At 43.6% G+C, this 55,128-nt stretch carries 64 protein-coding genes, 4 tRNA genes and 2 pseudogenes (1 of these 70 only partly in view); 48 read left to right on the top strand and 22 right to left on the bottom strand.

The genetic code is table 11. The annotated features are described in order from the left end of the window. Positions 1-315, top strand: partial view of an NAD(P)H-binding protein gene (locus B3Q46_RS16295; protein ID WP_286716922.1) — the 3' portion only. Its footprint begins 498 nt before the window's first position; 315 of the gene's 813 nt are visible here — the last part of the coding sequence; its start codon lies off the left edge, out of view; it ends in the stop codon at positions 313-315. Between the two features lie 161 nt (positions 316-476). Here the strand turns inward: B3Q46_RS16295 and plsB are convergent, their stop codons facing one another. Next, complete coding sequence (plsB, locus tag B3Q46_RS16290; protein WP_286716921.1) at positions 477-3,044, bottom strand: glycerol-3-phosphate 1-O-acyltransferase PlsB; 2,568 nt, start codon at positions 3,042-3,044, stop codon at positions 477-479. A 282-nt stretch (positions 3,045-3,326) separates the two neighbouring features. Here plsB and B3Q46_RS16285 point away from each other — a divergent pair, with 282 nt between their 5' ends. After that, positions 3,327-4,199, top strand: a complete 873-nt coding sequence (locus tag B3Q46_RS16285) for an acyl-CoA thioesterase (RefSeq protein WP_286716918.1) — start codon at positions 3,327-3,329, stop codon at positions 4,197-4,199. Positions 4,200-4,343: 144 nt separating this feature from the next. Then, positions 4,344-5,582: a dicarboxylate/amino acid:cation symporter gene (locus B3Q46_RS16280; RefSeq protein ID WP_286716916.1), complete on the top strand. Its 1,239-nt coding sequence runs from the start codon at positions 4,344-4,346 to the stop codon at positions 5,580-5,582. Here B3Q46_RS16280 and B3Q46_RS16275 read toward each other — a convergent pair. The 7 genes and pseudogenes from B3Q46_RS16275 to B3Q46_RS16245 all read right to left on the bottom strand — a co-directional run bounded on the left by B3Q46_RS16275 (position 5,579) and on the right by B3Q46_RS16245 (position 12,797). Next, positions 5,579-6,013 (bottom strand): VOC family protein, encoded by a 435-nt coding sequence (locus B3Q46_RS16275; RefSeq protein ID WP_034169669.1) that lies wholly within the window; start codon positions 6,011-6,013, stop codon positions 5,579-5,581. The genes B3Q46_RS16280 and B3Q46_RS16275 overlap by 4 nt on opposite strands. A 97-nt stretch (positions 6,014-6,110) precedes the next feature. Next, positions 6,111-7,055: pseudogene (locus B3Q46_RS16270) on the bottom strand (metal-dependent hydrolase). A gap of 102 nt (positions 7,056-7,157) precedes the next feature. After that, positions 7,158-8,075: a ribosome biogenesis GTP-binding protein YihA/YsxC gene (gene yihA / locus B3Q46_RS16265; RefSeq protein WP_034169668.1), complete on the bottom strand. Its 918-nt coding sequence runs from the start codon at positions 8,073-8,075 to the stop codon at positions 7,158-7,160. A 93-nt stretch (positions 8,076-8,168) separates the two neighbouring features. Then, the gene (locus B3Q46_RS16260; RefSeq protein WP_034169667.1) at positions 8,169-8,609 is read right to left on the bottom strand and encodes an RrF2 family transcriptional regulator; all 441 of its coding nucleotides are present in this window, start codon (positions 8,607-8,609) and stop codon (positions 8,169-8,171) included. 88 nt (positions 8,610-8,697) lie between these two features. Next, on the bottom strand, positions 8,698-9,906 hold the full coding sequence (hmpA, locus tag B3Q46_RS16255; protein ID WP_286716910.1) for an NO-inducible flavohemoprotein: 1,209 nt from the start codon (positions 9,904-9,906) through the stop codon (positions 8,698-8,700). Positions 9,907-10,058: 152 nt separating this feature from the next. Next, positions 10,059-11,576 (bottom strand): helicase HerA-like domain-containing protein, encoded by a 1,518-nt coding sequence (locus B3Q46_RS16250; RefSeq protein ID WP_286716908.1) that lies wholly within the window; start codon positions 11,574-11,576, stop codon positions 10,059-10,061. An 18-nt stretch (positions 11,577-11,594) separates the two neighbouring features. Then, positions 11,595-12,797, bottom strand: coding sequence for a PLP-dependent transferase (locus B3Q46_RS16245; RefSeq protein ID WP_286716907.1), 1,203 nt, complete (start codon positions 12,795-12,797; stop codon positions 11,595-11,597). Between the two features lie 162 nt (positions 12,798-12,959). Between B3Q46_RS16245 and B3Q46_RS16240 the strand changes: the two genes are divergently transcribed. The 30 genes and pseudogenes from B3Q46_RS16240 (at position 12,960) to B3Q46_RS16095 (ending at position 29,224) form a co-directional block, all read left to right on the top strand. Beyond that, positions 12,960-13,694: a type 1 glutamine amidotransferase gene (locus B3Q46_RS16240; RefSeq protein ID WP_286716905.1), complete on the top strand. Its 735-nt coding sequence runs from the start codon at positions 12,960-12,962 to the stop codon at positions 13,692-13,694. Positions 13,695-13,968: 274 nt separating this feature from the next. Beyond that, a complete protein-coding gene (gene rpsJ, locus B3Q46_RS16235; protein ID WP_000070912.1) occupies positions 13,969-14,280 on the top strand; it encodes a 30S ribosomal protein S10 in 312 nt (103 codons plus the stop codon). Positions 14,281-14,340: 60 nt separating this feature from the next. Further along, entirely contained in the window at positions 14,341-14,979 is a 639-nt protein-coding gene (rplC, locus tag B3Q46_RS16230; protein WP_005233737.1) for a 50S ribosomal protein L3, read from the top strand. An 11-nt stretch (positions 14,980-14,990) separates the two neighbouring features. Then, positions 14,991-15,593 (top strand): 50S ribosomal protein L4, encoded by a 603-nt coding sequence (gene rplD, locus B3Q46_RS16225; protein WP_004786925.1) that lies wholly within the window; start codon positions 14,991-14,993, stop codon positions 15,591-15,593. Further along, the gene (rplW, locus tag B3Q46_RS16220) at positions 15,590-15,910 is read left to right on the top strand and encodes a 50S ribosomal protein L23 (RefSeq protein WP_004786923.1); all 321 of its coding nucleotides are present in this window, start codon (positions 15,590-15,592) and stop codon (positions 15,908-15,910) included. The genes rplD and rplW overlap by 4 nt, the downstream gene beginning before the upstream one ends. Before the next feature lie 11 nt (positions 15,911-15,921). Next, positions 15,922-16,746: a 50S ribosomal protein L2 gene (gene rplB, locus B3Q46_RS16215; RefSeq protein ID WP_005233738.1), complete on the top strand. Its 825-nt coding sequence runs from the start codon at positions 15,922-15,924 to the stop codon at positions 16,744-16,746. 19 nt (positions 16,747-16,765) lie between these two features. Further along, positions 16,766-17,041 (top strand): 30S ribosomal protein S19, encoded by a 276-nt coding sequence (gene rpsS / locus B3Q46_RS16210; RefSeq protein WP_004673001.1) that lies wholly within the window; start codon positions 16,766-16,768, stop codon positions 17,039-17,041. A gap of 11 nt (positions 17,042-17,052) precedes the next feature. Beyond that, entirely contained in the window at positions 17,053-17,382 is a 330-nt protein-coding gene (rplV, locus tag B3Q46_RS16205) for a 50S ribosomal protein L22 (protein ID WP_001982638.1), read from the top strand. 1 nt (position 17,383) lies between these two features. After that, positions 17,384-18,200, top strand: a pseudogene (rpsC, locus tag B3Q46_RS16200) (30S ribosomal protein S3). After that, entirely contained in the window at positions 18,140-18,553 is a 414-nt protein-coding gene (rplP, locus tag B3Q46_RS16195) for a 50S ribosomal protein L16 (protein WP_004786917.1), read from the top strand. The pseudogene rpsC and the gene rplP overlap by 61 nt, the downstream one beginning before the upstream one ends. Next, on the top strand, positions 18,553-18,750 hold the full coding sequence (rpmC, locus tag B3Q46_RS16190; protein ID WP_004786915.1) for a 50S ribosomal protein L29: 198 nt from the start codon (positions 18,553-18,555) through the stop codon (positions 18,748-18,750). Before rplP ends, rpmC begins: the two co-directional genes overlap by 1 nt. Then, a complete protein-coding gene (gene rpsQ / locus B3Q46_RS16185; RefSeq protein WP_004786913.1) occupies positions 18,747-19,004 on the top strand; it encodes a 30S ribosomal protein S17 in 258 nt (85 codons plus the stop codon). The genes rpmC and rpsQ overlap by 4 nt, the downstream gene beginning before the upstream one ends. 91 nt (positions 19,005-19,095) lie before the next feature. Further along, positions 19,096-19,464 (top strand): 50S ribosomal protein L14, encoded by a 369-nt coding sequence (gene rplN, locus B3Q46_RS16180; RefSeq protein ID WP_001982634.1) that lies wholly within the window; start codon positions 19,096-19,098, stop codon positions 19,462-19,464. Positions 19,465-19,473: 9 nt separating this feature from the next. Further along, positions 19,474-19,791, top strand: coding sequence for a 50S ribosomal protein L24 (rplX, locus tag B3Q46_RS16175; RefSeq protein ID WP_004786911.1), 318 nt, complete (start codon positions 19,474-19,476; stop codon positions 19,789-19,791). Between the two features lie 16 nt (positions 19,792-19,807). Next, positions 19,808-20,344 (top strand): 50S ribosomal protein L5, encoded by a 537-nt coding sequence (gene rplE / locus B3Q46_RS16170; protein WP_004786908.1) that lies wholly within the window; start codon positions 19,808-19,810, stop codon positions 20,342-20,344. A gap of 9 nt (positions 20,345-20,353) precedes the next feature. Next, on the top strand, positions 20,354-20,659 hold the full coding sequence (gene rpsN / locus B3Q46_RS16165; protein ID WP_004786907.1) for a 30S ribosomal protein S14: 306 nt from the start codon (positions 20,354-20,356) through the stop codon (positions 20,657-20,659). Positions 20,660-20,671: 12 nt separating this feature from the next. Continuing rightward, a complete protein-coding gene (gene rpsH / locus B3Q46_RS16160; protein ID WP_004786905.1) occupies positions 20,672-21,067 on the top strand; it encodes a 30S ribosomal protein S8 in 396 nt (131 codons plus the stop codon). Between the two features lie 13 nt (positions 21,068-21,080). Continuing rightward, complete coding sequence (gene rplF / locus B3Q46_RS16155) at positions 21,081-21,614, top strand: 50S ribosomal protein L6 (protein WP_004786903.1); 534 nt, start codon at positions 21,081-21,083, stop codon at positions 21,612-21,614. Positions 21,615-21,628: 14 nt separating this feature from the next. Next, the gene (gene rplR, locus B3Q46_RS16150; protein WP_004281497.1) at positions 21,629-21,979 is read left to right on the top strand and encodes a 50S ribosomal protein L18; all 351 of its coding nucleotides are present in this window, start codon (positions 21,629-21,631) and stop codon (positions 21,977-21,979) included. Between the two features lie 2 nt (positions 21,980-21,981). Next, positions 21,982-22,479, top strand: coding sequence for a 30S ribosomal protein S5 (gene rpsE / locus B3Q46_RS16145; RefSeq protein ID WP_004786901.1), 498 nt, complete (start codon positions 21,982-21,984; stop codon positions 22,477-22,479). A 6-nt stretch (positions 22,480-22,485) separates the two neighbouring features. Next, positions 22,486-22,662, top strand: coding sequence for a 50S ribosomal protein L30 (gene rpmD / locus B3Q46_RS16140; protein WP_004786899.1), 177 nt, complete (start codon positions 22,486-22,488; stop codon positions 22,660-22,662). 3 nt (positions 22,663-22,665) lie between these two features. Next, the gene (gene rplO / locus B3Q46_RS16135; RefSeq protein ID WP_004786897.1) at positions 22,666-23,106 is read left to right on the top strand and encodes a 50S ribosomal protein L15; all 441 of its coding nucleotides are present in this window, start codon (positions 22,666-22,668) and stop codon (positions 23,104-23,106) included. A gap of 45 nt (positions 23,107-23,151) precedes the next feature. Continuing rightward, positions 23,152-24,471 (top strand): preprotein translocase subunit SecY, encoded by a 1,320-nt coding sequence (gene secY, locus B3Q46_RS16130; protein WP_286716937.1) that lies wholly within the window; start codon positions 23,152-23,154, stop codon positions 24,469-24,471. A gap of 20 nt (positions 24,472-24,491) precedes the next feature. Then, positions 24,492-24,608, top strand: coding sequence for a 50S ribosomal protein L36 (gene rpmJ / locus B3Q46_RS16125; protein WP_000867907.1), 117 nt, complete (start codon positions 24,492-24,494; stop codon positions 24,606-24,608). 107 nt (positions 24,609-24,715) lie between these two features. Further along, complete coding sequence (gene rpsM, locus B3Q46_RS16120) at positions 24,716-25,072, top strand: 30S ribosomal protein S13 (RefSeq protein WP_004786893.1); 357 nt, start codon at positions 24,716-24,718, stop codon at positions 25,070-25,072. A 19-nt stretch (positions 25,073-25,091) separates the two neighbouring features. After that, positions 25,092-25,478 carry a 30S ribosomal protein S11 gene (rpsK, locus tag B3Q46_RS16115; protein WP_001040166.1) on the top strand — a complete coding sequence of 129 codons (387 nt, stop codon included), beginning with the start codon at positions 25,092-25,094 and terminating at the stop codon, positions 25,476-25,478. A gap of 12 nt (positions 25,479-25,490) precedes the next feature. Continuing rightward, positions 25,491-26,117 carry a 30S ribosomal protein S4 gene (gene rpsD / locus B3Q46_RS16110; RefSeq protein ID WP_004786890.1) on the top strand — a complete coding sequence of 209 codons (627 nt, stop codon included), beginning with the start codon at positions 25,491-25,493 and terminating at the stop codon, positions 26,115-26,117. 16 nt (positions 26,118-26,133) lie between these two features. Next, complete coding sequence (locus B3Q46_RS16105; protein ID WP_004786889.1) at positions 26,134-27,141, top strand: DNA-directed RNA polymerase subunit alpha; 1,008 nt, start codon at positions 26,134-26,136, stop codon at positions 27,139-27,141. 18 nt (positions 27,142-27,159) lie between these two features. Then, positions 27,160-27,525, top strand: coding sequence for a 50S ribosomal protein L17 (gene rplQ / locus B3Q46_RS16100; RefSeq protein ID WP_004786886.1), 366 nt, complete (start codon positions 27,160-27,162; stop codon positions 27,523-27,525). Positions 27,526-27,733: 208 nt separating this feature from the next. After that, positions 27,734-29,224 (top strand): flavin-containing monooxygenase, encoded by a 1,491-nt coding sequence (locus B3Q46_RS16095; RefSeq protein ID WP_286716742.1) that lies wholly within the window; start codon positions 27,734-27,736, stop codon positions 29,222-29,224. 53 nt (positions 29,225-29,277) lie between these two features. Here the strand turns inward: B3Q46_RS16095 and B3Q46_RS16090 are convergent, their stop codons facing one another. After that, positions 29,278-30,450, bottom strand: a complete 1,173-nt coding sequence (locus B3Q46_RS16090; RefSeq protein ID WP_286716740.1) for an acyl-CoA dehydrogenase family protein — start codon at positions 30,448-30,450, stop codon at positions 29,278-29,280. A 182-nt stretch (positions 30,451-30,632) separates the two neighbouring features. Between B3Q46_RS16090 and B3Q46_RS16085 the strand changes: the two genes are divergently transcribed. From B3Q46_RS16085 to B3Q46_RS16065, 5 genes are all read left to right on the top strand, one after another. After that, the gene (locus B3Q46_RS16085) at positions 30,633-30,890 is read left to right on the top strand and encodes a succinate dehydrogenase assembly factor 2 (RefSeq protein ID WP_125278962.1); all 258 of its coding nucleotides are present in this window, start codon (positions 30,633-30,635) and stop codon (positions 30,888-30,890) included. Then, positions 30,883-31,269 carry a hypothetical protein gene (locus B3Q46_RS16080; RefSeq protein ID WP_286716736.1) on the top strand — a complete coding sequence of 129 codons (387 nt, stop codon included), beginning with the start codon at positions 30,883-30,885 and terminating at the stop codon, positions 31,267-31,269. Before B3Q46_RS16085 ends, B3Q46_RS16080 begins: the two co-directional genes overlap by 8 nt. A gap of 546 nt (positions 31,270-31,815) precedes the next feature. Further along, on the top strand, positions 31,816-32,856 hold the full coding sequence (locus tag B3Q46_RS16075) for a hypothetical protein (protein WP_286716734.1): 1,041 nt from the start codon (positions 31,816-31,818) through the stop codon (positions 32,854-32,856). A 72-nt stretch (positions 32,857-32,928) separates the two neighbouring features. Further along, positions 32,929-33,501 carry a rhombosortase gene (rrtA, locus tag B3Q46_RS16070; protein WP_005233757.1) on the top strand — a complete coding sequence of 191 codons (573 nt, stop codon included), beginning with the start codon at positions 32,929-32,931 and terminating at the stop codon, positions 33,499-33,501. Positions 33,502-33,678: 177 nt separating this feature from the next. Continuing rightward, positions 33,679-35,961, top strand: coding sequence for a TRAP transporter large permease subunit (locus tag B3Q46_RS16065; RefSeq protein WP_286716732.1), 2,283 nt, complete (start codon positions 33,679-33,681; stop codon positions 35,959-35,961). Positions 35,962-36,009: 48 nt separating this feature from the next. On the opposite strand, the gene B3Q46_RS16060 is transcribed toward B3Q46_RS16065, so the two are convergent. From B3Q46_RS16060 to rnr, 6 genes are all read right to left on the bottom strand, one after another. After that, positions 36,010-36,885 (bottom strand): DMT family transporter, encoded by an 876-nt coding sequence (locus tag B3Q46_RS16060; RefSeq protein ID WP_286716730.1) that lies wholly within the window; start codon positions 36,883-36,885, stop codon positions 36,010-36,012. Positions 36,886-36,945: 60 nt separating this feature from the next. Then, positions 36,946-37,365, bottom strand: a complete 420-nt coding sequence (locus B3Q46_RS16055; RefSeq protein ID WP_286716728.1) for a hypothetical protein — start codon at positions 37,363-37,365, stop codon at positions 36,946-36,948. Between the two features lie 14 nt (positions 37,366-37,379). Beyond that, positions 37,380-37,592, bottom strand: a complete 213-nt coding sequence (locus B3Q46_RS16050) for a YheV family putative zinc ribbon protein (RefSeq protein ID WP_171064841.1) — start codon at positions 37,590-37,592, stop codon at positions 37,380-37,382. Between the two features lie 40 nt (positions 37,593-37,632). Next, on the bottom strand, positions 37,633-39,672 hold the full coding sequence (locus B3Q46_RS16045) for a M3 family metallopeptidase (RefSeq protein WP_286716726.1): 2,040 nt from the start codon (positions 39,670-39,672) through the stop codon (positions 37,633-37,635). A gap of 171 nt (positions 39,673-39,843) precedes the next feature. After that, positions 39,844-40,221, bottom strand: a complete 378-nt coding sequence (locus tag B3Q46_RS16040) for a PEGA domain-containing protein (RefSeq protein ID WP_286716724.1) — start codon at positions 40,219-40,221, stop codon at positions 39,844-39,846. Between the two features lie 121 nt (positions 40,222-40,342). Continuing rightward, the gene (rnr, locus tag B3Q46_RS16035; RefSeq protein WP_286716722.1) at positions 40,343-42,790 is read right to left on the bottom strand and encodes a ribonuclease R; all 2,448 of its coding nucleotides are present in this window, start codon (positions 42,788-42,790) and stop codon (positions 40,343-40,345) included. Between the two features lie 260 nt (positions 42,791-43,050). Here rnr and B3Q46_RS16030 point away from each other — a divergent pair. The 5 genes from B3Q46_RS16030 (at position 43,051) to B3Q46_RS16010 (ending at position 44,388) form a co-directional block, all read left to right on the top strand. Continuing rightward, a tRNA-Ser gene (locus B3Q46_RS16030) sits at positions 43,051-43,140 on the top strand. 13 nt (positions 43,141-43,153) lie between these two features. Then, positions 43,154-43,230 (top strand) — tRNA-Arg (locus B3Q46_RS16025). A gap of 49 nt (positions 43,231-43,279) precedes the next feature. Continuing rightward, positions 43,280-43,356, top strand: a tRNA-Arg gene (locus B3Q46_RS16020). A gap of 117 nt (positions 43,357-43,473) precedes the next feature. Continuing rightward, complete coding sequence (locus tag B3Q46_RS16015) at positions 43,474-44,079, top strand: dihydrofolate reductase family protein (protein WP_286716720.1); 606 nt, start codon at positions 43,474-43,476, stop codon at positions 44,077-44,079. 232 nt (positions 44,080-44,311) lie between these two features. Continuing rightward, positions 44,312-44,388 (top strand) — tRNA-Arg (locus B3Q46_RS16010). Positions 44,389-44,489: 101 nt separating this feature from the next. On the opposite strand, the gene B3Q46_RS16005 is transcribed toward B3Q46_RS16010, so the two are convergent. Next, complete coding sequence (locus B3Q46_RS16005; protein WP_286716717.1) at positions 44,490-45,791, bottom strand: SRPBCC family protein; 1,302 nt, start codon at positions 45,789-45,791, stop codon at positions 44,490-44,492. A gap of 160 nt (positions 45,792-45,951) precedes the next feature. Here B3Q46_RS16005 and B3Q46_RS16000 point away from each other — a divergent pair, with 160 nt between their 5' ends. From B3Q46_RS16000 to B3Q46_RS15990, 3 genes are all read left to right on the top strand, one after another. Continuing rightward, a complete protein-coding gene (locus tag B3Q46_RS16000; protein ID WP_286716715.1) occupies positions 45,952-46,449 on the top strand; it encodes a YcxB family protein in 498 nt (165 codons plus the stop codon). 26 nt (positions 46,450-46,475) lie between these two features. Beyond that, positions 46,476-47,117: a fumarylacetoacetate hydrolase family protein gene (locus tag B3Q46_RS15995; protein ID WP_286716714.1), complete on the top strand. Its 642-nt coding sequence runs from the start codon at positions 46,476-46,478 to the stop codon at positions 47,115-47,117. Between the two features lie 261 nt (positions 47,118-47,378). Further along, positions 47,379-48,317 (top strand): DMT family transporter, encoded by a 939-nt coding sequence (locus tag B3Q46_RS15990; RefSeq protein ID WP_286716711.1) that lies wholly within the window; start codon positions 47,379-47,381, stop codon positions 48,315-48,317. Between the two features lie 125 nt (positions 48,318-48,442). On the opposite strand, the gene B3Q46_RS15985 is transcribed toward B3Q46_RS15990, so the two are convergent. Continuing rightward, positions 48,443-49,690, bottom strand: a complete 1,248-nt coding sequence (locus B3Q46_RS15985) for a YihY family inner membrane protein (protein WP_286716710.1) — start codon at positions 49,688-49,690, stop codon at positions 48,443-48,445. A 113-nt stretch (positions 49,691-49,803) separates the two neighbouring features. Here B3Q46_RS15985 and wrbA point away from each other — a divergent pair, with 113 nt between their 5' ends. Then, positions 49,804-50,400, top strand: coding sequence for an NAD(P)H:quinone oxidoreductase (gene wrbA, locus B3Q46_RS15980; RefSeq protein ID WP_286716707.1), 597 nt, complete (start codon positions 49,804-49,806; stop codon positions 50,398-50,400). 51 nt (positions 50,401-50,451) lie between these two features. Here wrbA and B3Q46_RS15975 read toward each other — a convergent pair whose 3' ends face one another. From B3Q46_RS15975 to B3Q46_RS15960, 4 genes are all read right to left on the bottom strand, one after another. Continuing rightward, on the bottom strand, positions 50,452-50,850 hold the full coding sequence (locus B3Q46_RS15975; protein WP_286716705.1) for a hypothetical protein: 399 nt from the start codon (positions 50,848-50,850) through the stop codon (positions 50,452-50,454). A 397-nt stretch (positions 50,851-51,247) separates the two neighbouring features. Beyond that, the gene (locus B3Q46_RS15970) at positions 51,248-51,823 is read right to left on the bottom strand and encodes a xanthine phosphoribosyltransferase (RefSeq protein ID WP_005233791.1); all 576 of its coding nucleotides are present in this window, start codon (positions 51,821-51,823) and stop codon (positions 51,248-51,250) included. A 90-nt stretch (positions 51,824-51,913) separates the two neighbouring features. Then, a complete protein-coding gene (locus tag B3Q46_RS15965; RefSeq protein WP_414631450.1) occupies positions 51,914-52,573 on the bottom strand; it encodes a DUF3108 domain-containing protein in 660 nt (219 codons plus the stop codon). 207 nt (positions 52,574-52,780) lie between these two features. Further along, a complete protein-coding gene (locus B3Q46_RS15960) occupies positions 52,781-53,467 on the bottom strand; it encodes a hypothetical protein (protein ID WP_262477809.1) in 687 nt (228 codons plus the stop codon). 262 nt (positions 53,468-53,729) lie between these two features. Between B3Q46_RS15960 and B3Q46_RS15955 the strand changes: the two genes are divergently transcribed. Further along, entirely contained in the window at positions 53,730-54,587 is an 858-nt protein-coding gene (locus B3Q46_RS15955) for an energy transducer TonB (RefSeq protein ID WP_171065445.1), read from the top strand. On the opposite strand, the gene B3Q46_RS15950 is transcribed toward B3Q46_RS15955, so the two are convergent. Beyond that, positions 54,584-54,985: a hypothetical protein gene (locus B3Q46_RS15950; protein WP_208461905.1), complete on the bottom strand. Its 402-nt coding sequence runs from the start codon at positions 54,983-54,985 to the stop codon at positions 54,584-54,586. The genes B3Q46_RS15955 and B3Q46_RS15950 overlap by 4 nt on opposite strands. Positions 54,986-55,128 lie beyond the last annotated feature (143 nt).

The following is a 55,128-nucleotide window of genomic DNA, read 5'->3' as shown; positions in this document are numbered from 1 at the left end:
TCAATGACCAGCTATCCAAATCTGCATTGGTCGAATCGGATTCATATTGAAGATTTATCACGTTTTCTAGCTCAGATGATTCACGTGGAACATCCTGATTCTTCATATATTTTGACCAATAATGAGCCACAACTTTTGCATGAAGCCCTGCAATGGTTCCAGCAGCAGATGGGCGTACCTATATTAAAAGTGGAAAGTGACAGGGTGACGGGTAAAAAGCTGTATGCCACAAGAATGGAAAAGATAGGCTTTGAGTTAGAGCATCAGGATTGTTTTCAGGATTATTTAGAGTTGATGAATAAGACTGATTTATAAATTTGGAAGTTCCTCCTCCCTCTGGGAGGAGGCTAGGAGGAGGGTTTTTTAAATTACCTCTCTCTAACCATCTCCTAAAAGGAGAGGGAATATCTATTATTTTTATTAATTCTCAAGCAAAAAAAGAGAGGCCAAAACCTCTCTTTTCCTTTACTTAAGCTTTACTTTTTCTTGCGTTTCGCACGTTTCTTGGCTTGTTCAGCCGCAACTGCATCTAATGCTTCTTTCAGCTCTTCATCGGTAAAGGACGTGATGTGATGCAGCATTTGCAGCTTCACTTCATCCAGTACCAGATCTGCATACTGCGCAACATTGGTTAGCTGCTCATCATAGACAATGGCATTGTCTTCGTTGGTACAGATATAGCCTTTTTGCGTCAAAACTTTGATAAAGCTTTGGAATAAGGCTTTATCAAAGAATTCTGGTGAGTTGAATTCATATAGTACAGAAAGGCGTTGCCCCACCAGATGACTCAGTTCTTCCACCTGACGGGTCGAAATGTTGCCTGGTCCACGCTGAGTGATTAAAGCCAGTGTCATATAGTAACGTTCCAGACTTTGGGTCACTGGAGCAGCCAGAACTTCAAGCTGGTGATGTGCTTCAGTATTTGGTGCTGGTGCTACCAGATTTTCACCATCTTCACTGATCAGGTTGGTTGCAAGTAAAGCATCAATATATGCGTCAACGTGTTGCTGAATTTCGTCTTCTTTCCATTTCAGGAACAGCTCGGCTTTCAGGAACGGATAGAGCGTACTGCTGGCATTAATCGCATCTTCACGACGAATCATGCCGTTGTGTTCTACCAGTGCTGCAATCAGGGAAGGCAGTACAAAACTATGCACGATGTTATTACGGAAATAGGTCAGCAATACAGCCTGATTATCTTCAATCGCAATAATATCGCCCAGAACATGTTTCACCCGTTTGATCAGCTTGAGCTTCATTGCATAGGCAATAATCTCTTTACCTGAAAGTGAGGTAATTTGCATACGCTCATCATAAGGTAAAGCCACCAGCAGATTACGGTAGGTATCCAGCTGCTTGATACAGATTTCTTCGTCCAGGGTATGTTTTGGTGTTGCCAATAAAATAAGTGACAGCAGAGAAACTGGATTCACCACGACTGCACGGTTGATATTTTCTAGAATGGCTTGAGCGGAACTGTTGACTGCGTCGGATACCGGCTGCGGAATCGGATCATCATTCTTTTCAATTTTGATATGTTCTGCACCGTGCTGTTTCAGGATGTCATCCAGAAATACTGGTTCACCGAAATTCAGATGGACCTTGCCAAAAATACGTTCAATTTTGCGCAAGGTTTTCAGGATACCGAAAATAGATTCTGCTTCTTTCGGCTTGCCGTTCATCTCACCGACATAAGTACCACCTTCCATCAGGCGTTCATAGCCGATATAAGTCGGAACAAAGACAATTGGCTTGGCCTTGCCACGTAAATGACCATGTATGGTCATCGCCAGCATGCCGGTTTTTGGTGGCAGCAGACGACCAGTACGTGAACGGCCACCTTCGATAAAGTATTCCAGTGGAGTATTACGCGACAGCACGCTATACAGATACTCTTTAAATACAGTGGTATAAAGTGCATTACCGCGGAAGGTACGACGGATAAAGAAAGCACCACCACCCCGTAAGATCTGGCCCACAAATGGCATGTTCAGGTTATCGCCTGCCGCAATATAAGGCACCATTAGGCCACGGCGATAGATTATGTAAGACAATAACAAATAGTCGATATGACTGCGGTGACATGGCGTATAGACAATTTCATAATCTTTGGCCAGTTCACGCACGGTACTGAAATTATGCACTTCAACACCGTCATAGAGCTGGGTCCATAAACGGGTCAGGGCTTTATCGGCGAAACGCACGGTAGAATGAGAATAGTCCGATACAATTTCATTCAGATAGCCAATCGCACGACGTTCTGCTTCCAGCATACTGATTTTGCTACGGATACTTTCGTTACGAATAGCCGCCTGTACATCCGGAGATTTAATCAGGCCATGCATCACATTACGGCGATCTGACAGGTCAGGGCCGAGAATCACTTCACGCTGTGCATCTAGATAATCATTTAGTCGGCTAACAATATAGGTCGCTGGCGCTGAATTTGGATAGGTTTCTTTGGCAAAGTCCATGAGGGCGCGTAAAGATTGCGGCTCATGAAACTCCAGATAAGACTGGCGGCCATGCAGACCGATATTCACCAGCTGTTTGACTCGGCTTGGTGTTGACCAGGTATCGGTAAATAAAAGCTTGAACCAGGAATCTTCTTTTTCAGGATCACGACCCCAGAGCACAGTGACCGGTACTAGTTCCACGTCTAGTTCAGGATTTTTTTCGAGTACTTCAATCAGACGTAACAGACGTGGTGGAAAGGCATGTGGTGGTGAGCTAAGCAGATTATTCTCATCATGGTACTGCAGGAACAGCACTGAAGCCTTTTCCTTGCTGTCACCAATCTGTAGAGGATCGAGCGCAGGTGGCATATTTAAACGGCGAGTTTCTGCATCAACTACCAGCGCATTACTGCGTGAATGATTCTGCAAGATATAGCAGACAATTTTCTGCTGCGCTGCCGGAATCTGGTCAGCAGTAGGAGTTGTCACTTCACTTGGTACTTCCCCAAGAACATGCGGGGTGACCACAAGATCAAGTAGCTTACTTGAAAGCTTGCGATACATTTGACCAAAGCCACTCTTGGACATAGTTACTCCTAATTTTACTGACCAAAACTACAGAATTTCTGAGGGAATTTATTTTGATTGATTATAAAAACAAACAATATGTCATTTTCTGACAAATTCAATCGAAGTGGTTCAATTTTAGCGCGAAAGCAGATGTTTTTCCTAGTAAGTTGCAAGAGCAGTTGACAGAACAGTCAATCAATCTTTAGAAGATTGCTTGGATTTTATGGCAGAATATTCAGAATAAATTGTATAGATTTATTTCTACACTTCTGGATCTTGCCAATATCACACAGGTTGCTTATGAATGCCTTAACACAGGAACTGGTCGAGCTGCTCAGTTTAGAAAAGTTAGAAGAAAATATTTTCCGGGGAATTAGCCGTAATCTGGTAGGCAAGCGCGTATTTGGTGGGCAGGTCTTGGGACAGGCCCTACGTGCTGCGTCTTATACTACAGATCGTTCTGCGCATTCATTGCATGCCTATTTCCTGTTTGGTGGCGATGTCAACGCACCGATCATTTATGAAGTAGACCGTATCCGTGATGGCAAAAGCTTTGTCAGCCGTCAGGTTCGCGCCATTCAGCATGGTCGTACCATTTTCATGTGTATGGTTTCTTTTGCGCATCAGGAAGAAGGGCTGAACTATCAGATTTCAGAACCTGAATATCCACCGGCAGAAAGTCTAAAAAATGAAGCAGAGTTAACCCGACAGATTATCGAATTTATTCCGGAAAATGTGCGTGCGTCTTTCATGCGCGACCGTCATGTCGAAATTCGCCCTGTAATGCCAGTGAATCCATTCCAGCCGCAACCGGAAGCGCCGAATTATGCGCACTATATCCGTACTCATGGAAAGATTGCTACAGAAGTGGATGAAATTTCCCTACATCAAGCGATTGCTGCTTTCTATTCAGACTTTACCTTAATGACCACGGCGCTACGTCCGCATGGTTTGAGTTATCTTTCGCCAAGCTTGCAATGTGCCAGTATTGACCATGCCATGTATTTCCATAAACCGTTCCGGGTAGATGAATGGATGTTATACGACATGGATGCTACTCAAAGTGCCAGTTCGCGTGGTCTGAACTTTGGCCGCATGTGGCAAAATGGTGAGCTGGTCTGCAGTACCACACAAGAAGGCCTGATCCGTTTACGTGAAATTGAAACCCAGTAAAGCGGACTTTTAATCTAAATAAAGCCGGATCCCAGATCCGGCTTTATGTTTTTTTAAGCACGGCTCTTTATAAAAAAATTACTCGATTCTCCAGCATTTGCATGGCATAGTGCCCTTAAGATCAATATTAAAAATGCATGTAAAATGAGCTTAAATACGCAGATTTTAATTGCCGCCGTATTGGGGGTACTGTTTGGATTTTTACTGACTTTATTTCCGCAAAGCACATTTTTTGATGTCGGCCTGTACGGGATTGGAATTGCCAGCAGCCTTTTTATTGGCCTGCTGAAAATGATTTTGATTCCTCTGATTTTTACTTCAATCGTGGTTGGTGTGTCTAATCTGCAGGCGGGGGGGCAGCTGAGTCGAACTTGGAAAATTACTTTGCTGTGTTGTGTGACCACCACCTCATTGGCACTGATTCTTGGCCTCACTTGTGCACATCTGTTTGATGTAGGGAGAGGTGTGGATGTGGTGATGTTTCAGGATGCCATGGCTCAGCATCAAACGCCTGATACCTTAACGCCGTCGTCTTTCTTTACTAATTTTATTCAGAATACCCTAATCAATCCCTTTAAGGCCTTTGCTGATGGCAATGTCCTAGCCGTTGTAATTTTTGCTCTATTTATCGGTGTGGCTCTGGTCGCAGGTGGAGACAGCTTCCGTACTGTGCGTAAGCTCAGTCACCAGTTTTTTGACATCATGATGTTGATGATTGGCTGGATCATGAAACTGGCACCGATTGGGATTTTTGCATTACTCGCCAAGTTGATTGCCACTGAAGATATTTCAGTACTGAGCCGTCTGGCCGAGTTTGCGGCAGTCGTGACAGGTACCACAATTTTTCATGGGATAGTGGTGTTGCCGTTATTGCTATGGATCTTCGGAAAAATGAATCCACTGACCTTTTTTAAAGGCACCCGTAGTGCATTAATTACCGCCTTTGCCACCAGTTCCAGTTCGGCAACCATGCCGATTTCTTTAAAGTGCGCGCAGGAAAATCTAGGGGTACGTCCGCAAACAGCCGGTTTTGTGATTCCACTTGGCACGCAGCTGAATATGGATGGAACAGCACTTTATGAAGCAGCCGCAGCTTTGTTTATTGCCAATCTGATGGGGCTGGATCTAACCTTAGGTCAGCAGCTGGTGGTTTGTGCCACGGCAATGATTGCGTCCCTAGGTGCACCGGGCATTCCAAGCGCCGGCATGGTCACCATGATCATGGTGCTGCAATCGGTGGGGCTGCCTGCTGAAGCGATTGCGATTTTACTTCCGATTGACCGTCTGCTGGATACCGTACGTACTGTGGTCAATGTACAGGGCGATATGATGATTAGTGTGGTGGTAGATCGACATACCCGCGAGCCTGAAGTGCCAGTTTAATCTTTATCTAATTCAGCTTTATCCAAGTCTGGATTCCAGACAATTTCCCAGAGATGACCATTGGGATCCTGAAAATAACCTGCATATCCGCCATAAAATGTGGTGTGTGCAGGTTTAATAATTTTAGCACCGGCACGTTCTGCCTGTGCCATTGCTTGATCGACTTCTAAGGGACCATAGACATTATGCCCCAGAGTCATTTGAGTCGGACAGATTGGGCTTGGCTCCAGACCGGTATCTTGCTGGATACTACGCTGTGGCCATAAGGCAAGCTTAAGACCAGGTTGTAATTGAATAAAAGCCACCGCGCCATATTCAAACTCTTCACCCATAATGCCTTCACTGGGAAAACCCAGTCCGTCACGGTAAAAGTGTAGTGAAGCTTCCAGATCGAGCACACCGAGGGTAATCACAGAAATCCGTGCTTGCATAATTCCCTCCTGATTATGATTGTTATATTTCTATCTTAGGACAAATAAAAAGCAGGGAAGAGATCCCTGCTGTTAGAAATTGTAATAACAGGCAAGCTTAAGCGACTTTGAGAGTAGCACGTTTGGCTGCCTGTGAATGGTTGAGATAATGCAGCGCATCATCGGTACTGCCTTCATGCACCGGATCATACCAGGGCATTAAGTAGCCGAGCTGTTGGGATACTAACCACAGCGGATTAGGTAGCAGGCGGTTATCAAACTGAGAAATACGCAACCATTCTTTCCAGATCCAGGGTTTATACACGGCAGGTTTTAGTGGTTTAAAGCGTGGATCCTGTGCCATTAAATGTGCTGCACCATCCACCCAAAGGCCAATTACACCAATAATGACCACCATACTTAGATAATAACGGGCAATATAGCCGCCGCGTAGGTGACGATATAAATCAAAAGCCACACTACGATGCTCAATTTCTTCAGCACCATGCCATTTCACCAGATCCAGCATATTCGGATCAGCACCCAGACGTTCCCATTCAGTATTCTAGAGTGCATATTTACCCAAGACATAGGTCATATGTTCTATCGTTGCAATGATACCGAGACGAAACAGATCCCATTGGTGTTCTAAGATTTTAGGAATTTTGAGACCGAATGGCTGATCGGCGAGCAGCTTGTTAAATAGGAAATGCATGATGTCCAGATTGCGCTGGATATCAATCTGACGTTCAGATAAATATTCTTTATTGGCCGAATTATGTGCCTGGGCATGCATGGCTTCCTGACGAATAAACGCCTGCACATCATGCTTTAATTTTTCGTCAGTAATCTGAGGGAGGACTTTGTTATATAAACGGCAGAACCAAAGTTCACCCGCGGGTAGAATATTGTTAATTTCATTGACGAAGTAACTGGCAAAGGGTTGATCAGGAATCCAGTTGACTGGAGTGTCTTGCCATTCAAAGCTGACTTTGCGAGGCTGGATAAAATAGGAAATGGAAGAGCCAATTCTTGTTGTTTTGAAGCGCGAAAGTAAAGACATGGTGTGAATCCATCACTGCTTGATCAAGACAGTATGAAAAAAATATCCCGAATTGCAGCAGGCAATACGGGACATCCTTTTATCCGATGAAACACATTCGGCTTATTTGTGTGGATCCTGTTCGACAATCTCAGTTGGATCGACTTCCACAGGCGCGTCCAGATCATTCAGTTCACTGGCACTGACTTCATGAGCGCTGTTGGTTTCATCTTCATCTTCTAATAATTCAATTGGTTCATCAGCTTCGTTTAAATCATGCATTGAAGCTTCAGGAATGCTGTCCAGATCAAATTCAGGTGCTTGATTCAAAGTGAAGTTCAAACGGCCGCCCATCACACTGGCCAATTCTTCCAAACCTTGCTTGTTTAGAGAAGAGAACAGTTGAATCGAGAAATCCAGCTTCATCTTTTTTAGTTTGGCTTTCACTTCTTGTAGCGCTTTCGAAGCGGGGCCACGGTTCAGCTTGTCGGCTTTGGTCAACAGGACATGTACGAATAATTTACGTGAATACGCCCATTCCAGCATCATCACATCAAAGTGTTGTAGCGGATGACGGATATCCATTAGCAGCACTAAACCTTGCAGGCTCTTACGGTGAATCAGATAGTTTTCCAGTTCTTTCTGCCAGACAATTTTCATGGCTTCTGGAACCGCTGCATAGCCATAACCCGGTAAATCGACCAGACGCTGATCCGGATTGCCAAGGCTAAAGAAGTTGATCATCTGGGTACGGCCTGGTTTTTTGGACGCACGGGCCAACTGTTTCTGATTGGTCAGGGCATTGATGGCGCTCGATTTACCTGCATTAGAGCGGCCAGCAAAAGCCACTTCATAACCGGTATCTTCTACACACAAGCTCAGCTTGGGTGCACTCATCAGGAACTCAGCTTTGCGTAACCAGTTGAGGGCTTGTACCGAATATTCAGTAATGGCTGGATCGACCTTTTTTTCATAGCTGATCTTTTGCTTTGGGGCATTTGATGCCTTACTGTTTTTCGACTTTCCTCTGCTGTGATGCATGACTCAACTTCAATGACTAATTATACAAGAAGCTATTATAAAGGAAGTCGGGCGGGCAAGCGAACTTTAGAATTGTTCAATAGAATAAAGGTATTAGAGATTGATCAGACTAATCGGTGACTGGATACTAAAATGTTCCTTAGTCGGTTCAACGACATCACCCAGAATATATTGATCCAGACTGGTATAGAACTGCTCCACAGCCTGATCCAGAATGCCTTTTAATCCGCAATTGGTACGTAATATACAAGGTGGATCATTGCATTCTACAATCTGGTTATCACGTTGTAGAATACGCACAATCTGTCCTAGCTGAACTTTCAGGGCAGCTGGATTAAGACGGATTCCACCCCCTTTACCACGAGAAGTAATGAGCCAGTCCTGTTTTGCCATAAAGTAGACGATTTTCATGGCATGGTTCTGTGAAATCTGTAAGCGCTCCGCCAACTCGGCAATCGTATAAGGCAGATCACGGGGTTGTGCAACATACATCAGTATGCGCAGCGCATAGTCAGTAAATTTATTCAGTTGCATGATAATACTGATGTTTTTGACGAAAAAATTAGGGTTAGTCTAGCATACCAGACTAACCCTCTGTTTTTATTTTAAGCTGAAGAAGCAGTTAGTGGTGTACACCACCTGTGCTAAAGGCTTCGCTATGAATGTTCTCGGCAGGGATTCCGCGAGCGACGAGTGCTTTTTGCTGTTCAGCCATAAATGGCATTGGGCCACAGAGATAGTAGTCTGCATTGGCTGGTAATAATGCGCTATCTACAGTGCTTAAGTCCAGTCGACCGGCAACATCATAATCCTCGCCCAGTTTATCGCTTGGGTGCGGGAATTCATAAGCAGTCATTGTGCTTAAACGTGGGTATTTGGCTTTCAGGTCATGAATATGCTGTTTCATTGCATGTACCTGTTTGCTACGGCAGGCATGAATGAAAGTCACCGGCTGCGGCATATCCAGAGTCACCAGCTGGTTCAGCATGGCTACCATTGGAGTCAAGCCTACACCACCACTAATGAACACATTACGTTTGTTCGGATCGATCAGGTAGAAGTTACCTGTCGGTGCAGAGACTTCAATTTCCGAACCTTCTGGCAGGCTGTGTAGGGTATTGGATACCCAGCCTGGTACCATGTCGCCTTTCTGGTCTTCACGTTTTACCGAAATACGAAGGTAATCCGCTTGTGGGCAAGTCGACAGGGTGTATTGGCGTGGCTGTTTTAGGTTCAGCTCAGGCACAAACACACGTACTGAAATGTATTGGCCGGCTTCATATTTCGGTAATGGACCGCCGTCAACTGGAGCCAGGTAGAAGGAAGTGATTTCATCACTTTCCACGACTTTCTTGGCAATCTTGAAGTTGCGCCAGCCTAACCAGCTACCTTTAGTCTGTTCATGCTGATCATAGATCGCTTTTTCAGTTGCAATAAACAGATCCGCCAGTTGACCGTACGCTGCAGCCCAAGCATCAATCAATGGATCATCCATAGAAATGTTCAATACTTCACTGATCGAATGTAAAAGGTTTTCCCCAACAATACCGTAGTCCGGTGCCTTAATATTTAAGCTCACGTGCTTGTGTGCGATCAGCTCAACCACAGGTAACAGCACAGATGGATCTTCGATATTTTCAGCATAAGCCAGAACCGCACCTGCCAAGGCTTGTGCTTGAGCTCCACTGCGTTGATGTCCCATGTTAAAGGTTTCTTTCAAATCAGGATTATTGCCTAGCATGCGGTTATAGAAATAACCGGTCAGGGCAACCCCATTTTCACGAAGTACAGGAACAGTGGCTTTTACAAGGTCAATTTGCTGTGGAGTCATAGCTGATCTCTCATGGCTGTTATTTATAAGATGTATTTAAAATACATCTTATAAAATGCTTTTACAATATAGGAAATGCATAAAACCATAAAAAAATTATGGGATATAAAAATATCCCATAAAAATGATGTTTTCGATCGGAGAAAGGAGGGTTATTTACGCCCGAAGAGGGAACCTAATAGACCACGCACAATTTTCTGTCCGGTACTACCACCAAGACTACGTGCTGCACTTTTAGCAAAGGTACCCACAATATCCTGAGCAAGTTTTTCACGTTGCTTAGCTGTACGTTCAGCTTCTTTTTGCTGTTCACGTGCCAAACGTTCCTGTTCCTTGGCTTGCTGCTTGGCAAGTTCCGCGGCTTGAGCCTGCTGCTGACGTTCCAGTACTTTTTGCTGTAGCATCTCATGCGCACTGTCACGGCCAACTTCCTGCTCATAAATACCAGCCACGATGCTTTGTTGCATCAGTGCCTTACGTTCTTCTGGTGTAATCGGGCTAAAAGAGGAATGTGGGGGCATGATCCAGCCACGTTCAACAATCTGCGGAGTCCCTTTTTCATCCAGACAGCTAATCAGCGCTTCACCCATAGCAAGTTCAGTAATCGCTTCCTGCGCTTTAGATTCTGGATTGGCACGGAAGGTATCTGTCGCCGTTTTGACTGCCTTCTGGTCTTTAGGCGTAAAAGCGCGTAAAGCATGCTGAATGCGGTTGCCGAGTTGCCCTAATACGCTTTCAGGTAAGTCGAATGGATTCTGGGTGACAAAGTAAATCCCGACACCTTTGGAGCGGATCAGGCGCACCACCTGTTCAATCTTGTCCTGCAGGGCAGGGCTAGCATTATCAAAGAGTAGGTGGGCTTCATCAAAGAAGAACACCAGTTTCGGTTTGTCCAGATCACCCACTTCTGGTAACTGTTCAAATAACTCTGACAGCATCCATAACAGGAAAGTGGCGTACAACTTCGGTGTGTTCATCAGCTTGTCGGCAGCCAGCAGATTGATATTGCCGCGGCCTTGGCTATCCGTTTGCAGGAAATCCATCAGGTCTAGTGCTGGCTCACCAAAGAATTGATCCCCACCCTGATCAGCAAGCGCGAGCAGGTTGCGTTGAATCGCACCGAGACTGGCAGGCGAAAGGTTGCCATATTCTGCTTTAAAGTCCGCAGCCTGTTCGCTGACATAGCTCAGCATGGCTTTCAGGTCTTTAAAGTCAATGAGTAATAATCCCTGATCATCGGCAATCCGAAAGACGGCAGACAGTACGCCTTCCTGGGTATCATTCAGATTTAGGATGCGGGCAAGCAAGAGTGGCCCAATTTCAGAAATCGTAGTGCGGATCGGATGGCCCTGTTCGCCAAACAGATCCCAGAATACGACCGGCGAAGATTTAAAAGGAATTGAGTCAATATTCAGGCTTTTAATGCGTTCATCAAACTTAGGATTACTTTCCCCCGGCTTGGCCAGGCTGGAAACATCTCCCTTAGCATCGGCAAGGAACACGGGTACACCAATGTGGGAAAAGCTTTCTGCCAAAACTTTCAAAGTTACCGTTTTGCCAGTTCCGGTCGCGCCGGCAATCAACCCGTGACGATTGGCAAGCTGTGAGTACAGTACAATATCTTGCGTGGTATCACTGGTTTTTTTAGCAATAATGATTGGTGTGTCCATAAATTTTCCTATTGTTATTTATTCATTTTTAAGTTTTTTCATTTCTTGTAGTGCATGCTGAATATCTTCAATCAGATCTTCGGGATGTTCCAGACCAATACAGAAACGAACCAGAAAACCTTCTTTCAAATGTGAATGTTCAAGCACACGCATTTCTTTTAAGTTATATAGCATGACCAGACTGACAGGACCACCCCAGCTAAAGCCAAGCTTAAACAGTTGTAAGCTGTCACAGAAATTGCGAATATCTTGCAGCTTGTAGTTATTGTCAAAAATCACGCTGACTAGTCCGGCACTGTGTCCTTGCTTGCAAATTTCTTTCCAGTATTCATGACCTGCGTTGTCAGCATTAGCCGGATGTAAGACCTGGATAAATTCTGATTGCTGTTTGAGCCAGTCTAATAAAGTTAAGCAGCTTTGTGATTGATGTTCATATCGGAGTTGCATCGAAGCCAGACTACGTTGTATCTGAGCGACATCATCACCTGATACTGAAATACCCTGAATGGCATGCGTACGGAACAATTTATGGTGCAGTTCTTTATCGCGGGTCACTACTGAACCCATCAGGATATCACCGCCACCACTTGGATATTTAGTCAGGGCATGCACTGTCATATCGATACTTAAATGATCGTCACCAAAATCAAATGCATTAAAGGCAAGGCCTGCACCCCAGGTATTATCCAGCGCAGTGAGGATGTTGTTCGCTTGGGCCTTCTTGACCAAGCGACTCAAATCGGGAAATTCTAAAGTCACGGAACCTGCTGCTTCCAGCCAAAGTAGTTTGGCTTTTTCCGAGGGCTGAAAAGTATCCGCATCTATCGCATTATAAACTTTGACCTGAATGCCATAGCGGGTTTCCAGATTGCGTAAATGTTCCATGTTTGGACCATAGATATTATCCGCAACCCACACTTCATCGCCCTGGCTTAAAAAACAAGAATTCACGAGATTAATCGCGGATAAACCACTCGGTGCCAGCAAACAATATTGACCACCTTCGATCTGGGCAATGCTATCGCCTAAGGTAAATGTCGTCGGTGTACCGTGCGTGCCATAACTATAGTCATAGTCATCAGTCCAATGGCGATTAAATAGGGCATCGGTGTTGTTAAAGATAATGGTGGATGCACGAAACAAGGGAGGTTGAATACTAGAAATGTATTGCGGGGCCTTTCGTGGTGCATGAATCAGCGCTGTTTGAGGATTTTTTTTCACGTGAATGCTCTTAAATGTAATCAAATATTGCTTTAGCTTAAGAGAATCTCATTATTGCTGCTAGTTATGTTGTGAAATGTTGAAAAAACTGACATTGCTAAAAAGTTGGCTTCATTTTTGCAAAACCTAAAATCAGAGAGCTACAACAAAAGGTTTAGGCGCATGAAGTCGCAGTTAAAAGTACATTATTTTCAGCATATTGCTAGCGAGGGTTTTGGTAGTTGTATTGATTTTTTAAAGCAGCATCAGGCGCAAATTACTGCGACTGAATTCTTTGCTTTACCCGTCGATCGTCCACTGGATATTGAAGCTTTGCCATCAGTCGATGAAGTTGATTTACTGATCATCATGGGCGGTACCATGAGCGTCAATGATGAAGCAAATTATCCATGGCTCAAGATCGAAAAACGCTGGTTACGCCGTTATCTTTCTCAAGGCAAGCCGGCAATTGGTCTATGTTTAGGTGGGCAGTTGATTGCCAATGCCTTGGGTGCGGCCGTCAGCCGTAACCAGGAGCAGGAGCTAGGCTGGACCACGGTACGCAAAGTCGCACATGTACCAGAAGATTGTTTTGTTTTACCTGAACAGTTTGAAATCATGCAATGGCATAGTGAAACTTTTGAACTGCCTAAAGGAGCGATTCATCTGGCAGAAAATGAAGCCTGTCGTAATCAGATGTATCAACTCGGCAAGAATGTCTTGGGTTTCCAGTTTCATCCGGAAATTACCCCGGAAACTTTGAAGCTGTTTTTGGAAAATGAAGAAGAAATTTCACAATTTTCTGGAAAATATGTACAGGACATTCAACAACTGAAAAGAACAACCAAAAATAATTTTATTCAAGGAAATCAAATATTAAACCAAGCCATTCAATATGTTCTGGAAAAAACGGCCTAGTGGGCAAAAAATAAACAATTGATTTCCCGAATAAATTGAAATACAGCAAGAAAAACCGTAAAAGGGATTTGCTTATGCAATAAACAATGGCTATAATAAGCGACCCTTCGATAGGAAGGGGGTTAACTGCGAAAAAAGTAGTTAACTATCGTTACAGTCGTGGCATCGATCACGACCTTAGTGATATTTCACTGCTCTTGACACTTGCCTTAAAATAGTGGGGTGAGATGCGTCAAGAGTGATTCTTTATATATTTGGCTTGGAGTTAACTGGTATGTCTAACCAGAGAATTCGTATCCGTCTTAAGTCTTTTGATCACCGTCTTATTGATCAATCAGCTCAAGAAATCGTAGAAACAGCAAAACGTACTGGCGCACAAGTTTGTGGTCCAATTCCAATGCCTACACGCATTGAACGTTTTAACGTTTTAACATCACCACACGTTAACAAAGATGCGCGTGACCAATACGAGATCCGCACTTACAAACGTTTGATCGACATCGTTCAGCCTACAGACAAAACTGTAGATGCATTGATGAAGTTAGATCTTGCAGCTGGTGTTGATGTTCAGATCGCATTGGGTTAAGGCTTTCGGGTTAATTAACGCTCTAAGTTAATTAGGCCGCTTTTTTAGAGGTTTATGCACATGGCTATTGGTTTAGTCGGTCGCAAGTGCGGTATGACACGTATCTTTACAGATGCTGGTGTTTCTGTGCCTGTTACAGTGATTGAGGTTGATCCTAACCGCATCACTCAAATCAAAACGCTTGAAACTGATGGTTATCAAGCGATTCAAATCACTACTGGTGAACGTCGCGAATCTCGCGTAACTAACGCTCAGAAAGGTCACTTCGCGAAAGCTGGTGTTGCTGCTGGTCGTCTGGTTCAAGAATTCCGCGTTTCAGAAGCTGAGCTTGAAGGTCGTGAAGTTGGCGCTACTATTGGTGTAGATCTGTTCACAGTTGGTCAAATCGTTGATGTAACTGGTCAGTCTAAAGGTAAAGGTTTCCAAGGTGGTGTTAAGCGTTGGAACTTCCGTACTCAAGACGCTACTCACGGTAACTCTGTTTCTCACCGTGTTCTAGGTTCTACAGGTCAAAACCAGACTCCTGGTCGCGTGTTCAAAGGCAAAAAAATGGCTGGCCATTTAGGTGCTGAACGCGTAACTGTACAGGGTCTTGAAATTGTATCTATCGACGCAGAACGTTCAGTTCTAGTAGTTAAAGGTGCGATTCCTGGCGCTACTGGTGGCGACGTAACTGTTCGTCCTACGATCAAGGCCTGAGGGGAAATAACGTGAATTTAAATACTGTTTCCGGCTCTGCTGTTGAATTATCAGAAGTTGCGTTCGGTCGTGAATTTAATGAAGCTCTTGTACACCAAGTTGTTACAGCTTACTTAGCTGGTGGTCGTCAAGGTTCTAAAGCTCAGAAATCACGTGCAGACGTTTCTGGCGGTGGTAAAAAACCATTCCGTCAAAAAGGTACTGGCCGCGCTCGTGCTGGTTCTATTCGTAGCCCAATCTGGGTTGGCGGTGGTAAAACTTTTGCTGCTCGTCCACAAGACTGGTCTCAAAAAGTAAACCGTAAAATGTACCGCGGTGCTATGCAATGCATCCTGGCTGAACTTGTTCGTCAAGATCGCTTAGTTCTAGTTGAAGAGTTTGCTGTTGCAGCTCCAAAAACTAAAGAATTGCTTGCAAAACTTAACGACTTGAATGCTACTCGTGCATTGATCGTTACTGATGCTGTTGATGAGAACTTGTATCTAGCTGCTCGTAACCTTCCACACGTTGATGTGGTTGATGCGACTGCAATCGATCCTGTTAGCTTGATCGCGTTCGATAAAGTTGTTATGTCTGTAGCTGCTGCTAAGAAAATTGAGGTAGAACTCGGATGAACAACGAACGTTTATATCAAGTCCTGCAAGGACCTGTTTTCTCAGAAAAAGCACAAGTTTTAGGTGAAACTGCTGGTGTTCAAGTATTCAAAGTTGCACTTGATGCAAACAAACTTGAAATCAAAAAAGCAGTTGAACAATTGTTTGGTGTAGAAGTTGTTAAAGTTAACACTACGATCACTAAAGGTAAAACTAAACGCTTTGGTAAAACATTAGGACGTCGTTCTGATGTTAAAAAAGCATACGTCACCCTGAAAGCTGGCCAAGATGTTGAAATGGCTGACTTGGGCGATGCCGCTGAAAGCGCAGCGGAATAAGGACGAAAACTATGCCTATTCAAAAATGTAAGCCAACGTCTCCAGGACGTCGCTTTGTAGAGAAAGTGGTTCATGATCACCTTCACAAAGGCGCGCCTTATGCTCCACTAGTTGAAGCTAAAAAACGTACTGGCGGCCGTAATAACAACGGTCACATTACGACTCGTCACGTTGGTGGCGGTCACAAACAACACTACCGTTTAATCGACTTCAAACGTAACAAAGACGGCATTCCAGCTGTAGTTGAGCGTATTGAATACGATCCAAACCGTACTGCGCACATTGCGTTGTTGAAGTATGCTGACGGTGAACGTCGCTACATCATCGCGCCTAAAGGTTTACGCGCTGGTGATTCAGTTCAATCTGGTAACGATGCTCCAATCCGTCCAGGTAACTGCTTGCCACTTCGCAACATGCCTATCGGTTCTACTCTTCACAACATCGAACTTAAAATCGGTAAAGGCGCGCAGTTAGCTCGTTCAGCTGGTACTTCTGTTCAGTTGTTGGGTCGTGACGGTTCTTACGCTATCGTTCGTCTTCGTTCAGGCGAGATGCGTAAAATTCATGTTGAATGCCGCGCTGTGTTAGGTGAAGTATCTAACTCAGAAAGCAACCTTCGCTCACTAGGTAAAGCTGGTGCATCACGCTGGCGTGGTGTTCGTCCTACCGTTCGTGGTATGGCGATGAACCCAGTTGATCACCCACACGGTGGTGGTGAAGGGCGTAACAAAGGTATTCAACCTGTAAGCCCATGGGGTCAAAAAGCTAAAGGGTACAAAACACGTACCAATAAGCGTACGACTAAGATGATTATTCGCGACCGTCGCGTTAAGTAACAAGTAAAGGAATCTGACAATGCCTCGTTCTCTGAAAAAAGGCCCATTCGTCGATGCGCACTTGTTCGCTAAGGTTGAAGCGGCTATCGCGGCTAATAACCGTAAGCCGATCAAAACTTGGTCGCGTCGTTCGATGATCCTCCCGGATTTTGTTGGTTTAACAATTTCTGTACACAATGGCCGTAACCATGTTCCAGTGATCATCTCTGAACATATGGTTGGACACAAGCTTGGTGAATTTGCACCGACTCGTACCTACCGTGGTCACGGTGTTGACAAGAAATCTAAACGTTAATAGGTGCTATGATGGAAGTAACTGCTAAATTACGCGGTGCCGCTATCTCGGCACAAAAAGCTCGTTTGGTTGCAGATCTTATCCGCGGCAAATCTGTTGCGCATGCTCTTAACATCTTAAACTTCAGCAACAAAAAAGCTGCAGTATTGGTTAAGAAAGCGTTGGAATCTGCAATTGCAAACGCTGAACATAATAACAGTTTAGATGTAGACGACCTTAAAGTTTCTACGATCTACGTTGATGAAGGCATGAGCCTGAAACGTATTATGCCACGTGCTAAAGGCCGTGCAGATCGTATTACTAAGCGTACTTGTCACATCACCGTTAAGGTAGGGGTTTGATATGGGTCAGAAGGTTCATCCAATCGGTATCCGCCTAGGTGTTGTGAAACGTCATAACGCTAACTGGTATGCGAGTCCGAAACAATACGCTGAATACTTGCTTAAAGATTTGCAAGTTCGTGAGTTTTTAACTAAAAAACTTAAGAATGCAATGATCAGCAATATTCTTATCGAGCGTCCAACAGGCGCTGCTAAAGTAACTATTAGCACTGCTCGTCCTGGTATCGTAATCGGTAAAAAAGGCGAAGACATTGAGAAATTACAACGCGAATTAACATCTATTATGGGTGTTCCTGCGCAAGTAAGTATCAACGAAATTGATCGTCCAGACTTAGACGCGCGTCTAGTTGCTGAAGCTATCGCTTCTCAATTGGAAAAACGTGTAATGTTCCGTCGTGCTATGAAGCGTGCGGTTCAAAACACTATGCGTGCTGGTGCGAAAGGTATCAAAGTAGAAGTTTCAGGCCGTTTAGGTGGTGCTGAGATTGCTCGTACTGAATGGTATCGTGAAGGTCGTGTACCTCTACATACTCTTCGTGCAGATATCGACTACGCGACTATGCGTGCTGAGACTACTTACGGTACGATTGGTGTTAAAGTTTGGATCTTCCGTGGTGAGATCTTGGGTGGCATGAAACAAGTCATGAACCCAGCTCCAGCTGAAGAACGTCCAGCTAAACGCGGTCGCGGTCGTGGTGAAGGTCAAGAGCGTCGTGGTCGTCGCAATGATCGTTCTGCTGAAAAAGGAGAATAATCCATGTTGCAACCTAAACGTACTAAATTCCGTAAGGTGCAAAAAGGCCGTAACACTGGTCTAGCTCACCGCGGTAGCTCAGTATCTTTTGGTACTATCGCACTTAAATCAATCGAACGTGGTCAAATGACTGCACGTCAAATTGAAGCAGCGCGTCGTACAATTAGCCGTCGTATTAAACGTGGTGGTAAAATCTTTATCCGTGTATTCCCGGACAAGCCAATTACTTCTAAACCACTTGAAGTGCGTATGGGTAAAGGTAAAGGTTCTGTGGAATACTGGGTTTGCCAAATCAAACCAGGTAAAGTCTTGTACGAAATTGATGGTGTTAACGAAGACCTAGCTCGCGAAGCGTTTACGCTTGCTGCTGCTAAACTTCCGTTTAAAACCACTATCGTGACTCGGACGGTAATGTAATGAAAACTAAAGATCTACGTGAAAAGTCGGTAGAAGAGTTGACAGCTTTGCTTGATGAGCAACAGCTAAACCAATTCCGTCTTCGTATGGCGAAAGCAACTGGTCAATTGGGTAAATCGCACGAAGTGCAATTGACTCGCAAGACTATTGCTCGTATCAAGACCCTCCTTACCGAAAAACAGGGGAACGGACAATGAGTGAAAATACAGTCCGCACGTTAACAGGCAAAGTAGTAAGCGACAAGATGGAAAAATCTATCGTTGTTCTTATCGAACGCCGTGTTCAACACCCGTTGTATGGCAAATCAATCCGCCGTTCAACAAAATTACATGCTCATGATGAGAACAACACAGCTAAAGTTGGCGACGTTGTAACCATTAAAGAAAGCCGCCCAATGTCTAAAACTAAGTCATGGACTTTAGTTGAAGTTGTTGAAGCAGCTGCTGAGTAATTAACGTTCTTGTTGCATCATCGGTCAATTTCGAGTACTCTTTGAGCCTTTCGAAATTGTGACCGGTGATGCTCGGTTTTGGAGTAGGGCAATGATTCAGACCGAAACGATGCTCGACGTAGCAGACAACAGTGGTGCTCGCCGCGTACAATGTATTAAAGTACTTGGTGGTTCACATCGTCGTTATGCTTCTGTTGGCGACATTATTAAAGTTACTGTAAAAGAAGCAATTCCACGCGCACGTGTTAAAAAAGGTGACGTGATGAATGCAGTAGTTGTACGTACAAAATTCGGTATCCGTCGTCCAGACGGTTCAGTGATTCGTTTCGACGATAACGCTGCTGTTATTTTGAACAACAACAAAGCGCCGATTGCAACTCGTATTTTCGGACCAGTGACTCGTGAACTTCGTACTGAACAGTTCATGAAAATTATTTCATTGGCTCCTGAAGTTCTATAAGAGGCGATCATGGCTAAGATTAAAAAAGGCGATCAAGTAATTGTGATCGCAGGTAAAGAAAAAGGCAAACAGGGTACTGTTCTGTCTGTTTCTAATGACCGCGTTAAGGTTGAAGGCCTTAACTTGGTGAAGAAGCATCAAAAGCCGAACCGTGTTACTGGCGCTGAAGGCGGCATCGTAACTCAAGAAGCTTCGCTTCACATTTCAAACGTGGCAATTTTTAATGCTACAACCCAAAAGGCTGACCGTGTTGGTTACCAAACGATTGATGGCGTGAAAACTCGCGTATTCAAATCTAATGGTGAATCAGTGGCGGTAGCGAAGTAATAGGTTGAAAAAGGCAATGGCCAGACTTAAAGCACGTTACAACGACGAACTTAAAGCTCAATTAAAAGAACAATTGGGAATTAAGAATGTGATGGAGATCCCTCGCATCACTAAAATCACTATCAACATGGGTGTTGGTGCAGCTTCTGCTGACAAGAAACTCCTTGATGGTGCTCTTTCTGATATGCAAGCTATCGCTGGTCAAAAACCAGTTCTTACGTTAGCTCGTAAATCTATCGCTGGTTTCAAAATCCGTGATGGTTGGCCGATTGGTTGTAAAGTTACTTTACGCGGCGAACGTATGTACGAATTCTTAGACCGTCTGATCTCGATTGCGATTCCTCGTATCCGTGACTTCCGTGGTTTCTCTGCGAAATCATTTGATGGTCGTGGTAACTACTCAATGGGTCTTAAAGAACAGATCATGTTCCCTGAGATCGATTTTGACAAGATTGACCGTATTCGTGGTATGGACATTACCATCACTACGACTGCTCGCACCGATGACGAAGGCCGTGCGCTAATGCGTGCATTCGGCTTCCCGTTCAAATAAGAGGTCGAAATGGCTAAGAAAAGTATGATTAATCGCGAATTGAAACGCGAAGCTACTGTTGCTAAATACGCTGCAAAACGTGCTGAATTAAAAGCAATCATTGCAAACGTAAATGCTTCAGATGAAGAACGTTTCGATGCGATGATGAAATTACAAGCATTACCACGTAATGCATCTCCAGTACGTCTACGTAACCGTTGTGGTTTAACTGGTCGTCCTCATGGTTACTTCCGTAAGTTCGGCTTAAGCCGTAACATGGTACGCGATAAAGTAATGCAAGGTGATGTACCTGGCGTTGTTAAGGCAAGCTGGTAAGGAGCACTATAAATGAGTATGCAAGATACCGTTGCCGACATGCTAACACGTGTTCGTAACGCACAAATGGCAAAGAAACAAACTGTTTCTATGCCTAATTCTAAGTTGAAAGTTGCGATTGCTAACGTACTTCAACAAGAAGGTTATATTTCAAACGTAGAAGTTGCTGAAGTTGAAGGCAAAGCAACTCTTACTTTGACTTTAAAATATTTTGAAGGCAAGCCAGTTATCGAAACTGTGAAACGCGTAAGCCGTCCAGGTCTGCGTCAGTATCGCGGTAAAGATGCACTTCCAAGCGTTAAGCAAGGTTTAGGTATTGCAATTGTTTCTACAAGCAAAGGCATCATGACTGATCGCGCTGCACGTGCTGCAGGCGTTGGTGGTGAAGTTATTGCTTTTGTTTCTTAATAGGTGATTCCTCATGTCTCGTGTGGCTAAAGCCCCAGTAACTGTACCTAACGGTGTAACAGTTACTCAGAACGGCCGGCAGGTCGAAGTGAAAGGCAGCAAAGGTACATTGTCTTTCAACCTGCATGCGCTGGTCGAGCTAAAACAGGAAGACGGTACTCTAGTTATTGCTCCTAAAGCTGAATCTAAAGACGCTTGGATGCAAGCTGGTACTGCTCGCGCTGTGCTTAACAACCTTGTAAAAGGTGTAAGCGAAGGTTTCGAACGTAAGTTACAACTTATCGGTGTTGGTTATAAAGCTGCGGTTAAAGGTAACGTTGTTAACCTTAACCTTGGTTTCTCTCACCCGATCGACTATACGCTTCCTGAAGGTGTAACTGCTGAAACTCCAACTGCAACTGAAATCGTACTTAAATCTGCTGATAAAGCAGTTCTAGGTCAAGTCGCTGCAGATATCCGTGGTTACCGTCCACCAGAGCCTTATAAAGGTAAAGGTGTTCGTTATTCTGACGAAGTTGTACTTCGTAAAGAAGCTAAGAAGAAATAAGGCGCGAGGTTCTTATGAACGAAAAGAAACAATCCCGTTTGCGTCGTGCGAAAAGCACACGCTTGCACATCCGTGCATTGGGTGCGACTCGTTTGTGTGTAAACCGCACTCCGCGTCACATCTATGCTCAAGTTATCTCAGCAGATGGCGGCAAAGTATTAGCGCAAGCTTCTACTCTAGACGCTACTCTACGTGCGGGTACTACTGGTAACGTTGAAGCAGCTCAGAAAGTAGGTGCTTTAATCGCAGAACGCGCTAAAGCAGCTGGTGTTACTAAAGTTGCATTTGACCGTTCTGGTTTCAAATATCATGGTCGTATCAAAGCCTTGGCTGATGCTGCCCGTGAAAACGGTTTGGAGTTCTAATCATGGCTAAAGTTGAACAAAACGAAGGTCTTGTTGAAAAGCTGGTTGCCGTTGATCGTGTAGCCAAAGTTGTTAAGGGTGGTCGTATCTTCTCTTTCACAGCATTAACTGTTGTGGGTGATGGTAATGGTCGCGTAGGTTTTGGTCGTGGTAAAGCGCGTGAAGTTCCAGCTGCTATTTCTAAAGCACTTGAAGCTGCTCGTCGTAACATGATTACTGTTGACCTTGTTGATGGTACTGTTCAGCACCCTATCAATGCTCGTCACGGTGCAAGCCGCGTTTACATGCAACCTGCTTCTGAAGGTACTGGTGTAATTGCTGGTGGCGCGATGCGTGCAGTTTTAGAAGCTGTTGGCGTACGTAACGTATTAACTAAATGTTATGGCTCTACAAACGCTGCTAACGTAGTAAACGCGACTTTTAACGGTTTGCGTGATATGACTTCTCCTGAGAAAGTTGCTGCGAAACGTGGTTTAACAGTAGAACAAATTCAAGGGTAATCAATCATGAAAACGATTAAAGTTACCCAGACTAAATCTGCATCGCACCGCTTGAAAAATCACAAGCTGAGCCTGAAAGGTTTAGGTCTGCGTCGTATTGGTCATACTGTAGAAGTGCAAGATACGCCTTCTAACCGTGGTATGATCAACCAAGTCTACTATATGGTTAGTGTAGAGGAATAAGCCATGACTCTGCGTTTAAATACAATTGCACCTGCAGAAGGTGCTAAGCGTGACAACCTTCGTTTAGGCCGCGGTATCGGTTCTGGCGTTGGTAAGACTGGTGGTCGTGGTATCAAAGGTCAAAACTCACGTAAGAGCGGTGGTACTCGTCCAGGTTTCGAAGGTGGTCAAACTGCACTTTATCGTCGTTTGCCTAAATTCGGTTTCACTAGCCAATTGGCTTTGAAAACTGCTGAAGTACGTTTATCTGAGCTTGCTAAAGTTGAAGGAGACATCGTTTCTCTTGAAACTTTAAAAGCTGCGAACGTTGTACGTAAAGACATGACTCGTGCTCGTATCGTACTTTCTGGTGAAATTACTCGTGCATTCACTGTACAAGGTGTTGCATTGACTAAAGGCGCTAAAGCTGCTGTTGAAGCTGCTGGCGGTAAAGTCGAGGAGTAATCCCCAGTGTCTATGACTCCTAGTTCTTCAGGTCATGTCAACATGATGAAAGGCCAACCATTTCATGTGAAATACCGTGAAATTATTCATCGAATGATGTTTCTCATTGGTGCGTTGTTGGTGTTTCGACTAGGAGCGCATATTCCAGTACCAGGGATTAATAATGCTGCGCTAGAAAATCTGTTTAATGCAAACCAAGGTACCATCCTTGGTTTGTTTAACATGTTTTCGGGTGGTGCATTAGAGCGAATGTCGATTCTTGCTTTAGGGATCATGCCATACATCTCTGCATCGATTATCGTGCAGTTGATGTCTACTGTGGTTCCTCAGCTCGAAGCTTTGAAAAAAGAAGGCGAGCAGGGCAAACGTAAGATTAACCAATACACACGACAAGGCACGCTGTTCCTTGCACTTGTGCAAGCAATTGGTATGTGTGCTGGCCTGATCAGCCAGGGAATTACCCTGACCTCTGGTCTGGCTTTTTATGTTCCTGCAGTAACCTCATTGGTTGCGGGGACCATGTTCCTGATGTGGCTGGGTGAACAGATTACCGAGCGTGGGGTGGGCAATGGTATTTCCATGATCATCTTCGCAGGTATCGTTGCAGGATTGCCGACTTTAGTTATGCAGTCTCTAACTTCAGTTGATAATGGCCAGTCTAGTCTAATTGGACTAGCAATTTTTGGTCTGTTATCGATTGCTGTACTAGCAGCGATTGTATTTATCGAGAAGGCGCAACGTCGTATTCCGGTGAACTATGCCCAAAAGCAGCAGGGACGTCGTGTATTTACTGCACAGCAAACGCATTTGCCATTAAAAATTAATATGGCGGGTGTAATTCCGGCAATTTTTGCCAGCTCTTTACTTTTGTTCCCAGCGAGCTTAGGTCAGTGGGTTGGTAGTTCGGATCCAAGTGCAGGAATTATCAAGCGTAGTCTACAAGACTTGGCATTGGTGTTATCGCCTGGTCAGCCGTTGTATTTGGTGCTCTTTGGTGCGTTAATTATCTTTTTCTGTTACTTCTATACAGCACTGGTATTTAGTCCTAAAGAAGTGTCAGAGAACTTGAAACGCAGCGGAGCTTACGTGCCTGGTATTCGTCCAGGTGAGCAAACTGCTCGTTACTTAGATCATATTCTCAATCGTTTGACCTTTATTGGCGCGATATACATCACTGTCATCTGTTTAATGCCGATGATTCTGCAAAGCTCTTTTGGTATTCCATTTAGCTTGGGCGGAACATCGTTGCTGATCGTGGTAGTGGTGGTGATGGACTTTATGGCTCAGCTTCAAGCACATCTCACATCGCACCAGTATGACAATCAAACGTTAATGAGAAAAACGACTGCTCATCCTAAGGGATAAGCGCACTTAGAGGTTTCATCATGAAAGTACAAGCTTCTGTAAAGAAAATTTGTGGTAGCTGTAAAGTTATCCGTCGTAATGGGGTTATCCGCGTAATTTGTAGCGCAGAACCTCGTCATAAGCAGCGTCAAGGTTAATCTGATCAAGACCTGTTGATTTCAGTAGGCGAATTGGGTTATTATCCGCCCCTCAAGATTTTTGTGGGGCGGTTGATTATCTCTACTGCCTTTTTGGAGAAAATTGAATGGCTCGTATTGCCGGTGTAAACATTCCGGATAACAAGCATGCTGTTATCTCTCTAACGTACATCTTTGGTATTGGTCGCCACACTGCTAAGTCAATCTTAGCTGCTGCGGGTATCCCAACTACTACTAAGATCCGTGAATTAGATGACGCTCAGCTTGATGCGATTCGTGCAGAAATTGCCAAGGTTCCGACCGAAGGTGATTTACGTCGCGAAATTTCCATGAACATTAAACGTTTAATGGATTTAGGCTGCTACCGCGGTCTTCGTCATCGTCGCAGCTTGCCTGTCCGTGGTCAACGCACCAAAACTAACGCACGTACCCGTAAAGGTCCGCGCAAACCAATTAAGAAATAAGATTTCTGGAAGCTAAAAGATGGCTAAAGATACTCGCACACGCAAGAAGGTCACTCGTACCGTCTCTGAAGGTGTTGCACACATTCACGCTTCTTTTAATAACACCATTGTGACTATTACCGATCGTCAAGGTAATGCACTGGCTTGGGCCACTTCAGGTGGACAAGGCTTCCGTGGATCACGTAAATCAACTCCGTTTGCTGCTCAGGTAGCTGCTGAAGTTGCTGGTAAAGCAGCTTTAGATTACGGTTTGAAAAACTTGGACGTCCTTGTGAAAGGTCCTGGTCCAGGTCGTGAGTCTGCGGTTCGTGCATTAGGTGCAGTGGGTTATAAAATTAACAGCATTACCGATGTGACTCCAATCCCTCACAACGGTTGCCGTCCACCTAAAAAACGTCGCGTGTAAGGAGAAACATTCATGGCTCGTTATATTGGTCCAAAATGCAAACTCTCTCGCCGCGAAGGGACAGACCTGCAATTAAAATCTGGCGTTAAACCATTTGACGTCAAAACTAAAAAACACGCTAAAGCTCCTGGTCAACACGGTGGAGCTCGTGGCGGTAAACAATCTGAGTACTCACTACAATTACGTGAAAAACAAAAAGTACGTCGTATGTACGGTGTTTTAGAGCGTCAATTTAGTAACTACTATAAAGAAGCTGCTCGTGTTAAAGGCGCAACTGGTGAAAACCTGTTGAAACTGCTTGAAAGCCGTCTTGATAACGTTGTTTATCGCATGGGTTTTGGTTCTACACGTGCAGAAGCTCGTCAGTTAGTATCTCACCGTTCAATCACTTTAAATGGCCGTCGCGTTAACATCGCGTCTATCCAAGTTAAAGCTGGTGACGTGATTGCAGTTCACGAAGGCGCTAAACAACAATTACGTATCAAAAACGCAATTGAATTAGCTGCTCAACGTGGCATTCCTTCTTGGATGGAAGTAGATCATTCTAAACTTGAAGGTACGTTCAAAGCTGCACCGGATCGTTCTGATTTACCTGCTGAAATCAACGAAAGCTTGATTGTAGAATTGTATTCTAAATAATCCTTGAGGTAGCAATATGACGCGTACTGCAAATGAGTTTCTAACTCCGCAAGCGATCAAGGTCGAAGCGGCAAGCGGGACCTCGGCAAAAGTTATTCTAGAACCCTTAGAGCGTGGCTTTGGTCATACTCTGGGCAATGCTTTACGTCGCATCCTTCTTTCTTCTTTACCTGGCGCTGCTGTGGTAGAAGTTGAGATTGAAGGTGTTGAGCACGAGTACAGTACTTTGGAAGGCTTGCAGCAGGACATCGTCGAGCTCTTGCTGAACCTGAAAGGATTGTCTATTAAGCTGTTCGATCAAAATGAAGCTTATTTAACATTAGAGAAACAAGGTCCAGGCGACGTAACTGCGGCTGACCTTCGTTTACCTCATAATGTTGAAGTGGTTAACCCTGAACACTTGATCGGCACATTAAGTGCATCAGGCAATCTTAAAATGCGCCTGAAAGTGGCTCAAGGCCGTGGCTACGAGACTTCTGACTCACGTTTCCCAGAAGGCGAGACTCGCCCAGTGGGTCGTTTACAGTTAGATGCATCTTACAGCCCGATCAAACGTGTGTCTTACACAGTGGAAAACGCTCGTGTAGAACAACGTACTGACCTTGATAAACTGGTCATTGATCTTGAAACCAACGGTACAGTTGATCCTGAAGAAGCAATCCGCAAAGCGGCAACAATCTTGCAACAACAAATTGCAATCTTTGTTGATCTTCAGAAAGATCAAGCTCCTGTGGCTCAAGAACCTCGTGAAGAAGTTGATCCAATTTTGCTTCGTCCAGTAGATGATCTAGAGCTAACTGTTCGTTCTGCTAACTGTTTGAAAGCAGAAAACATTTACTACATTGGTGATCTTGTACAGCGTACTGAGGTTGAGTTACTTAAAACTCCTAACCTTGGTAAGAAATCGCTTACTGAGATCAAAGATGTTCTGGCTTCCAAAGGCTTACAACTCGGCATGCGTTTAGAGAACTGGCCACCAGCTAGTCTCCGTATGGACGATCGTTTCGCCTATCGTAGCCGTTAATTAAGTAGGACTATCACCATGCGTCATCGTAATAGTGGTGTGAAATTAGGCCGTACAAGCAGTCATCGTAAAGCGATGTTCCAAAACATGGCTAACTCTTTGTTCGAGCACGAGTTGATCAAAACAACTGTGCCTAAAGCAAAAGAATTACGTCGTGTTGCTGAGCCTTTAATCACTTTAGCTAAAGTCGATACAGTAGCAAACCGTCGTTTGGCGTTTGCTCGTACTCGTTCAGCTGCAACTGTTGGTAAATTATTTACCGTTCTTGGCCCTCGTTACAAAGAGCGTAACGGCGGTTATCTACGTGTTCTTAAAGCGGGCTTCCGTGCAGGTGATGCTGCACCGATGGCTTACGTTGAGCTAGTAGATCGCGAAGTTAACTAATTTCGTGTAGAGCAGCAAACGTTGTTCGAAAAGGTCGGTTGAATAAACCGGCCTTTTTTATTGTCTTGTATTTACTCATTATCAGGCAGTTTAGAAATTTGTCCTGAAAAGATAAAGAAATGATCACTTTTATTTGAACTTGACATTGTGTATTGTCAATTTTGTGCTTTAATAAAAATATATGACAATGCTCAGGTAAAAGAAGAATATGGAAAAGCAAGTTGATATTTTAATTGTAGGCGCGGGGATCTCTGGAATCGGTCTGGCAGCCCATCTTTCTAAACATAGTCCTCAACGCTCATTCGAAATTATTGAACGTCGCGATAGCTTTGGCGGTACGTGGGACCTGTTTAAATATCCTGGTATCCGTTCAGATTCGGATATGTCGACTTTTGGCTTCAACTTTAAGCCTTGGAAAAAAGAAAGTGTATTGGCTTCCGGCTCGGCAATTAAAAACTATCTTGCAGAAGTGGTTCAAGAATTTAGCTTGAGCTCAAAAATTCATTTTCAACATCGCGTCATTAGTGCCAATTATGATTCAGCTTCACGTAAATGGTCAGTCGTAGTTGAAAACGCTCAGGGCAAAAAGCAGACCTGGATCGCTAACTTCGTTCTTGGCTGTACTGGTTACTACAATTATGATCAAGGTTTCCAGCCTGAATTCCCGAATCAGGAAGCATTCAAAGGTACATTCATTCACCCGCAACATTGGCCTGAAAATCTGGACTATAGCGGAAAAAAAGTGGTGATTATTGGCAGTGGTGCGACAGCGATTACCCTAGTTCCTGCCATGGTCAAAGGCGGAGCAGGGCATGTGACCATGTTGCAACGTTCACCGACTTATATCGCGTCAGTTCCTTCGATCGACATGATTTATTCAAAAATGCGTAAATTAATGCCTGAAGATGTGGCCTATAAGCTGACCCGTGCGCGTAATATCGGCATGCAGCGTGGTATCTATGCACTTGCACAAAAACAGCCAAAATTACTAAAAACATTATTATTAAAGTCTGTACAGTTCCAGTTGAAAGGTAAAGTGGACATGAAACACTTTACCCCGAATTATGAGCCTTGGGATCAGCGCCTATGTGTAGTGCCAGATGGGGATTTATTCAAAATCCTGCGTGAAGGTCATGCATCTGTAGAAACAGATCATATCGAGAAATTTACTGAAACTGGGATTCAGCTGAAATCAGGTAAACATCTGGATGCGGATATTATTGTGTTTGCTACTGGTTTAAATATTCAGATTCTGGGTGGTATTCAGGCCACGATAGACGGCAAGCCTTTGGATACGTCGAAGCATATGCTGTATCAGGGGGTGATGGTCAGTGATGTGCCAAATATGGCGCTGATTATTGGCTATATCAATGCTTCCTGGACCTTGAAAGTGGACATTGCCGCAGAATATATCTGCCGTCTGCTCAATTATATGGATCAGCATGGTTATGATGAAGTGATTCCAGAAGGGGATGCTACCGAATTACTTGAAGATACGGTGATGGGTAGTTTAACTTCAGGCTATATTGCCCGTGCAGCGGATGTGATGCCGAAACAGGGTAAGCATGCGCCTTGGAAAGTATCCAATAATTATCTAGCGGATCGTAAAGAGCTGAAAACTGCATCTTTTGAAGATGGAGTATTGAAATTCAAATTGAAATCCAGTGCCGTGCCAGCCAAGCCAAGATTGGTGTCTTAAGTGTACATATAGATAAAAGGAGTACCTGATGTACTCCTTTTTCATATTTCAAATTAGAGTGATCTGGAAATCAGTTCCTTCATGATTTCATTGGTTCCTGCATAAATGCGGTTCGCGCGATTATCCAGATACGCTCGTGCAATCGGATATTCCAGTATATAGCCATAACCGCCATGCAGTTGCAGGCATTCATCAACCACTTTGCTATACAGTTCAGAAATTTTGTATTTAGCAGCTGCGGCAGCATCAATTCCCAATTCCTGAGTAAGCTGTAGTTGCATACAACGGTCCAGATAAGCCCGACAAATTTCAATTTCGGTACGCAGTTCTGCCAGTTTAAAACGGGTATTTTGAAAAGCGCTGATCGGTTTGCCAAAGGCTTGACGTTCTTTGGTGTATTTCACTGTATGTGCGAATGCCGCTTCTGCCCCTGCCTGACATATGATGGCCACAATTAACCGTTCCCAAGCCAGTTCTTTCATCAGCATCATAAAACCCATGTCTTCCTGACCTAGCAGGTTTTCTTTAGGCACACGGACATTGTCAAAGAACAGTTCACAGGTATCCTGACCTTTCATGCCGATTTTATTTAAGGGCTTACCTTTACTAAATCCTTCACGATCTGCTTCGACCATAATTAAAGACAGGTTGGCAGAGCCTTTCTCTCTATGACCCGTCTTACATACCACAATTGCCATATCACAAAGATATCCATTGGTAATGAAAATTTTAGATCCATTAATCACATACTCATCACCTTCTAATACCGCACTGGTGCGTACTGCCTGCAGATCTGAGCCAGTTCCGGGTTCGGTCATCGCAATTGCTGTGACCACTTCACCTGTTGCCATTTTCGGGAGCCATTGTTGCTTTTGTGCTTCATTGCCAAAGTTCAGAATATAATTGGCCACGATATCGGAGTGCAATGAAAATCCTGTCGCAGAGTCGCCTGCATAGGCCTGTTCCTCGATCAGGATCATGCTGTATAAGCGATCCACCCCTGAACCGCCATAAGCTTCAGGCATCGTGGCACAGAGAAGGCCAAGTTCACCGGCTTTATTCCAGAGCTCACGATCGATATGCTGTTGCTGTTCATATTTTTCTGTATGAGGAGTCACTTCCTTTTCATAAAATTTACGGACCGTCTCCCGAAAGGCTTCATGTTCATCATTGAAAAGTTGACGTGGCAGCATGCTGGCCAATGGACGGATCGCGCTCGAATGCATCTTATAATTCCCTTATTGTGATGTTTTATTTAACTTAAGATAGAGCAGACGAGGGAGCAATGAGCTGAATGTTCAAATCTGGGGAATCTACTGATGCTTTTGGTCATTTGTATGAAATACCTCGAAATTCAGCAATGGCTTAAGGTAAACTACTCAGGTTTGTAACGAGTTGGGAAAATTCGATGACTGATGACATCACCTTAGAAGAGCGCAAAGTGATTTATCGCGCGCGTCGTGGCTTGAAAGAGATCGATGTATATTTTGATCCCTACGTGAAAAACTATTATCTCAATGCTGATCCCTTCGAAAAAGAGATGTTTGCTGAGCTGGTTGCACAGGAAGATCCGGACCTGCTGGACTGGTTTATGGAAGTGTCAGAACCCCCACGCCCTGAATTAAAAGATTTTATCAAGAAGCTTAAATTTTACGTTCATGGATAATCGCTGTTTCAGGCTGAAACGCAGTAAGTGTGCGCTTGTGTTTCAGCTTTTTATTTTCGCTGTATTGATGTTCTTGCTGTATCAGTTATTGCCTGTAATAATGTGGCTGGTTTGTGGCGTCATCGGTCTGGTCATCTACCAGTTGTTTTATCGTAAGACACCGCACATTGAGCAGTTTGAATATCTGGATGGACGTGAATGGTCACTGACAGCAGCTGCGCAAGGTACACGGCGAGTGTTGATCAGTCACGTGATTGATCACCAAGCTTATATCGTGGTGTATTTCCAACATGCAAAAGCACGTCCGTTGCTCATCTGGTGTGATCAGTTGCCTTTTAAACAATGGAAGTCTTTGAAAGTTTTAACAAAAGTACTTTAATTGTCCGACAAATGAGATTCCGAAATTTTAAATAAATTGATTAAAAATAAATATTTATACGCTAATCCGCTTAAATTGTCAGACAAAAAAATTATATTTCTCTGTAAAAACAATGAATTGTCTGACAATTTTTCAGCTGCTTTTTTTATAAGCAGGTACATTTAAGTCACCAACAGCGAACACAGGAGATCATGATGGAATTTCCAATGTGAATGTTTTTGATCGTTGCGATTGTGATGGTCCTAGTCATAGGACGGCTGGGAACGGTGCTGAAGGACAGATTTTCACCTAAATAACAGAATTAAGCTCGAGAACCTATTTTCTTCTCGACTTGCCAAGTTGATAAGTAGCATGTGCTGAACCGTCGCAATGCTACTTTTTTTTTGCCCAAAATTTGGGATTTTATCTACTACAGTCAATTGCAGCTGGGCGATTTAATGGCAAAGTGTCTGGTTTAAATTAGAGTAAATACTCTTTTATTCGTTATATGCTTCTGATATGTTTAGCAGAATAATGGACATAATCACAATTATAGAGGACAGGAAAATGTCGAGCGTCCGAAAAATATGCCAAGGTATGGCGACCATTGCAATAACAACAACAGTTCTAACAGGATGTTCTCAGGTCATTAAAACCGGTGCCAATGTGGCGCTGGGTTTCACTGAAAAGCATATTGTTCCACCAATCCTGGCGATGGATGATGCCGAGATGGTGTGTAATTCCGGGAATTCTTTAACGCCGGCTATCATGTCGACCAAGGAAATGGGGGCTGATCCGACTCGTGTTGCAGTACTGATGTATTCTGCAGCCGGAATTTGTGCCGAGCAGAAAGCGCTGGATGCAGAGCTACGGTATCTGCGTGCTTCTAAAGTCAATCAGGTGACTGAAGCTCAGGATGCGCGGATTGAGCAGAAACGCTGGGCTGCATTGGCTGCACAACGCCAGTACACGGGTTATCAGTTATTCCAGACTCGTTATGAGAAAAAATATAAAAAAGCGCTGGGTGAAAGCTGCCCACGCATGAACAGTGATATTGAACAGACAGTTTATCTGCTAGGCATGCTGAGTGGCTTGCAAGCCATGACCAATGACATTAACTCGGGTGGGGCCGTACAAGTACCTAAAGATATTGCGGCTGTGGTTGAGCGTGGCATGACCTGTCTGGATAATACCAAATTCTGGGGCGCACCAAATGCAACCCGTGCTGTCATCTGGACTTTATTGCCAGGGGCAGGTGATGGAAAACCTGATCCTTACCAAACTCTGAAACAGTCAGTACAAATCGGTGAGCAAAAAGGTGTACGTTTATCACATGCCTTATATGCTGTAGCGGCACAGGCTAGTGGGGATGATGCCAAAATTCGTGATGCATTAAGAACCTTTGATCAGGCACGTAGTGATGAAAAACCGGTCAATCCTCAGTTCAAGCTGATCGACAGTATGGCTGCCATTATGGTGAATGGTATTTCTGACCGTTACTGGACTGAAAATACCGGTATTCGTAGTGCAGATGATGGCATGCAGACCTTCTGGGATGAAACAGATAATTCCTCAGAACTGGATGATCTGTTCAGCGCTGATCTATAATTTAATGAAAAATTAAGTGAATGATGCTCATAGAGGTCATTTTCAATATGCTGAAAGGAGTTCAAGGAGCCGATGCAAGATCAACATCTTCGACGAAAAATTATTTTTCTGGCGGCTTTTGTCTCTCTTTCAGCGAGTTTGCAAATCTTTAACGATGCTTTCATCTACTGGCAGGAAAGCCTGCTCGGGGAATTCTGGCGGCTCTGGACTGCGCACTGGGTGCATGTCGGCTGGGCCCATTATTTTCTGAATATTCTTGCCTTTATTTGTCTACCTTTCATTTTTCCCCGTGCATCTGTGTGGCATTTCGTCTCAATTCTTTTGATTCTGCCACCGTTGATCAGCCTGAGTTTTTATTTTTTCCTGCCAAATATTGAAGCATATGCAGGACTATCCGGGGTATTACATGGGGCCTATGTCGCAGTCGCCTGTGTGCATCTGCTTTATCAACGTGAACGTGGATTTGCCGTACTGGTATTATTTTTAATCTTTGCCAAACTGATTTGGGAAAATACCATTGGAAATCAGGAAACTGCACAACTTATTGGCAGTCCGGTACTGGTCGAAGCGCATTTGTTAGGGGTGATCTGGGGAGTGGTAGTCGCATTGCTCTATATCTTGGGTAACTATGTTGGGGATAGCTGAAACTGTTGGCAAAAAAGACAAAAAGAAAAGATAAATTGTCATTTTTATTCTGCTGATTTTCATGCAGAGTCAAAACAGAAAATAATGATACTGACCCTTGTAAAGGAATTTTCGGGGCAGACAGGAAGACCAGCGCTTAAAAGAATGTAAGGCGCGAAAATAAGAATAGGAAAATACATGCACAACGATAATCAAAACAGATCAGGATTAGGTCTGTTACGTTATATTTGGACAGAGTGGATCTCGACCTTTGTCGTGCTCATCTTGCTCTTACTGACCTTAGTGATTGGAACCGGGGAAATGATTCATGGTCAGTTACTGCGTATGGGCGAGCGTCTGTATGGTGATCCGGCGACAGGCATGCAATATTCGTTTTTGCGTGCTGAACCGAAAGCACCACAATGTGATCGTAATATTAATGTCGATCAAAAAGTTCAGGAGCAGATGAAAGCAGATGCCGCCGATGAATATGCCGATTTCTTCGGTGTACGTTCTGAAGCGGATGTGCGTGCTGCAGTTATGCAGGCACAACAGGTCTGTGAAGAGTCCTACCAGTTCTATGACAAGGCGATGACGCATATTGAAGCGCATCCAAGTATTCGCGCTTATCGCAGTTTTGAAACCTCATTCTTTGGCATTTTCAAGTTTGGGACTGAAAACCGTGCCTTACTGTTGATTATCATGGTGGTATTTGCTGCAATCAGTGCGACATTAAAAACCCATCATATCGGTCTACGTAGCCCAGCCACCCGTATCGATTTCAAAGTCTATTCCGTGGCGATGGTGATCGCGAACAGTTTCCTAGTCTATTCTTCCTATAGCCAATATATGTCGGTGCTGAATTCCGGGGTGCCGATGGGAGACATGAAGTATGTCTACTGGCTATGGATGATTCTCTTTGGAACATTGACCCTGATCAGTTTGTACCAAGTCATTAAGCCACCTCAGGCGACCCGAGAAGGGGGTAGTTTCGGACTGGCTTTCTTAAGCATCCCACTGTATGCCTATATGGCTATCAGTACCGGGTTTAACTTTGTCTTCTTGATGGATTACCCGATGGGTCAGGGCATCTATCTGGGGCAACTCGTTGAATTTTCGAGCATCTTCCTGAATTTAGCCTTATTTATCTGGGCCGGTATGTTGCTGAAACAAACCCGTGTCGTAGACATGTTCCTGAATATCCTGCGTCCATGGAATCTGGCTCCAGAAACCTTGACCTGGTTAATCCTGCTGGCAGCTGCGCTACCTACTGCTTATACCGGTGCATCCGGGATTTTCGTGATTGCTGCGGGTGCAATCATTTATAAGGAAGTTTGGAATGCTGGCGGTCGCCGTCAGTTTGCCTTGGCAGCAACTGCGATGTCCGGTTCACTCGGTGTAGTACTTCGCCCATGTCTATTAATTGTTGTGGTGGCTTCATTGAACAAGGAAGTGACGACAGATATGCTGTATCACTACGGTGTCTACGTCTTCTTGCTCAGTTCAACATTGTTCCTGATCATTTCGCTATTCTTTGCTGAAAGCAAGTTCCGTATTGCTGCACCTGGTCTGGCTGCACCTCAGTCTGCACGTGCCTTTGTAAATGTGATTCCTTATATCGTGATTTTCATTCTGATCTGGCTGTTCTACAAATATGCCTTGTCTACAGATCTGAATGAATTTACTGCACCTGTCATGATGCCAGTCATTCTGTTGATGATCGTGCTATTTGATAAGTTACGTCATGAGCCTGCACCATTACCGCCAATGGGACATTGGGATGAAACCTTAACTACCACCTTAGGTTCAGCAAATACGCCTGCAATGGCGACCGCGGGTACAGCCATGAATGCTGAATATCGTGAAGCAGAGCATATTGAGCAGCAGGGCAGTGAGCTGGCTGTAGACCATGGTGTAAAACGTTCGACTGTTGGTGAAAGCCCGCGTCAAGTCGGCTTCTGGAAATCATTACACATTTCGACCAGTGAAACGGTTGGACACATTGGTGCGCTGGTGATCCTGATGGCACTGTCTGTCAGTGTGGGTGGCCTGCTGGAACGTATGGAAATTATGGAAGCGTTCCCGACAGATATCAGCAGTACCATTCTGGTAATTTCCATGATTGTCGGTCTGATGGTATTTGTTGGCATGATCATGGATCCGTTCGGTGCTGTGATCCTGATTTCAGCAACGGTTGCACCAGTCGCCTATCAGTATGGAATTCATCCTGTGCATTTCTGGATGATTACCTTGATTGGTTTCGAGCTGGGTTATGTGACACCGCCAGTTGCCCTGAATCATCTGTTAGCAAGGCAATCCATTGGTGATGCTGAGGTAGCCGAGGCGGATGCAGAAGTTCGACATAAGTCCTTCTATTACCGTTATGAGCGCTGGATTTTACCGATGATCGTGTTACTGCCAGCGATGCTGATCATTGCCTATATCCCTTATGTATTTAAACTCTTCGGCTGGTATCAGTAATTTAAGCAAATAAAAAAAGCACTTTCGGGTGCTTTTTCTATTGTGGCCTTAACGCAGCCTAAGCTTATTTTGTAAAACAGGACTGCAGAGTAGAATCCCACAAAATATCAATCCTAGTCCGAGCATACTATAGAGATCCGGAACTTCCTGCCAGAATATAAAACCCCATAAGCCAGCAAAGAAAATCGCAATATAGTTCACTGGCCCAATCTGACCAGCAGGTGCCAGTTTATAAGCATTGGATAGAAATAACTGGCTGGTATTTGCCAATAAACCGGCTGCAATTAAATAACCGAGTTCAGTCAGAGTATAAGGACGCCAATGCCAGAACATTGGAACCATGGAAATCAGGGTGCCGATCAGACAGAAATAAAACACAATCCGTTCTGGTGGTTCGGTCTGAGTTAGTGCGCGAACCGTGACAAAAGCCATAGCAGCCAGGAAGCTGGCACTCAAGCCAATCACAGACATTAGGTTAAATAAACCGGAATCAGGCTTAGCCACGCACAACACGCCAATAAAACCGATCGCAGCAGCCAGTAACATGCTTTGAGTGACTTTTTCTTTTAGAAACAGCCAGGCAATCAGTGGAATAAAAATCGGTGAGGAATAGGTGAAGACCATGGTATTGGAGAGCTTTAAATGTGCAATGGCATAGAAAAAGCCATACATCGCTGTCAGACCTGCGACAGAACGCCAGGTGCGCATCCAGAGTTTTTCAGTTTTAAAAAAGCTAATGCCTTTATTAAAGATTAATGGCAGAAAGATAAACAGGCCGACAAAATTCCGGAAAAATACCACCGTGGCATTGTCAACCGTGTGTAAGGCGAAGCGGATACAGACGCCCATGACTGAAAACAGAAAAGCGGAACAGGTCAGAAAGACAATTGCCCTAACCAGATGCGAGGGAGAGGCTACACTCATGAGAGAACTTAGCTAGAAAATCTGTGGATATTCTAGCTGAAAATCCCTAACTCATTCTGACTATTGTGCCAGTTGTGCTTCGAGTAACTTGATTTGTTCCTCTTTGAGTTTAATCAGCTCATCCGCATCACTATGCTGTTGCTTCAGGCTTTTTTCCTGCTCATTGAGCTGTTGCTGGATATCTTCCAGTTTGGCAATTTCTTCTTTCGCCAAAGTAGCATTCGCAGTAACTTCTTCTCTTATAATAGAGGCATCGACTAGGACATTTTCAGAAGTAGGCACAATTTCTTCCAGTTCAGCTTCTGCTTTAGGTGCTGCTTGTGTCACCGGTGCATGCATCAAGTCACCCTGATGTGCCGGTAATGTTTCATTTTGCGTGAGAAAAAACTGTGTAATTATTAAAACAGCAACAATCACAACAATTAATCCACTCACTATTCCCCATAAAAGTTTAGGATTTTGTCGATGATCTAGAGTCATTTAGGTTCCCGAAATTATTCTTTTGGCTGACGGGGTTTAAACTGAATCACACCAATTTCATCCGGAACGGCTGGTGACTCAGGTTCCTCGATATGGGTAGGACGGTTTTCTTCATACCCACATTCGATACATTCAATCCATTCAGCTTCACCAGAGGTCAGCATAACGATCCGATCTAACGCCTGACATTTAGGACATTTTGCGCCTGCAATGAAACGACGTTTGATAGCCATCATACTCACCCTGTAATTTACTTAAAAACGTAGTTTAAGCGTTTTTAGAGCGGTTCGTCCAACCTTGATGACGTAACAAAGCATCTATTTTTGGCTCGCGTCCGCGGAAATTGATAAATGCGTCAAGTGCTGTATCTTTTCCGCCAACTGCTAGAATTTTTTGTCTAAACTGCTTTCCGGTTTCAGTGTTAAAAATTCCTTCTTCTTCGAAGCGATCGAAGGCATCACTGGCCAAAACTTCTGCCCATTTATAAGAATAATAGCCCGCTGCATATCCACCCGCGAAGATATGACTGAAGCTGTGCTGGAACCGGTTATATGGTGTAGTGGGTAAAACGGCGTATTTTTCACGAATCTCGTTTAAGGTTGCCTGAATCTGTTCAGCATTCAATGCCGGATTGGCACGGTGAATGCTCAGGTCGAATAAAGCAAATTCCAGCTGACGCAAAGTTTGCATACCGGACTGGAAGAAGCGAGCATCCAGTAAGGCTTTTAACAAGTCAGCAGGTAAGACTTCCTTGGTTTCTATATGTTCGCTAAGCAGGTTTAAACTGTCCTGATCCCAAGCCCAGAATTCCATAAACTGGCTTGGTAGCTCAACAGCATCCCAATCCACGCCGTGTGTACCAGCCACAGCAATATTGTCCACTTCTGTCAGCATATGATGCAGACCGTGACCAAACTCATGGAACAGGGTAATCACTTCATCATGAGTCAGTAGTGCAGGGCGGTTACCGACTGGTGGAGTAAAGTTTGCCACCATGTAACAGATCGGTTTTTGCAGACCTTCAGTAATTTGCATGCGTGAACGGAAGCCGCTCATCCAGGCACCGCCACGTTTGCCCTGACGCGCATAGAGGTCAAAATAGAAACCGCCAATCACTTCACCTTGGTCTTCCAGTTCAAAATAACGTGCATCTGGATGCCAAACTGGCGCTTCACGTTCAATCACCTGAATGTCATATAAACGTTTCAGGATACTGAACAGACCTTGCAAGATTTTTGGAGCCGGAAAGTAGGGTTTGAGTGATTCCTGAGACAGATTAAACTGCTGCATTTTCAGCTTTTCAGAATAGTAACTGCTGTCCCAAGGCTTTAATTCAGTAATACCATCTTCAGCAGCGATGGCTTTCAGTTCAGCCACTTCCTGTTCAGCAGGCGCACGGGCATGTTCCGCCAGATCACGCAGGAATTCATCCACAGCCTCGACATTCGGTGCCATTTTGCTGGCCAGTGAATATTCGGCATAATTATTAAAGCCTAAGAGTGCTGCCATTTCCTGACGTAATTTCAGGATTTCTTCCATGATGGCTGTATTGTCAAATTCAGTCTGTTCGGACTGATCTGACGCGCGTGTGGTATAGGCTTTATAGAGCTCTTCACGCAGGCTACGATCTTCGGCGTGAGTCATAATTGCCAGATAAGACGGGAAATCTAAAGTGGCAACCGGCTGATCCAGTTCACGTTGCTGACCATATTGTTTTAAGAGTTCAATATTGCTGTCAGACAGCCCCGCTAATTCTTCTTCTTTGAGCGGTCTGAAATAGGCTTGAGTTGCATCCAGTACATGATTGGAGAAATCTGAAGAAAGTTGTGACAAACGTGCAGAAATTTCTGCATAGCGTTTTTTTGCTTCACCCTCTAGCGCTACGCCTGACAATTTAAAATCACGTAGTGCCAGTTTAATCGCACTTTGCTGGGCTTCCGGCAGTTCATTGAAAACTGGTGCATCCTGCACATGCTGATAGGTTTGATATAGCGCTGTGTGCTGACCCAGCTGGGTATAGTAATCACTTAGACACGGTAATAGCGCCTGATAAACATCACGGGTTTCACTGTTATTCATGACTGCGTTCAGATGCGACAAAACTCCCCAGGACTCGCCCATATTATTTTCTAGCGTATCAACTTGCTTCAGAACCGCAAGTTGTTCTTGGACAGTATCAGGCGTCTGGGTCAGTTCATTTAGAAATTGCAAACCTTGCTGAATGCAGTCTTCAATTTTTTGTTTAAGGTCTGCCAGCGTAATCTGATCGAATTGGGGAACGGGTAAAGTTGCTTTTTCTAATGTCATGTCGTTTCTGCCGAAGTCATTTCCTGTGTTAAATCTAGATGTAGGGCTTATTGGTAGGGAAATCAAGGTGAACGTGAGATTTATTATTTAGCGAGAAATGAAAAGAATTTATTTTTATTTTGAATAGAATTTAAAAAAGCCCATAACTTTGAAATTATAGGCTTTTAAATTTTAACAGTCAGGATCTACAACATAGCTCGTTTGATTAAACTTTTGCCATGCACCTGTAGCTGCACCATCGACTACTAGAATAGAGATGATACCCCAGTCAACAAAGATACCTAAAAGTGTAGTAGGGTCAAAAGTCTTTTGAGGAATCACTGTTGTAGTTTTACACCCTGCTTTTTCAGCTTTTAGCACATAATTTTCTTTCTTTTTAAAAGTATAAACGGCGTTATTTTTCCCCATATACTCTTCATTCACATAAATTTTAGCTTCAGTATCATTACTGCGAATATTTACAGTTTGACTCGAACCATTAAACATCGTGGCGCAGCCTATGCTGAAGAGAAATGATGCAGCTAAAATAGGTGTTAGAATCTTTTTCATTAGTTACCCCTCTCAAAAGCGTTAAAAGATATTGTTTTCAATAATTTAGTCAAGTTATTTAGATTTAAGTCTAAGAAATAAAAAAAGAGCGCCGTAGCGCTCTTTTTATTATCATTAGAAATTAGTCAGTCTTGGCTTTTGCATTCGACTTTTTCTTTTTGATCTTGGCTTTTTTCTTCACTTTATCTTTAGCCTTTGCTTCAGACTTTCCTGTAGATTTTTTAGCAGGCTTTTTGCTGTAGGAACTGGGCTTGGATTTGTCTTTTTTGCGTCGTATGGGCTGTTCTCCATCATCACTGGGCTGGACTTTTTGCGCACGCTCATGATTATTGAAGACTTCCTCTTTTGCTTCCGGACGTGGTGCAGGTTTTTTTTCTATGACACGTGGAGCACGGGCACGAATTGGACGACCCGCATGAGTCAGTTGCTGGATCAGTTCAAAGTCAATTTTACGTTCTTCCAGATTGACTCCAGCGACCTTGATCTTCACTTCATCGCCCAAACCAAAGATCTGACCACGGTTCTGGCCGACCAGACTCTGGCTGCTTTGATCAAAGACAAAGAAGTCATCGCCCAACTGGCTGACATGCACCATACCATCGACATAGAGGTCTTTCAGCGTGACAAATAAACCAAATTCAGCCGTTGCACTGATAATACCAACAAACTCTTCACCTAAATGCTGCTGCATATAGTGACATTTCAGCCAGGTCGTTACAGAGCGGGAGGCTTCATCAGCACGGCGTTCTGTTGCTGAGAAATGCTCACCGGCATCATCTAAAGAGGCACCTGAAATTGGATATGGCTTTTTACTCAGATGGGCTTTGATAGCACGATGTAATAACAGATCTGGGTAACGGCGAATTGGAGAGGTGAAGTGCGTATACGCTTCATAAGCCAGACCAAAGTGACCAGCATTGTCGGCACCGTAATAGGCCTGCATCATGGAGCGTAATAACACGGCATGAATACTTGGCGCATCAATCCGGTCTTTGGTCGCTTCAATGACTGCCTGATAATCGGCTTGGGTTGGCTGTTCCGGGAATGGCAGACCCAGCAGTTTCACGAAATCACGAACTTTCTGGATACGCGAAAACTCAGGTGGTTGATGCACCCGGTACAGCATCGGTATTTCATTTTTCAATGCATATTCAGCTGCTGCAACGTTGGCCAGCAACATACATTCTTCAATCAGCTTATGCGCATCATTACGGGTACGTGGCAGAATTTCATTAATACCACCCAGCTCATCGAAAGTCATATAGGTTTCAATGGTTTCGAATTCCATTGCATTACGTTCAGCACGCAAGCCTTTTAGAATTTGATACAACTGGAACAGGGTATTTAGTGATTTACGTACACTACGATCTTCAGTAATCGCTGTACTGTCACCTTCAAAATACTTCGCGACCTGGTCATAAGTCAGACGTGCTTTGGAATGCATCACCGAAGGATAGAATTCATACCCGGTCACTCGGCCAGCACGTGACAGTTTCAGGTCACAGACCATGCACAGGCGATCGACATTCGGATTTAATGAACACAGGCCATTAGAGAGTGCTTCAGGCAACATTGGTAAAACGAAGTGTGGGAAATACACGGATGTCCCACGTTCTTGCGCTTCATCATCCAGTGGTTTGCCCGGGCGTACATAATGACTCACATCAGCAATTGCAACGACCACACGATAACCACCGCCCGGACGTTTTTCTGCATAGACCGCGTCATCAAAGTCACGTGCATCTTCACCATCAATGGTGACAAGCGCTAAATCACGTAGATCGACACGGCCGTCACGGTCTTTGGCAGAAGGCTCTTTAAAACTTTCCGCTTCTTTCAAGACTTCTTCCGGGAATTCATATGGCAGGCCATATTCCAGAATCGTCTGTGGAATGATGATTTCGGTATCGGCTTTGTCTGCCATCGACTGCACAATATGGCCAGTCGCAAATTCCTCTTTGGTCGGGTAGGTATCAATTGCCACGCGGATTGAATCGCCGACTTTGACCTTGGCATGCTCGATCAGCTCTTTTTCTAGAGTAATAGGCTGATGTGCATTTGGATTAGCTGGCTGAACAAAGTATTCGCCTTCGTATTCAGACACTTTACCAATGATCTGTTTGACACGATGGTGCAAGACCTCGGTAATAAAGCCCCAAGCTTTGCCTTTGCGGTCTACTGAGGTCTGACGGACTTTGACACGGTCACCATTAAAGACCTGACGTAATTCACGCTCAGGTAAGAGCAGGTCATCTTCACCTGAAATATTGGCTGTACCGCTTCCCTTGGAGTTGATATATACCGTTGCTTCATGCTCAGGCTGTTCCGCCGCGATCTGGAACTTGTAACCGTCTTTCATCAATTGCCCGTCACGTACCATCGCAATCAGACGATGGCTCAGAGCATCAATACTTTTTTGATCGGCAATTTCAAAATATTCCACCAGGTCGGCATGGGACAGGGCAGTTTTTTCTTCTATAGTTTCGAGAATCAGGGTACGGCTTGGAATAGGGTTGTCATAACGTTCGGCTTCAGCTTTTGCTTCAGGATCGACCCAATTTTTCATCATATCTTTAAAGTGTCCTTGGAGATAGGTTTAGCATAAGTCATGTCAGTGCAGACTGCACGTAAATGATTGCAATAATCTGTTTAAGTTTTCGATTTTTGGCTAATTTTAGATAACTGGAAATTTATCGGGTTTTTCAGGACTTAAATGATTAAAAACAGGGAAATTGTTTAAAAAGTATTTAAACGAGCAAAAATATGCAGTTTTTTTTCAAGCTGTGCTTGCAGTGCTAAGCCGAAATTTGTATTATGGCGGCACGTTACGGTGAGATGGGTGAGTGGCTGAAACCACGTCCCTGCTAAGGACGCATACGGGTAACTGTATCGAGGGTTCGAATCCCTCTCTCACCGCCACTTTACTTATGTCGCGCTCATAGCTCAGCTGGATAGAGCACTTGGCTACGAACTAAGGGGTCGGGAGTTCGAATCTCTCTGAGCGCACCAATAAGTAAATCGGAAAATAACGCAGTCTAATAAAGACGACACAAGTTACGCGCTCATAGCTCAGCTGGATAGAGCACTTGGCTACGAACTAAGGGGTCGGGAGTTCGAATCTCTCTGAGCGCACCAACTTGAACAATGAACCGCACATGTTGCGGTTTTTTTGTGCCTAAAATTTACAGAATCCGCCTCAATCACATGCTAAAAATAAATCCTAGATGACTCAATAATAATAAGGGCAGCGTGATGAGAAAAATCATTGTCCAGGAATTTCTGACTCTAGACGGTGTAATGCAGGCACCCGGCGGTCCGGAAGAAGATACATCGGGTGGCTTTCAATATGGTGGCTGGGTGGCGCCGTATTTTAGTGCTGAACCCGATTCAGCATTTGATCACATCATGCAAAAATGGATGCAGTCTACCGATATTTTGATTGGTAAGAATACCTTTCAGATTTTTGGACCTTACTGGCCGAAGCATGCTGAAGACTGGCCAGGAATTAATGAAGTAAATAAATATGTGCTATCCACCAGTTTGGATCACTCGGACTGGCAAAATACGATCTTTCTAAAAAGTATTGATGAGATCATTAACCTGAAGGCTTCAGGGGAGGGAAATATCCGGGTGTATGGCAGTGCCGCAGTGGCACAGGCACTTTTTAAGCATGATCTTGTGGATGAACTCTATCTAATGACCTTTCCTGTAATATTGGGCAGAGGAAAACGTCTATGTGCTGAAGACTCTACGCCGGCAGCATTTGCACTGACAGATCATCAAGTTACCTCAAATGGCGTGGTATTGAGCTGTTATCAGCGGGCAGGCGAGGTTAAAACTGGTCTGGTTGGGGAATAGCTCCATTAGGCTGTGAACAAATGAATATGAGGTAGTTGAAAGATTAATTTAGCTAATCCTGAAATCTCCCCAAGTCTGGGTTATTGTTTTTAACTCTAAATCCGCAGGAATTTTCATCAAAAAAACTGAAATATTGCAATATCGTTTAATTACTGTACGTTCGGTTATGATTTTATTAAAAAACACTTAACAAGTACTGAAAACTCTATATAATGCACTCCATCAAGACGTCGCGCTCATAGCTCAGCTGGATAGAGCACTTGGCTACGAACTAAGGGGTCGGGAGTTCGAATCTCTCTGAGCGCACCAATCTTGATAAAGAATTCTGAAAAAACCGCACATTGATGCGGTTTTTTTACATCTGTAGTTTTTTAATTTTTCATATAAAAAACCAATAATTAGAAATGAACTTAAGATTTTAATTTCTGCTGTATCTTCAAGGCGTAGACAGTATTGCCACCAACAGCCGGCAATATGTCATGATAGGGAAGGCTGCGCATGGCTTTCAGTAAAAAAGGCGCCTGATCATGAATTTTCATGGAACTGGTAATCTGGAATAGCGTTCCCTGAGATTGAGGCAAAAGCTTCATTCCACCTCGTACAAATTTTAAATCTCCGCCATTGGCATAGAACTGGTTTTGTAAGGTATTTGGCTGTTCAAAACGCATTTTAAAATTAAAGGGAATCTGAATGACGCCCAAGCCGACTGATACCTTGTATTTAGCATCAATACTTTGCGGGTTGACTGGATTCAGTTCCACTTTTTTGATTTGTCGTGGAAAGAGTTTCTGGCTGGCCTGAGCCGATAACCAGGGCTGCAGCTTCTCAGTCGGATGCGAGAAATATTGATAGGTGGTACTGAATCTTAGATTTTCTGAATCTTTACCGGCCTTGACCTGATAATTGGGCAAAATAAAGCTGACTGGCTGTCCTGATTTCTGACTGAGCTGGGCAATTTTCTGAGTTTGTTGATTGCTGAGTTGAACTTGAGGCACTGCCGTATTTAAAGCTATGGCAGCAGGATATTTAAAGCGCTGTTGTAAAGCTTCAAGCAGAAAGGCATTGGTGCCGGCGGGAATGCCGAGTTTGGCTTCCGGTAGGGCATTTAGAATCTTGCTAAACAGAAAACCTCGTGGCTGGTTTAGATCGCCCCATTGCGTTACTGTCACTAAGGTTTTATTGGGACCCAGTGCAAACCATTCCAGCTTTCCGGCCCCATAGGGAATTGGCGCATCCAGAATCAGTGTGCTGATACTGTTATTTTCCAGATGATGCTGCATCACCACAGTTTCTTTAAAGTTTAAGACTGGAATTGGGGTAGGAATATGCACCTGATATTTGACTTGTTGAATGCTCCCTTGCTGCTCAATTATTTTGGCGGATTTTAGGGTCGGAAACAGGTCGACATAATTCGGATAATGTTGCAATAATTTTTCGACTTGTGCTTCGGATGTAGGTAAGACCACAGCTGCACTGTAAAACTGGGATTTGCTACTAGAAGCTGTTTTAAAAGTCGGTAGATGGGTTTTGCCGGCGGGATGCGCATAAATCAGGATACGCTCGCCAGTGAGTTCGGCCAGTTGCTGAGAATTGCCTTGAAATACATCAAGACTGCTTGGCAGATTAGGGGTCCATGGCGTTATTTTTGCGAAAGCCGGTGAGATTGCAAATAAGGTGCTACTCATCAGCAAATAGGGGATCAATCCTTTCATCCAATATCCTATTGTGTGTTTTTTGTTTTAATGAGGATTTATTTAAAACTAAATTTAGTTATTTCCAAAGCAAAGTTATGTAATTGATAGCATAAGCCATGAGTTTTAAGCATATTTTGATATAGTATGGGTCAGGATTTTATATTTTTGATGTGATGCTATGACTGAGTCAGCACCGACTTTATCCACCCGTTATTATCTCACTCTAGAAGAATCTCAGGATGGATTTGCCCTGGCCACTTTTGGTAAAAAACAGATTTCACGCTTTCTGACGCCTTTGGTCAGCATCGGGATTATTATGTGGGGCTTTTCAATGGGCCTGAATGGGGTTGGTCGTTATTATGTGGCTTTGGGTGCCTTCTTCCTGATTCTGCAGGGTATCATGCGTTACTGGTTCTTACCGATGATGTTTAAGCGCCAGTTTGTAAAATATCAGTTTGGAAAAAGTGAACAGGGTATTGACCTGTTTCAGGACTATGCAGAAATTTTCAATAACGGGCGTAGCAAGGTCGTGCATTATAATGAAGTACAAAGTTTTGCCATCGGCAAGCTGACCTATATGCTGGAACTGAAAAACCGTACAGTGGTGATTGTGCCAAAACGTGCCTTTAAAGATGGTACTGAGCAAAGCATTTTCGAAAATACCTTCAAGAAATAAGACAGATCAAGAACAGGAAAGAGATCATGAGTATACGTCCATCGAAAATTGTTTGTGTCGGTCGCAGTTATGCTGACCATGCCAAAGAGCTTGGAAATGCGGTACCTGATCGTCCTGTACTGTTTATCAAGCCACCGAGTGCTTTGACATCACTGGATGCTGGTATTGAATGGAATCCGGACTGGGGTAACTGTCATTATGAGTGTGAACTAAGTTTGCGTATTGACCGTACCTTAAGCAAGGAAAATGATCCTGCCAAAGTTTTGCAGGCAATTGGCGCTGTGACTTTAGGTCTGGATCTGACCTTACGTGATCTGCAGGATGACCTGAAGAAAAAAGGTCAACCTTGGGAACGGGCCAAAGCTTTTGATGGTTCTTGTGTACTTGCTGACTGGGTGCCAGTAGGCGATGTGATTGCTGACTGGAAAGATGTGCACTATACGCTGGAGATCAATGATGAGCTGCGTCAAAAAGGCGATACAGCTTTATTGATTTTTGATATTGCAACTTTATTGGCAGACATTAGTCAAGTATTTACACTTGAAGAAGGCGATGTGGTCATGACCGGTACACCAGCAGGGGTGGCTGCCTTGCAATCGGGTGATCAATTGAAAATAACCCTAAAAGGCCAAAATCAGGATTATGTCTGGACGACATTTGTAAAGTAAGACTGGATTTTTGAGATCAAGGAGCCGAAGGGCTCCTTTATTTTGCTTAGAAAAGTGTAATGAGCAAGGGATAATTTATCAAATTGATCAGACGCGGTTGCCATTCGGTTTCTAGATATAGATTGGGTAGTGTCTAAATCGTTTTTTATGCATCACTCTTTTTGCCTGAATTACCCCATCGTGTGTTTATTTTGATGTATATCTTCTACTTCTAACATTTTTAGTATGTAGCGGCTCAAATCGAGAACAGGACTATATTTTTTGAATCATCGTCAGGCACTAGATGTTAAAGCATCTGCCATTATGTTTGTACTATGTATGTTGTGGGGTTTGCAGCAGGTCGTACTGAAATGGGCGGCCAGTGATATTTCTGCCCTGATGCAAATTGCATTACGTTCAGCCTTATCTGCACTTATGGTTTATCCTTTAATTCAGCAAAGTGTACGCCGTCAGCTTTGGAGTGCACGATACTTATCTGCGGGTTTACTGGTGGGTGTGCTGTTTTCCGCTGAATTTTATCTGGTGGGTGAGGCGCTGCGTTATACCTCAGCTTCCCATACCATTGTCTTGCTCTATACCGCACCGATTTTTGTGGCTTTAGGCTTGCACTGGAAACTGCCGGCGGAACGTTTGTCTCATGTGCAATGGGGAGGAATTTTTCTTGCCTTTAGTGGTATTGTGGTGAGTTTCCTGCTGCGTCCCCAGACAGGATCTGCTCTACAATCTCATGCCTTATGGGGGGATTTTCTGGCATTGCTGGCTGGTGTATTCTGGGCAGCCACGACCGTGAGTGTACGTTTGAGCTCGCTGGCTGAAGCGCCTGCAACCCAAACTTTATTCTATCAATTGCTGATCGCTGGCATGGTATTGTTGCCTTTGTCCTTTTTGACTGGGCAAGCCAGCATTCAATGGACAACTTTGTCGATTTCCAGCCTGATTTTTCATACGGTGGTGATTTCCTTTGCCAGTTATCTGATCTGGTTCTGGATGCTAAAACACTACCTGGCTTCACGTTTAGGGGTGTTTTCCTTTTTAACACCAGTATTTGGCATGCTGTTTGGCGTATTGATTCTAAATGAGCATATTGAGATCAACTTTATTGTTGGTACTTGTATGGTAATGCTGGGCGTGATTCTGGTGAGTTTACAAGGATGGTTAAAGAAGCCTGAGCCTCAGATCAAGACTCAAACCTCTATATAAAAACCCGGTCAATGAAAATGACGACACCTGGTTTTTGGATTATAGCTTTAATGACAGCAAGGACGATTATCCGCTGAAAATCAAATCAATCTACTTAAAAATCCTCTCAAAAGAGAGGATTGAATTTATTTACTGCGGAACAGCTCTGATAATGGAAAACTGAGTTTTTCTTCCAGAAACTGATCAGTTTCATTCAATTTGGGTGAGAATTTTTGCATCCAGAGATCATCAGTATGCACATCAGTCAGATGCTGTTTGCGCGGCAATGGATAAGGAAGCTGTAGATAAAAATTCCAGAAGCTGACCTGATCCAGATCGCGTACCAGCACATATTCATTGTCATCTGTACGTTTAATCAGATTCTGTTTTTCAAACATGCTGACATAGCTAGGCCAGCGTCCAATTTCATCCCGTCCCAAAACTTCCAGTGCCTGTGCTTCACTGACACTTTCACCAGTTTTCTGCTTTTTATAAAACAGTTCTAATAGATCCAGCAACATGACGATCGGATGACGCTTATTGTCCTGTCCAGATTCGAATGCAGTCAGGGCATAACTGATTTCCACGCCCAACAATACAATAATCCAGGACAGGTAAATCCAGAGCAGGAAAATAGGAACTGCTGCGAAAGCGCCGTAAACAATTTCATAACTGGTAAAGTTTGACATCAAAAAGCCAAACAGGTTTTTTAATAGCTCAAATACGATGGCACTAAACAGGCCGGCAATTAAAGCAGACTTGAGCGGTACACTTCGATTAGGAATAGTCCAGTTCAGAATAAAAAAGCCAAGCACGGTCAGAGAAAAGGAAATTACCCAGAGAATAAAGGCGCCATCCAGTTCATAACCGGCAAAGTTATTACTGAGAATATTCATGGAGGCCAAAGTAGAAGAAATCACAAAGGCGCTGCCCAGCAAAATTGGACCAAGTGAAATTATGGTCCAGTAACGCATAAAACCGATAATGCCACCGCGGGTTTCAGTCACACGCCAGATCCTGTTAAAGACCGTTTCGATGCTACTGAGCATCAGTACTGTGGTAATGAATAAGAAAAGAATACCGATAATAGTTAAATTGCTGGACTTCTCTGTGAAGGCATTTAGCGCTTTATCGAAGGCGATGGTCGTTTTAGGTAAAAAGTTACTATAAATCAGCTGTTGGAGCTGTTGTCGTGCCGGTTCCAATGCCCTGATTGAAGAGATAATGACCAGAAAAACGGTCAGCATCGGGACTACCGCAAACAGGGTGGTATAGGTCAGGGAACCGGCCTGCTCACGACAACGGTCAGTCTCAAAACGCCGTAGTACAAATAAAATAAATTGAAACCAGTGTTTTTCATAAAAAGGTAACTTCTTTAAATATTCAACGATCATGCGCTTTCAATCTCAATTTTTTTATTCATCATGAATTTTCATTCTTCAGCTTACCCAAAAAAGTTGCGAAATACCGTATAGTTTTATTTTTTTAAGTAATGAATAAGAACTTTATGCAACCTCATGTCCTTGTTTTATATTACAGCAAATATGGCTCAACCAAAGAAATGGCGCATCTGATTGCGAATGGTGTTGAAGCAGCAGGGGTGGCTGTAAAAATTCGTACTGTTCCGAATATTGCGACGGTGGTGAAAGAAGCAGAACCAAGCATTCCGGCAGAAGGTGATATCTACTGTACTTTAGATGATCTTGCCCAGTGTGCTGCTTTGGCATTAGGTTCACCCACCCGCTTTGGAAATATGGCTTCAGAAATGAAATACTTCTGGGATCAGACCACCAGTTTATGGCTGAATGGTGCTTTGCATGGTAAGCCAGCCTGTGTTTTTACCGCGTCAGGCTCGATGCATGGCGGACAGGAAAGTACTTTACTGACGATGCTACCGCCATTGTTTCATCACGGTATGATGATCATGGGATTAAGCAATGCGACACCAGCACTATCCAATACTAAAAGTGGTGGTACACCTTATGGCGCAAGTCATGTTAGTGGCCCGCGTCATGACCAAGGCTTAAGCCAAGATGAGAAAATTTTGTGTGAAGTACAGGGTAAACGTCTGGCCGAAGTTGCTTTAAAACTCTATCAGACTTAAGAAATTAATTAAAAAAGGAAATGAAGAATCAGCTTCATTTCCTTGATTTTATTAATCTTCTTTTTGATCTTTTTGATCTNNTTGATCTTTTTGATCTTTTTGGCTGAATCTATGTTTGCAATTCAGACACTGATAATCCAGAAACAGATTGCGATCTACAGAAACACCTGCTTTTTTACCTAAGAAGTTTCCGACCACGCCCCCAGTAATGCCTACGCTGATTGCGCCTACGAAGGTTCCAACCGTGCCGCCTACAATTACCCCTAAAGGACCCGCGACCGTTCCAATGGCAGCGCCAATTGAAGCACCAGAGGCTGCACCGCCTACTGTACCGGCAGTGGCACCAGCTGAGGTCATTAAAATACCACCAATTTTTTTCAGATTCTTTTCGTGATCGCGTAGCTCAATTTCCGTTGAACCACATTTAGGACATTGCATAGGATTTTCCATCAGCGATTAGTATTTATTCATTTTAAGCAAATGTGTGATATGGAATCTTCCTTAGACAAGCAATTATTCAGCACATCCTGCTTAACAGTATGTCGGTTCTGAATATTGAAGTCAGGAACATTTCGTACCAATTTGATTCTAGTAGAGTTTAATTCAGAGAAGTTTAGTTGAGTTGTAAATACATGCATTTTCCACTTTTTATAATTTTTTGCTGGATAAGACGATTAACATGTAGGGTTAAGGTATCAATGCACTTTTTTTATGGGTTTAGGCGGGCATTTTTTGTCTAAAGGGTGATGAATCTAAGGTAGATTATACTTGTTCTTAGCTAACCGAAATTAAAAAAATCCAATAAAAAAGAGTGCCGAAGCACCCTTTAAAATATTCATTTGTAAACTTAATCTCGAACAAATTCGACAGTACCATTTGCCAAAGATTTCACACGCGCTAATGATTCAACGCGATAACCTTTTTCAAGTAACAGGTCACGGCCTGGCTGGAATGATTTTTCAATCACAATTCCGATCCCTACCACTTCAGCATTCGCCTGATGAATCAAGTCAGCAAGACCAAGTGCTGCCTGACCATTTGCCAAGAAGTCATCGATCACTAAAACTTTATCAGTTGAGCTGATGTGTTTATTTGAAATGGCAATCGTACTTTCGGTCTGTTTGGTAAATGAAAATACTTTAGAACGGTATAAATCATCTTTTAAAGTGAGAGACTGATATTTACGTGCAAAGATTACTGGAACACCAAGCTCTAGGCCTGCCATGACTGCAGGTGCAATACCCGATGCTTCAATGGTAATAATTTTGGTAATACCAGCATCTTTAAACAGACGCGCAAATTCCTGACCAATTTGCTGCATCATGATTGGATCAATTTGGTGATTTAAGAAAGAATCAACTTTCAAAACTTCTTCAGATAGAACGATACCTTCGGCTAAGATTTTCTGTTCTAGTGCGTGCACGGGAGAATCCTCAAGAGCAGGTGCTTTTTAAAGCAAAAGCGTATTGTAAAAAGCACCCAAAAAAAATCAAGCGAAATTCACCAAAAAACCTTAGTTCGTTTTACCGTTATAGCCGGTCAGCAGTAAACCGTAAGAGGTTTTCTTATCGACATGCGATACTTTAACTGGTAAGTAGTCCAGTTTCGGTGCTAACCAGAAAGTAGTTTCACGGCTTGGTTTGTTGTGCTTAATCACTACTTTAATGGTACTAAATGAACCATATTGGGTGCTTACCGTTTCTGTACCTTGTTTGACGAATTTACGGCCTTCCACCTCTTTGGCATCAGCAATGTAGTAATTCGATTTTAATCCACCATTTTTCAGGTCTTCACGAATCTGCAATTCAGCATTTAGCTCATCCAGTACATCTGCTCTCCAGGCAAAAGAACGTTTTTCATCATCCTTCTTGGTACTGATTGTTCTGCTAGAAGGATTAAAGTTAATACTCATGGTATTGCTATGCACCAGAATCTTACTGGTACGGCTGAAACTGCTTGAACCAATCTTGCCATTATTAAAAGTGAAACGGCTGGTTTCAGTCGCCGAAGCAACACCACCTGCTTTGGCTGCAAAAACATAGGTCCAGTTATTACCAGATTTGCTCAAGGTACGGGCAGCAGAACCCATATTTTTTCCATTGTAGCTAAACTGATAATTGGCTTGGAAAGGCGCCATGGCGAAGGTCTGGGTGGATAAACCAGTAAGTACCATTGCGGTAGTCAAGCCTGCAGTCACACCTAAAGTTTTGAATACAGTTTTCGCCATAAAAAATTGTCCTGTGTAATTTCAGATAAAATTGATCACTTTCCACTTTTTATTATTTGGTCAAAATGTGGAAAATGAAGGGAGATTTTCAATAAAAATGTATATTTCATGTAGTTGCTGGTGTATTTGTTTAGGTATTGAATTACACACAGTTTAAGTCGGTTCTTTCTGTTTGATCGGTGTGACTTTATTGTCATCCATGTCGTCTTGCTCCCATTTTTCTTCTTTTTCCTGAGAAAGCTTTCTGAACAGGGCTGCAAGATTCACATTACCAATCACGACCAGTTCAGCTTCACGAAGTACTGCATGGTTCACATGAACCTTACCAAGTGTCTCAATCACCGAGCGGTTTTTACCTAACCAGCGATTCAGATCTAGATGCAATAAATCATCTTTTACTTTAATGACGCCGAGTTTTTCCAGAATCATGCCAAGAGGATCCTTATTCAGCACGCGCTGATAGAAAAACAGGGCAAATCGTACCCCTAGTTTATAAAAGACATTTGGGTATTTGGCTTCGATCAACTGGGTATCACTGATCTGTTCAAATACGATGAGCTGCGTATTCTTATTCAGCTCCATTTGCACCAGTTTTAAATCAACCGATAAGGTCACGTTCAGACCTTTATAGTCCAGCGTGGCATAGAGTCGTAACCAGTCATCATGCAGATCGGCATGCAGATCTTTCAGCATGGAAACATTGTCAGTGACAAAACGTTGAAATGTCGCATTCAAGAAAACTTGAGACAAAGGGAATTCGCGTTCATCCTCAATAAATCCTTCCGCCTTTTGATACGCCTGGCGAATTTTATTAGAAATATTGGAAATTAGCGTTTGCATCTTTAAGCATCCTGGCAACTATATGTTTTAATTCGAAGTGTATCTTGTCGAATTGTATAAAAAATACAAGAGTTTCAGCTTGCAGTTTAGCAAAATAAATAGCACCATTTTTAGGGTTTTAGTTATGTAACGTTGAAGATTTGATAGGTTTGGCATTTTTAAAAGAAAAATGCAAAGTTGTTTATTTTTTAATTTTTAAAAATGCTGTTTGAGGGATGAACTCAAGTCTGGGTTCGTAGCGATGAGATCAACCATGATATTAATGCCTCTGGTCAAAGCCTGGTGGAAAGATCCAATTTTTAATAGCGCCGTATTTGCAGCTGTTATTTTGCATGTGATTTTTCTCACGCTGGAATTTGGTATGCCACAAGATCAGGAGAGCATGACTAAAGAAATTGCAGTCAGTATTCGTCAAACTGATGAAAAAATTGAGCATGCAGATTTTCTGGCGCAAACTGACCAGCAAGGTTCAGGTAAATTTCGTGAAGCACATCGTATGTCGAGCGATATGCCTGCACCGTTGATGGAGCAAAAGACCGGAGAAGAGCAGCAAGAAAGTCCGGACATGTTGCAACAGCAGCGTGAATTAAGCTTTGAAGAAAAAGTGCTGATGACGACTTTAAGCTGGCAAAAACAGGCGGAAGAAAATCAGCGCAAAAAAATGCAGGAACAGTTACAAAGTCAGTTTCAGGCCAAAGCTGCTATGGTAGCCAGTCTTGAAGCCCAATATTTGCAACGACAACAAAATTTCAGTCGTCAGCAAAAAATTAAAACCGTAGATGGCATCCAGTCCAAACAGGATGTCTCTGCGGCTTATCTGGAAAAATTCCGTCAAAAAGTAGAGTTCTATGGTAACCGATATTATCCAGACGCGGCCAAACAGCAGAATCTGGCAGGAGAGGTGCGTTTGATGGTGATCTTAAACCAGAACGGCGGAATCCGTGCAATTCGCTTAATTGACAGTTCAGGGCATAGCTTGCTAGATGAAGCTGCAAAATCTTCAGTACGCAAGGCAGCACCGTTCGGAGCATTTGATGCCAAGATGTCGGATATTTCCGAGTTACGAATTATTCGAACCTGGCGTTTTGATCCGGCTGAAGCGGAGTTTGAGGTGCGTTAATCCGGGCGCTTCGCCTGTATATAACTACCTTGCTGAGTTCCATCGTCCCAGACTACATTTAAATGATTTTCATCTATGGCTAGATATTTGGGAAATATCATCAAGTCCTGGTACTTTGGATCTGCTTTTAAGCCAATACACTCTTTATTTTGCCACCATGTTCCTTCAGCAAATTGATCCAGAGCACCATAGGCCAGATACCATTTAAAGGTACCATCTGCTTGCAGAAGCAACTCCGAACCTAATTCCATAACTCCGTTTAAATAATAATGACCTGCCCATAAGCTTTGGTTTTGTTGAAATTTGATTTTTGGGCACATGGGAATTGAGTGGGCATAAAGTAGTGAACACAGCCAAGGAGAGAAAATAAGTAAGGCAGTCGAGAACAATCTTTTCATTACGTTCTCCTAAAATTTTTGAAGCACAGTTCTTCGTTAAAGTTCATTATGTGCTTATGGATTTCTGGAAAAAATCATGAATGCGTAAGCAGATATTTTTTTAAAACTCTGTATCTAAGAACAGATTAGGACTTACGCATTGA

Source organism: Acinetobacter sp. UBA2581, from assembly GCF_002339435.1.
Taxonomy (GTDB): Bacteria; Pseudomonadota; Gammaproteobacteria; order Pseudomonadales; family Moraxellaceae; genus Acinetobacter; species Acinetobacter variabilis.
The sequence above is the reverse complement of the archived record's forward strand: the minus strand, read 5'-3'. Positions and strand labels throughout refer to the sequence as shown.

What these genes read in the sequence shown, in the direction of transcription:
- B3Q46_RS15950 (WP_208461905.1), bottom strand. Translation starts at nt 54,985, where the DNA reads ATGAAAAGATTGTTCTCGACTGCCTTACTTATTTTCTCTCCTTGGCTG.
- B3Q46_RS16260 (WP_034169667.1), bottom strand. Translation starts at nt 8,609, where the DNA reads ATGCAACTGAATAAATTTACTGACTATGCGCTGCGCATACTGATGTAT.
- B3Q46_RS15995 (WP_286716714.1), top strand. Translation starts at nt 46,476, where the DNA reads ATGAGTATACGTCCATCGAAAATTGTTTGTGTCGGTCGCAGTTATGCT.
- wrbA (WP_286716707.1), top strand. Translation starts at nt 49,804, where the DNA reads ATGCAACCTCATGTCCTTGTTTTATATTACAGCAAATATGGCTCAACC.
- B3Q46_RS16285 (WP_286716918.1), top strand. Translation starts at nt 3,327, where the DNA reads ATGAATGCCTTAACACAGGAACTGGTCGAGCTGCTCAGTTTAGAAAAG.
- rplF (WP_004786903.1), top strand. Translation starts at nt 21,081, where the DNA reads ATGTCTCGTGTGGCTAAAGCCCCAGTAACTGTACCTAACGGTGTAACA.
- B3Q46_RS15955 (WP_171065445.1), top strand. Translation starts at nt 53,730, where the DNA reads ATGCCTCTGGTCAAAGCCTGGTGGAAAGATCCAATTTTTAATAGCGCC.
- rpsM (WP_004786893.1), top strand. Translation starts at nt 24,716, where the DNA reads ATGGCTCGTATTGCCGGTGTAAACATTCCGGATAACAAGCATGCTGTT.
- rplN (WP_001982634.1), top strand. Translation starts at nt 19,096, where the DNA reads ATGATTCAGACCGAAACGATGCTCGACGTAGCAGACAACAGTGGTGCT.
- B3Q46_RS16275 (WP_034169669.1), bottom strand. Translation starts at nt 6,013, where the DNA reads ATGCAAGCACGGATTTCTGTGATTACCCTCGGTGTGCTCGATCTGGAA.
- rplQ (WP_004786886.1), top strand. Translation starts at nt 27,160, where the DNA reads ATGCGTCATCGTAATAGTGGTGTGAAATTAGGCCGTACAAGCAGTCAT.
- yihA (WP_034169668.1), bottom strand. Translation starts at nt 8,075, where the DNA reads ATGCATCACAGCAGAGGAAAGTCGAAAAACAGTAAGGCATCAAATGCC.
- rplB (WP_005233738.1), top strand. Translation starts at nt 15,922, where the DNA reads ATGCCTATTCAAAAATGTAAGCCAACGTCTCCAGGACGTCGCTTTGTA.
- B3Q46_RS16015 (WP_286716720.1), top strand. Translation starts at nt 43,474, where the DNA reads ATGAGAAAAATCATTGTCCAGGAATTTCTGACTCTAGACGGTGTAATG.
- B3Q46_RS16065 (WP_286716732.1), top strand. Translation starts at nt 33,679, where the DNA reads ATGCACAACGATAATCAAAACAGATCAGGATTAGGTCTGTTACGTTAT.
- B3Q46_RS15985 (WP_286716710.1), bottom strand. Translation starts at nt 49,690, where the DNA reads ATGATCGTTGAATATTTAAAGAAGTTACCTTTTTATGAAAAACACTGG.
- B3Q46_RS16040 (WP_286716724.1), bottom strand. Translation starts at nt 40,221, where the DNA reads ATGAAAAAGATTCTAACACCTATTTTAGCTGCATCATTTCTCTTCAGC.
- rplX (WP_004786911.1), top strand. Translation starts at nt 19,474, where the DNA reads ATGGCTAAGATTAAAAAAGGCGATCAAGTAATTGTGATCGCAGGTAAA.
- rpmC (WP_004786915.1), top strand. Translation starts at nt 18,553, where the DNA reads ATGAAAACTAAAGATCTACGTGAAAAGTCGGTAGAAGAGTTGACAGCT.
- B3Q46_RS16090 (WP_286716740.1), bottom strand. Translation starts at nt 30,450, where the DNA reads ATGCATTCGAGCGCGATCCGTCCATTGGCCAGCATGCTGCCACGTCAA.
- rplC (WP_005233737.1), top strand. Translation starts at nt 14,341, where the DNA reads ATGGCTATTGGTTTAGTCGGTCGCAAGTGCGGTATGACACGTATCTTT.
- B3Q46_RS16095 (WP_286716742.1), top strand. Translation starts at nt 27,734, where the DNA reads ATGGAAAAGCAAGTTGATATTTTAATTGTAGGCGCGGGGATCTCTGGA.
- rnr (WP_286716722.1), bottom strand. Translation starts at nt 42,790, where the DNA reads ATGATGAAAAATTGGGTCGATCCTGAAGCAAAAGCTGAAGCCGAACGT.
- rpmJ (WP_000867907.1), top strand. Translation starts at nt 24,492, where the DNA reads ATGAAAGTACAAGCTTCTGTAAAGAAAATTTGTGGTAGCTGTAAAGTT.
- B3Q46_RS16105 (WP_004786889.1), top strand. Translation starts at nt 26,134, where the DNA reads ATGACGCGTACTGCAAATGAGTTTCTAACTCCGCAAGCGATCAAGGTC.
- rplO (WP_004786897.1), top strand. Translation starts at nt 22,666, where the DNA reads ATGACTCTGCGTTTAAATACAATTGCACCTGCAGAAGGTGCTAAGCGT.
- rpsD (WP_004786890.1), top strand. Translation starts at nt 25,491, where the DNA reads ATGGCTCGTTATATTGGTCCAAAATGCAAACTCTCTCGCCGCGAAGGG.
- rrtA (WP_005233757.1), top strand. Translation starts at nt 32,929, where the DNA reads ATGCAAGATCAACATCTTCGACGAAAAATTATTTTTCTGGCGGCTTTT.
- B3Q46_RS16005 (WP_286716717.1), bottom strand. Translation starts at nt 45,791, where the DNA reads ATGAAAGGATTGATCCCCTATTTGCTGATGAGTAGCACCTTATTTGCA.
- rplR (WP_004281497.1), top strand. Translation starts at nt 21,629, where the DNA reads ATGAACGAAAAGAAACAATCCCGTTTGCGTCGTGCGAAAAGCACACGC.
- rplE (WP_004786908.1), top strand. Translation starts at nt 19,808, where the DNA reads ATGGCCAGACTTAAAGCACGTTACAACGACGAACTTAAAGCTCAATTA.
- rpsS (WP_004673001.1), top strand. Translation starts at nt 16,766, where the DNA reads ATGCCTCGTTCTCTGAAAAAAGGCCCATTCGTCGATGCGCACTTGTTC.
- rplW (WP_004786923.1), top strand. Translation starts at nt 15,590, where the DNA reads ATGAACAACGAACGTTTATATCAAGTCCTGCAAGGACCTGTTTTCTCA.
- rplV (WP_001982638.1), top strand. Translation starts at nt 17,053, where the DNA reads ATGGAAGTAACTGCTAAATTACGCGGTGCCGCTATCTCGGCACAAAAA.
- rpsE (WP_004786901.1), top strand. Translation starts at nt 21,982, where the DNA reads ATGGCTAAAGTTGAACAAAACGAAGGTCTTGTTGAAAAGCTGGTTGCC.
- rpmD (WP_004786899.1), top strand. Translation starts at nt 22,486, where the DNA reads ATGAAAACGATTAAAGTTACCCAGACTAAATCTGCATCGCACCGCTTG.
- B3Q46_RS16085 (WP_125278962.1), top strand. Translation starts at nt 30,633, where the DNA reads ATGACTGATGACATCACCTTAGAAGAGCGCAAAGTGATTTATCGCGCG.
- B3Q46_RS16045 (WP_286716726.1), bottom strand. Translation starts at nt 39,672, where the DNA reads ATGACATTAGAAAAAGCAACTTTACCCGTTCCCCAATTCGATCAGATT.
- rpsN (WP_004786907.1), top strand. Translation starts at nt 20,354, where the DNA reads ATGGCTAAGAAAAGTATGATTAATCGCGAATTGAAACGCGAAGCTACT.
- B3Q46_RS16075 (WP_286716734.1), top strand. Translation starts at nt 31,816, where the DNA reads ATGTCGAGCGTCCGAAAAATATGCCAAGGTATGGCGACCATTGCAATA.
- B3Q46_RS15960 (WP_262477809.1), bottom strand. Translation starts at nt 53,467, where the DNA reads ATGCAAACGCTAATTTCCAATATTTCTAATAAAATTCGCCAGGCGTAT.
- hmpA (WP_286716910.1), bottom strand. Translation starts at nt 9,906, where the DNA reads ATGACTCCACAGCAAATTGACCTTGTAAAAGCCACTGTTCCTGTACTT.
- B3Q46_RS16060 (WP_286716730.1), bottom strand. Translation starts at nt 36,885, where the DNA reads ATGAGTGTAGCCTCTCCCTCGCATCTGGTTAGGGCAATTGTCTTTCTG.
- B3Q46_RS16280 (WP_286716916.1), top strand. Translation starts at nt 4,344, where the DNA reads ATGAGCTTAAATACGCAGATTTTAATTGCCGCCGTATTGGGGGTACTG.
- B3Q46_RS16055 (WP_286716728.1), bottom strand. Translation starts at nt 37,365, where the DNA reads ATGACTCTAGATCATCGACAAAATCCTAAACTTTTATGGGGAATAGTG.
- B3Q46_RS16000 (WP_286716715.1), top strand. Translation starts at nt 45,952, where the DNA reads ATGACTGAGTCAGCACCGACTTTATCCACCCGTTATTATCTCACTCTA.
- plsB (WP_286716921.1), bottom strand. Translation starts at nt 3,044, where the DNA reads ATGTCCAAGAGTGGCTTTGGTCAAATGTATCGCAAGCTTTCAAGTAAG.
- B3Q46_RS15965 (WP_414631450.1), bottom strand. Translation starts at nt 52,573, where the DNA reads ATGGTACTTACTGGTTTATCCACCCAGACCTTCGCCATGGCGCCTTTC.
- rplP (WP_004786917.1), top strand. Translation starts at nt 18,140, where the DNA reads ATGTTGCAACCTAAACGTACTAAATTCCGTAAGGTGCAAAAAGGCCGT.
- secY (WP_286716937.1), top strand. Translation starts at nt 23,152, where the DNA reads ATGAAAGGCCAACCATTTCATGTGAAATACCGTGAAATTATTCATCGA.
- rpsK (WP_001040166.1), top strand. Translation starts at nt 25,092, where the DNA reads ATGGCTAAAGATACTCGCACACGCAAGAAGGTCACTCGTACCGTCTCT.
- B3Q46_RS16080 (WP_286716736.1), top strand. Translation starts at nt 30,883, where the DNA reads ATGGATAATCGCTGTTTCAGGCTGAAACGCAGTAAGTGTGCGCTTGTG.
- B3Q46_RS16240 (WP_286716905.1), top strand. Translation starts at nt 12,960, where the DNA reads ATGAAGTCGCAGTTAAAAGTACATTATTTTCAGCATATTGCTAGCGAG.
- rpsJ (WP_000070912.1), top strand. Translation starts at nt 13,969, where the DNA reads ATGTCTAACCAGAGAATTCGTATCCGTCTTAAGTCTTTTGATCACCGT.
- rpsH (WP_004786905.1), top strand. Translation starts at nt 20,672, where the DNA reads ATGAGTATGCAAGATACCGTTGCCGACATGCTAACACGTGTTCGTAAC.
- B3Q46_RS16250 (WP_286716908.1), bottom strand. Translation starts at nt 11,576, where the DNA reads ATGGACACACCAATCATTATTGCTAAAAAAACCAGTGATACCACGCAA.
- rpsQ (WP_004786913.1), top strand. Translation starts at nt 18,747, where the DNA reads ATGAGTGAAAATACAGTCCGCACGTTAACAGGCAAAGTAGTAAGCGAC.